The 57,671-nt window shown below is 60.4% G+C and carries 48 protein-coding genes and 1 pseudogene (1 of these 49 running past the window's edge); 26 read left to right on the plus strand and 23 right to left on the minus strand.

The annotated features are described in order from the left end of the window. The 8 genes from folK to dacB all read right to left on the minus strand — a co-directional run. On the minus strand, positions 1–334 hold a 334-nt coding region (folK, locus tag NQ018_RS07970), incomplete at its 3' end, for a 2-amino-4-hydroxy-6-hydroxymethyldihydropteridine diphosphokinase (protein ID WP_257060216.1). Next, positions 334–684, minus strand: a complete 351-nt coding sequence (gene folB / locus NQ018_RS07975) for a dihydroneopterin aldolase (RefSeq protein WP_257060220.1) — start codon at positions 682–684, stop codon at positions 334–336. The genes folB and folK, both read right to left, overlap by 1 nt. Continuing rightward, entirely contained in the window at positions 672–1,478 is an 807-nt protein-coding gene (gene folP, locus NQ018_RS07980) for a dihydropteroate synthase (RefSeq protein ID WP_257060221.1), read from the minus strand. Before folP ends, folB begins: the two co-directional genes overlap by 13 nt. Further along, on the minus strand, positions 1,475–2,035 hold the full coding sequence (gene folE / locus NQ018_RS07985; RefSeq protein WP_257060222.1) for a GTP cyclohydrolase I FolE: 561 nt from the start codon (positions 2,033–2,035) through the stop codon (positions 1,475–1,477). Before folE ends, folP begins: the two co-directional genes overlap by 4 nt. Continuing rightward, a complete protein-coding gene (ftsH, locus tag NQ018_RS07990) occupies positions 2,032–4,104 on the minus strand; it encodes an ATP-dependent zinc metalloprotease FtsH (RefSeq protein ID WP_257060223.1) in 2,073 nt (690 codons plus the stop codon). The genes folE and ftsH overlap by 4 nt, the downstream gene beginning before the upstream one ends. Continuing rightward, positions 4,101–4,655, minus strand: coding sequence for a hypoxanthine phosphoribosyltransferase (gene hpt, locus NQ018_RS07995; protein WP_257038179.1), 555 nt, complete (start codon positions 4,653–4,655; stop codon positions 4,101–4,103). The genes ftsH and hpt overlap by 4 nt, the downstream gene beginning before the upstream one ends. Next, entirely contained in the window at positions 4,648–5,505 is an 858-nt protein-coding gene (tilS, locus tag NQ018_RS08000; RefSeq protein WP_257060275.1) for a tRNA lysidine(34) synthetase TilS, read from the minus strand. The genes hpt and tilS overlap by 8 nt, the downstream gene beginning before the upstream one ends. Before the next feature lie 29 nt (positions 5,506–5,534). Next, complete coding sequence (gene dacB, locus NQ018_RS08005) at positions 5,535–6,758, minus strand: D-alanyl-D-alanine carboxypeptidase/D-alanyl-D-alanine endopeptidase (RefSeq protein WP_257060224.1); 1,224 nt, start codon at positions 6,756–6,758, stop codon at positions 5,535–5,537. Between the two features lie 41 nt (positions 6,759–6,799). On the opposite strand from dacB, the gene NQ018_RS08010 reads away from it, so the two are divergent. Next, positions 6,800–7,276, plus strand: a complete 477-nt coding sequence (locus NQ018_RS08010) for an inorganic diphosphatase (protein ID WP_257060226.1) — start codon at positions 6,800–6,802, stop codon at positions 7,274–7,276. 178 nt (positions 7,277–7,454) lie between these two features. On the opposite strand, the gene NQ018_RS08015 is transcribed toward NQ018_RS08010, so the two are convergent. Then, entirely contained in the window at positions 7,455–9,056 is a 1,602-nt protein-coding gene (locus NQ018_RS08015) for a hypothetical protein (RefSeq protein WP_257060227.1), read from the minus strand. A 319-nt stretch (positions 9,057–9,375) separates the two neighbouring features. Here NQ018_RS08015 and NQ018_RS08020 point away from each other — a divergent pair, with 319 nt between their 5' ends. From NQ018_RS08020 to NQ018_RS08040, 5 genes and pseudogenes are all read left to right on the plus strand, one after another. Next, complete coding sequence (locus NQ018_RS08020) at positions 9,376–9,663, plus strand: rhodanese-like domain-containing protein (RefSeq protein ID WP_257060228.1); 288 nt, start codon at positions 9,376–9,378, stop codon at positions 9,661–9,663. Between the two features lie 122 nt (positions 9,664–9,785). Further along, positions 9,786–11,450, plus strand: a complete 1,665-nt coding sequence (locus NQ018_RS08025; protein WP_257060230.1) for a hypothetical protein — start codon at positions 9,786–9,788, stop codon at positions 11,448–11,450. A 61-nt stretch (positions 11,451–11,511) separates the two neighbouring features. Beyond that, entirely contained in the window at positions 11,512–11,949 is a 438-nt protein-coding gene (locus NQ018_RS08030) for a MarR family winged helix-turn-helix transcriptional regulator (RefSeq protein WP_257060232.1), read from the plus strand. A gap of 43 nt (positions 11,950–11,992) precedes the next feature. After that, the gene (locus tag NQ018_RS08035) at positions 11,993–15,808 is read left to right on the plus strand and encodes a Pls/PosA family non-ribosomal peptide synthetase (protein ID WP_257060234.1); all 3,816 of its coding nucleotides are present in this window, start codon (positions 11,993–11,995) and stop codon (positions 15,806–15,808) included. Between the two features lie 161 nt (positions 15,809–15,969). Next, positions 15,970–24,788: pseudogene (locus NQ018_RS08040) on the plus strand (fatty acid synthase subunit beta domain-containing protein). A 70-nt stretch (positions 24,789–24,858) separates the two neighbouring features. Here NQ018_RS08040 and NQ018_RS08045 read toward each other — a convergent pair. From NQ018_RS08045 to groL, 7 genes are all read right to left on the minus strand, one after another. Then, positions 24,859–26,418, minus strand: coding sequence for a hypothetical protein (locus NQ018_RS08045; protein ID WP_257060235.1), 1,560 nt, complete (start codon positions 26,416–26,418; stop codon positions 24,859–24,861). A gap of 107 nt (positions 26,419–26,525) precedes the next feature. After that, positions 26,526–27,422 carry a polyphosphate kinase 2 gene (ppk2, locus tag NQ018_RS08050; protein WP_257038189.1) on the minus strand — a complete coding sequence of 299 codons (897 nt, stop codon included), beginning with the start codon at positions 27,420–27,422 and terminating at the stop codon, positions 26,526–26,528. A 185-nt stretch (positions 27,423–27,607) separates the two neighbouring features. After that, entirely contained in the window at positions 27,608–28,204 is a 597-nt protein-coding gene (locus NQ018_RS08055; protein WP_257060237.1) for an RloB family protein, read from the minus strand. 15 nt (positions 28,205–28,219) lie between these two features. Beyond that, on the minus strand, positions 28,220–29,515 hold the full coding sequence (locus NQ018_RS08060; RefSeq protein WP_257060239.1) for an AAA family ATPase: 1,296 nt from the start codon (positions 29,513–29,515) through the stop codon (positions 28,220–28,222). A gap of 231 nt (positions 29,516–29,746) precedes the next feature. After that, positions 29,747–29,908: a hypothetical protein gene (locus NQ018_RS08065; RefSeq protein WP_257060240.1), complete on the minus strand. Its 162-nt coding sequence runs from the start codon at positions 29,906–29,908 to the stop codon at positions 29,747–29,749. Positions 29,909–29,958: 50 nt separating this feature from the next. Continuing rightward, entirely contained in the window at positions 29,959–30,126 is a 168-nt protein-coding gene (locus NQ018_RS08070; RefSeq protein WP_257060241.1) for a hypothetical protein, read from the minus strand. Positions 30,127–30,632: 506 nt separating this feature from the next. Beyond that, positions 30,633–32,273 carry a chaperonin GroEL gene (groL, locus tag NQ018_RS08075; protein WP_257038192.1) on the minus strand — a complete coding sequence of 547 codons (1,641 nt, stop codon included), beginning with the start codon at positions 32,271–32,273 and terminating at the stop codon, positions 30,633–30,635. Between the two features lie 193 nt (positions 32,274–32,466). Here groL and NQ018_RS08080 point away from each other — a divergent pair, with 193 nt between their 5' ends. The 10 genes from NQ018_RS08080 (at position 32,467) to NQ018_RS08125 (ending at position 42,918) form a co-directional block, all read left to right on the plus strand. After that, positions 32,467–33,855 (plus strand): dipeptidase, encoded by a 1,389-nt coding sequence (locus NQ018_RS08080; protein WP_257060242.1) that lies wholly within the window; start codon positions 32,467–32,469, stop codon positions 33,853–33,855. A gap of 189 nt (positions 33,856–34,044) precedes the next feature. Continuing rightward, positions 34,045–34,482: an acetyl-CoA acetyltransferase gene (locus NQ018_RS08085; protein ID WP_257060243.1), complete on the plus strand. Its 438-nt coding sequence runs from the start codon at positions 34,045–34,047 to the stop codon at positions 34,480–34,482. Positions 34,483–34,515: 33 nt separating this feature from the next. Further along, entirely contained in the window at positions 34,516–37,344 is a 2,829-nt protein-coding gene (locus NQ018_RS08090; RefSeq protein ID WP_257060244.1) for a Na+/H+ antiporter subunit A, read from the plus strand. Continuing rightward, positions 37,338–37,820 (plus strand): Na(+)/H(+) antiporter subunit C, encoded by a 483-nt coding sequence (locus NQ018_RS08095; protein WP_257038196.1) that lies wholly within the window; start codon positions 37,338–37,340, stop codon positions 37,818–37,820. The genes NQ018_RS08090 and NQ018_RS08095 overlap by 7 nt, the downstream gene beginning before the upstream one ends. After that, positions 37,820–39,463, plus strand: a complete 1,644-nt coding sequence (locus NQ018_RS08100; RefSeq protein ID WP_257060245.1) for a Na+/H+ antiporter subunit D — start codon at positions 37,820–37,822, stop codon at positions 39,461–39,463. Before NQ018_RS08095 ends, NQ018_RS08100 begins: the two co-directional genes overlap by 1 nt. Further along, positions 39,460–39,924 (plus strand): Na+/H+ antiporter subunit E, encoded by a 465-nt coding sequence (locus NQ018_RS08105; RefSeq protein WP_257053520.1) that lies wholly within the window; start codon positions 39,460–39,462, stop codon positions 39,922–39,924. Before NQ018_RS08100 ends, NQ018_RS08105 begins: the two co-directional genes overlap by 4 nt. Further along, the gene (locus NQ018_RS08110; protein WP_257038199.1) at positions 39,924–40,190 is read left to right on the plus strand and encodes a monovalent cation/H+ antiporter complex subunit F; all 267 of its coding nucleotides are present in this window, start codon (positions 39,924–39,926) and stop codon (positions 40,188–40,190) included. The genes NQ018_RS08105 and NQ018_RS08110 overlap by 1 nt, the downstream gene beginning before the upstream one ends. Continuing rightward, positions 40,187–40,537: a monovalent cation/H(+) antiporter subunit G gene (locus tag NQ018_RS08115; protein WP_257038200.1), complete on the plus strand. Its 351-nt coding sequence runs from the start codon at positions 40,187–40,189 to the stop codon at positions 40,535–40,537. Before NQ018_RS08110 ends, NQ018_RS08115 begins: the two co-directional genes overlap by 4 nt. After that, complete coding sequence (locus tag NQ018_RS08120; protein ID WP_257060247.1) at positions 40,537–41,718, plus strand: glycosyltransferase 87 family protein; 1,182 nt, start codon at positions 40,537–40,539, stop codon at positions 41,716–41,718. The genes NQ018_RS08115 and NQ018_RS08120 overlap by 1 nt, the downstream gene beginning before the upstream one ends. Positions 41,719–41,814: 96 nt before the next feature. Further along, positions 41,815–42,918, plus strand: coding sequence for an HNH endonuclease signature motif containing protein (locus tag NQ018_RS08125; protein WP_257060248.1), 1,104 nt, complete (start codon positions 41,815–41,817; stop codon positions 42,916–42,918). Here the strand turns inward: NQ018_RS08125 and NQ018_RS08130 are convergent. Genes NQ018_RS08130 through NQ018_RS08140 form a run of 3 tightly spaced genes read right to left on the minus strand, consistent with a single transcriptional unit; the run spans position 42,911 to position 44,647 of the window. Continuing rightward, entirely contained in the window at positions 42,911–44,008 is a 1,098-nt protein-coding gene (locus tag NQ018_RS08130) for a glutamate--cysteine ligase (protein ID WP_257060249.1), read from the minus strand. The genes NQ018_RS08125 and NQ018_RS08130 overlap by 8 nt on opposite strands. Beyond that, positions 44,005–44,439: a LytR C-terminal domain-containing protein gene (locus NQ018_RS08135; RefSeq protein ID WP_257038204.1), complete on the minus strand. Its 435-nt coding sequence runs from the start codon at positions 44,437–44,439 to the stop codon at positions 44,005–44,007. The genes NQ018_RS08130 and NQ018_RS08135 overlap by 4 nt, the downstream gene beginning before the upstream one ends. After that, positions 44,432–44,647: a DUF3263 domain-containing protein gene (locus NQ018_RS08140; protein ID WP_257038205.1), complete on the minus strand. Its 216-nt coding sequence runs from the start codon at positions 44,645–44,647 to the stop codon at positions 44,432–44,434. Before NQ018_RS08140 ends, NQ018_RS08135 begins: the two co-directional genes overlap by 8 nt. A 16-nt stretch (positions 44,648–44,663) precedes the next feature. Here NQ018_RS08140 and NQ018_RS08145 point away from each other — a divergent pair, with 16 nt between their 5' ends. Genes NQ018_RS08145 through NQ018_RS08165 form a run of 5 tightly spaced genes read left to right on the plus strand, consistent with a single transcriptional unit; the run spans position 44,664 to position 49,061 of the window. After that, positions 44,664–45,203, plus strand: a complete 540-nt coding sequence (locus tag NQ018_RS08145; protein WP_257053547.1) for a peptide deformylase — start codon at positions 44,664–44,666, stop codon at positions 45,201–45,203. Then, positions 45,194–46,066: an N-acetylglutamate synthase, CG3035 family gene (locus NQ018_RS08150; protein ID WP_257060250.1), complete on the plus strand. Its 873-nt coding sequence runs from the start codon at positions 45,194–45,196 to the stop codon at positions 46,064–46,066. The genes NQ018_RS08145 and NQ018_RS08150 overlap by 10 nt, the downstream gene beginning before the upstream one ends. Positions 46,067–46,076: 10 nt before the next feature. After that, complete coding sequence (locus NQ018_RS08155) at positions 46,077–46,769, plus strand: exodeoxyribonuclease III (protein WP_257060251.1); 693 nt, start codon at positions 46,077–46,079, stop codon at positions 46,767–46,769. After that, a complete protein-coding gene (gene cls / locus NQ018_RS08160) occupies positions 46,753–48,168 on the plus strand; it encodes a cardiolipin synthase (protein WP_257060277.1) in 1,416 nt (471 codons plus the stop codon). Before NQ018_RS08155 ends, cls begins: the two co-directional genes overlap by 17 nt. Beyond that, the gene (locus NQ018_RS08165) at positions 48,165–49,061 is read left to right on the plus strand and encodes a Na/Pi cotransporter family protein (protein WP_257060252.1); all 897 of its coding nucleotides are present in this window, start codon (positions 48,165–48,167) and stop codon (positions 49,059–49,061) included. Before cls ends, NQ018_RS08165 begins: the two co-directional genes overlap by 4 nt. Here the strand turns inward: NQ018_RS08165 and NQ018_RS08170 are convergent. Further along, positions 48,994–49,449, minus strand: a complete 456-nt coding sequence (locus tag NQ018_RS08170; protein ID WP_257060253.1) for an NUDIX domain-containing protein — start codon at positions 49,447–49,449, stop codon at positions 48,994–48,996. The two genes, NQ018_RS08165 and NQ018_RS08170, sit on opposite strands and share 68 nt — an antisense overlap. A 21-nt stretch (positions 49,450–49,470) precedes the next feature. On the opposite strand from NQ018_RS08170, the gene NQ018_RS08175 reads away from it, so the two are divergent. The 3 genes from NQ018_RS08175 to NQ018_RS08185 are packed head-to-tail and all read left to right on the plus strand — an operon-like array spanning position 49,471 to position 53,872. Continuing rightward, positions 49,471–50,790 (plus strand): GlnX family signal transduction membrane protein, encoded by a 1,320-nt coding sequence (locus tag NQ018_RS08175; protein WP_257060254.1) that lies wholly within the window; start codon positions 49,471–49,473, stop codon positions 50,788–50,790. Continuing rightward, entirely contained in the window at positions 50,787–51,728 is a 942-nt protein-coding gene (locus tag NQ018_RS08180; RefSeq protein WP_257060255.1) for a glutamate ABC transporter substrate-binding protein, read from the plus strand. The genes NQ018_RS08175 and NQ018_RS08180 overlap by 4 nt, the downstream gene beginning before the upstream one ends. Further along, entirely contained in the window at positions 51,725–53,872 is a 2,148-nt protein-coding gene (locus tag NQ018_RS08185; RefSeq protein ID WP_257060257.1) for a serine/threonine protein kinase, read from the plus strand. The genes NQ018_RS08180 and NQ018_RS08185 overlap by 4 nt, the downstream gene beginning before the upstream one ends. On the opposite strand, the gene NQ018_RS08190 is transcribed toward NQ018_RS08185, so the two are convergent. Then, complete coding sequence (locus NQ018_RS08190) at positions 53,841–55,037, minus strand: acetate kinase (RefSeq protein ID WP_257060259.1); 1,197 nt, start codon at positions 55,035–55,037, stop codon at positions 53,841–53,843. The genes NQ018_RS08185 and NQ018_RS08190 overlap by 32 nt on opposite strands. Beyond that, entirely contained in the window at positions 55,037–56,395 is a 1,359-nt protein-coding gene (pta, locus tag NQ018_RS08195) for a phosphate acetyltransferase (protein WP_257060260.1), read from the minus strand. Before pta ends, NQ018_RS08190 begins: the two co-directional genes overlap by 1 nt. A gap of 85 nt (positions 56,396–56,480) precedes the next feature. Between pta and NQ018_RS08200 the strand changes: the two genes are divergently transcribed. Further along, positions 56,481–56,918, plus strand: coding sequence for a GNAT family N-acetyltransferase (locus tag NQ018_RS08200; RefSeq protein ID WP_257053558.1), 438 nt, complete (start codon positions 56,481–56,483; stop codon positions 56,916–56,918). Here the strand turns inward: NQ018_RS08200 and NQ018_RS08205 are convergent. Next, positions 56,905–57,405: a phosphoribosyltransferase gene (locus tag NQ018_RS08205; RefSeq protein WP_257038218.1), complete on the minus strand. Its 501-nt coding sequence runs from the start codon at positions 57,403–57,405 to the stop codon at positions 56,905–56,907. The genes NQ018_RS08200 and NQ018_RS08205 overlap by 14 nt on opposite strands. 30 nt (positions 57,406–57,435) lie before the next feature. On the opposite strand from NQ018_RS08205, the gene NQ018_RS08210 reads away from it, so the two are divergent. Then, positions 57,436–57,671, plus strand: partial view of an ATP-grasp domain-containing protein gene (locus NQ018_RS08210; RefSeq protein WP_257060261.1) — the start only. The gene runs 427 nt beyond the window's last position; only the first 236 of its 663 coding nucleotides appear in the window; the start codon lies at positions 57,436–57,438; the stop codon falls past the right edge of the window.

Below are 57,671 nucleotides of genomic sequence, written 5' to 3' on the forward strand. Positions count from 1 at the left end.
GGGTGGGGGTGGTGGAGGTGATTTCTTGGCCGGTGGTGAGGTCGGTGGCGGTGATGATGTCGATGTCGAGGGTGCGTGGCCCCCAGCGTCGTTCGCGTACGCGCTGCGCCGCCTGTTCCACCGCTTGGGCGCGCCGGAGGAGCTCGAGGGGGGTGGATTCCGTGTGGATGATGAGCACTGCGTTGAGAAAGGGGTCCTGGTCTTCCACGCCCCAGGGTGGGGTTTCGTAGACGCGGGAGGCGGCCACGAGTTCGGGGGCGAAGGCGTCGCGGGCCTGGCGCAAGAGGGCCAGGCGGTCGGCCATGTTGGAGCCGATGGAAAGGACAGCGCGGATCATCGGGTGCGCCTCGCTGTGACGGCCACGTCCGCGAAGTCACGAGGGATCGGGGCGTGCGGCTTATGCACTGTAACCTCGATGGCGTCCATGAGGGGGAAGGCCTCGAGGGCGGCGTCGGCAATGCTTGTGGCCACCGTCTCAATGAGATCGAAGCCCGGTCCCGTGAGCACCCCGTAGGCCAGCTCGGCGAGTTCGGCGTAGTTCACTGTCTGAGTGAGGTCGTCAGTGCGGGTCAGCGGCAGCCAGCAGGTGATGTCCACACTGAACTCCTGGCCGGCCGCCTTTTCCTCCGGCAGCACCCCGTGGTAGCCGTAGCCGCGCAGGCCACGCAACTCTATGCGGTCCATTCATGCTCCTTCCAAGCTCGCGCCACCGCCAACGCTGCGTGCGTTGCCGCCACGTCATGCACACGCACACACCACGCGCCGTGGGCTGCCGCGAGGGCGGAGACAGTGGCGGTGGCCACGTCCACCCGACTCCCACTCAGTGTATTAAGGAAACGTTTGCGGGAGGCGCCGACGAGCACAGGGTAGCCGGTGGCAACGAAGGCGGGCAGCGCGGCAAGCAGCGCCCAATTGTCCTCGGCGGTCTTGGCAAAGCCGAGGCCAGGATCAATGATGATTCGTTCACGCGCCACCCCAGCGGCCTCCGCCTCGCGCGCCAGGCCCAACAGGCGCCCTAGCACGTCGGGAACCGCGGCTTGGCTGGTGCCGGCGGCGTCACCGAAACGCTCCGTGTCCCAGTGCATCAGGCAGCAGCGCGCGTCCGACGCCGCCATCACACCCAACATCGCAGGGTCAGCCTGCGCGCCCGAGACGTCATTAATAATGGTGGCCCCCGCAGCCAGAGCCGCCTCCGCCACCGAAGCGCGCATCGTATCGACGCTGCAGGTCACACCCATCTCACTCAGTGCACGGATCACGGGCACCACCCGGGCGTGTTCGAGGTCCTCGGGGACGCGGGTGGCGCCGGGGCGGGTGGCGCCGGGGCGGGTGGATTCGCCGCCGACGTCGATGATGTCAGCCCCGGCGGCGATGAGTTCGCGGGCGTGGGCGAGGGCGGCGTCGAGGTGGAGGTAGCGGCCGCCGTCGGAAAACGAGTCCTCAGTGATGTTGAGGATGCCCATGATCTGAGTGCTCATCGCAGCAAAGAGAGCACTTCCGCGCGGGAGGCGGCGTTGCGCTGGAACCCACCACGCACTGCCGAGGTGGTGGTTTTTGCACCCGGTTTGCGGATGCCACGCATCGCCATGCACAGGTGCTCGCACTCGATGACCACGATCACTGAGTGGGCGTCCAGCTTCTCCACTAGAGCGTCCGCCACCTGGGAAGTGAGGCGCTCCTGGACCTGGGGGCGCTTGGCGTAGAGGTCCACCAGTCGGGCAAGCTTGGACAGGCCGGTGACCGTGCCATCCTCACCGGGAATGTAGCCGATGTGGGCCACGCCGTAGAAAGGCACCAAGTGGTGTTCGCAGGTGGAGTAGATGGGAATGTCGCGGACCAGGACCAGCTCGCGGTGATCCTCGTTGAACGTCTTTTCCAAGACGGTGCGCGGGTCCGTGTCCAGGCCGGCAAAGATCTCCTCGTAGGCGCGGGCCACCCTGGCTGGGGTTTCTCGCAGGCCCTCGCGGTCAGGGTCCTCCCCCACCGCTAGGAGCAGTTCGCGGACGGCGGCTTCGGCGCGTGCGTGGTCAATCATTTCTCATTCTCCGGAAGCTCAAATCCAATTTCTTCCCCCTTCTCCGTCCCTAATCCTGGGGCCGCGAGGCTCTCTTGGCGCTTGGCGCGTGCGGCCTTGGAAGCGTCGAGAAGCGTGAAGCGTTTTGGTGGCTCCTCACCGCGCTCGATGGCGAGCTCGACGGGGGTCTTCACGGGCTCGCGGCCGGGCTGGCGTGGGAAGCGTTGTTGCTCGTTGGGGAACACTTCACTCACTGGGCGTACCTCGATGCCGGCAAAGAGGGCTTCGAGCTCGGGGCGGCGCAGGGTTTCCTTTTCCAGGAGGCGCTCGGCGAGCTGGTCCAGGGTGTCGCGGTTGTCGCGCAGGATTGTGTAGGCCATTTCGTGTGCGCGGTCCATGAGGAATTTCATTTGCGCGTCGATCTCAGCGGCGGTGGCTGGGGAGTATTCCAGCGCCCCGCTGCCCCTGCGCCCGGAGAAGGGGTCGCCCTGTTCCTCGCCATATTTCACCATGCCAAGCGTTGGGCTCATGCCGTATTCCACCAACATGGCCTTGGCGATCTTGGTGGCCATCTCAATATCTGCGGAGGCGCCAGTGGTGGGCTCGCCGAACACGAGCTCCTCGGCGGCACGGCCGCCCATGGCGAATACCAGGCGGGCAAAGAGCTCGTTGCGGTTGTACATGCCCTTGTCATCTTCCGGCGCAGTCATTGCGTGCCCGCCGGTGCGGCCGCGCGCCAGAATGGTGACTTTATACACGCGCTCGATGTCTGCGAGCGCCCACGCAGCCAAGGTGTGCCCGCCCTCGTGGTAGGCGGTGACTTTCTTTTCCTTCTCACTGATCACCGTGGAGGAGCGGCGCGGTCCGCCGATCACGCGGTCCGTTGCCTCTTCCAGAGCATCAGCAGTGATCACGGTGCCACCAATGCGAGCAGTGAGCAGGGCGGCTTCATTAAGGACGTTCGCAAGGTCCGCACCCGACATACCGGCAGTGCGGCGCGCCAAAGCCTTGAGGTCGGCGTCTTTTGCCAAGGGCTTGCCCTTTGCGTGGACCTCGAGGATCTGCTCGCGGCCCTTGAGGTCCGGGTTGGTCACCGGGATCTGGCGGTCAAAGCGCCCAGGGCGCAGCAGCGCGGGGTCCAGGATGTCCGGGCGGTTGGTGGCGGCCATGAGGATCACGCCTTCGCGGTCGCCAAAACCGTCCATTTCCACCAGGAGTTGGTTCAGAGTCTGTTCGCGCTCGTCGTGGCCGCCGCCCATGCCGGAGCCACGCTGGCGCCCCACGGCGTCGATCTCATCCACAAAGATGATGCAGGGGCTGTTCTCCTTGGCCTGCTTGAACAGGTCACGCACACGGGAGGCACCCACACCCACGAACATCTCCACAAAATCCGAGCCGGAAATGGAGTAGAAGGGAACGCCGGCCTCACCGGCCACGGCACGCGCGAGGAGCGTCTTACCGGTGCCGGGAGGGCCGTACAGCAGCACGCCACGCGGGATGCGGGCGCCCAACTCCTGGTAGCGCGTGGGATCCTGCAGGAAGTCTTTGATTTCCTGGAGTTCATCCACGGCTTCGTCGGCACCCGCAACATCGCTGAAGGTGTTCGTGGGCATGTCCTTGGTGAGCTCACGGGCACGCGAACCACCAAAGCCAAACAGGCCACCCCCGCCGCCCTGCATGCGGTTGAACATCCAGAAGATCAGGCCGAACACGATGAGCATGGGCAAGATGTAGCCCAGCATGGACACCAGGAAGGAATCCTGCGTGACCTTCGTGTTGTAGGTTTCCGTGTCAGAGGCAGCAACCTTGTCAAAGATCACCGGGGCGGTCCGGGCGGGGTACCGCGCCATGATCTCAGTGAGCTCCTGGCCGTCTTCCTCGATGGGCTCCTTGAGCTTCAGCCGCAGGCGCTGCTCGCGGTCATCAATCTGGGCCTCAGCCACATTATTTTCCTCCAATTGCGTGATGGCAATGGAGGTGTCCACCTCTTTGTAACTACGGGTGGAGTCACCGAGCACGGTGAACAGGAACAGGGCCATCATGACCACTGATCCCGCGAGAGCTGTTTGCAGGATGCGCTTATTGTTCATTCGTACACGTTCGGGTTCAGGCTGGCGATAAAGGGCAGGTCACGGTAACGCTCGGCGTAATCCAAGCCATAACCGATCACAAATTCATTGGGCAGATCAAAGCCAATGTCCAAAAAGTCCACCTTGGCCTTCACTGCCTCGGGCTTGCGCAGCAAAGAAATCACCTCAATGCTGCGTGGGCCACGGTTGCGCAGGTTGCGCAGCAGCCAGCTCAGCGTGAGGCCGGAGTCAATAATGTCCTCGACAATCAACACATCGCGGTCACGGATATCGCGGTCGAGGTCCTTCAAAATGCGCACCACCCCAGAGGAGGAACTGGCGTTGCCATAAGAACTCACAGCCATGAACTCCAACTGGCACGGAATATCCAGCGCACGGGCAAAATCAGTAATAAAAAACACCGCGCCCTTGAGCACACACACCAAGATCAAATCTTGCTCAGTGTCCTTGTAGCGCTCGGAGATCTGGGCGGCCATTTCCTTAATTCGGGCCTGCAGATCCTCCTGGGTGACAAGGACCTGCAGCACGTCCTGCCCATACTTGTTATTCATTTCCGCCCTTTCTTTTGCACACCGAGAGTTTGCCACTTTTCCGCACGACTTCCAACATACCGCCCACAGCCACCCCGCCTTGGCCGTGCCAATCAACAACCAACGCATCCACGCCGCTCAGCGCCCTCCCACTTAGTGGCACTCCCTGGGTGTGGAGCCAGGCGGCGATCGCCCGGCGTCGATAGGCATCAGGCATGGCAGCCAGGGTTGCGCAATCGTTTTCTGCGGGGGTGTGAAGCGCCTGCTCATCCTGCGCAATCAGCTCCGCAGCCCTGGCGAGGGCCGGGATTGGATCGCCACCACTGAGCTGCGCGAGCAGGGGAATCACCTGGGTTCGCATACCGACGCGCGCAAAGCGGGGGTCAAGGTTGTGCGGATCATCCCAGACCGCAATCCCCAGCTCTTCACAAGCACCGCGGGTTTGGCTCCTGCGGATATTGAGCAACGGGCGCCACACCTCCCCAGCCACGGCCATCCCCACCGCCCGGCCCCGCAGCGCACTCAGCAGCAACGTCTCGGCCTGATCCTCCGCCGTATGCGCCACCGCCACGGGCAGCCCCAGTGAGTGAAGGGCTGCGTAGCGCGCCTCGCGCGCCTGAGCCTCCAGGTTGCCAGGGGCCACGTGTACAGCAATCACTTCCCCGGTTGCCCCGAAAGAACGCAGTTGTTCCACCGCGTGGGCGGCGGCCTCAGCGCTGCCCGGCTGGAGTTGGTGGTCCACGGCGACGGCGTGGACGTGGTACCCCTCGGCGATCAACGCAGCAGCGAGCGCCATAGAGTCTGCCCCACCAGAAACCCCAACCACCAGGTGTTTCGGCTCTACCGCACGGGCCGCCACGCGCACCGTCATGAAGTTGGGGCTTTTACGTGGCCAGAAAATCATGGGGCTTCCCGCAGCGCAGCGGCGATGGCGTCCACGGCGGCGCGGGCGGGCAGGATCTCTGAGTCGTTAGAGATGAGCGCGAAGCTGTAGAGATGGCCGTTTTGGCCGGGGACCACGCCTGTCAGCGCCGTGACCGCCGTAAGGGTTCCGGTTTTGGCGCGCACCCAACCGCGCCCGGCGTTGGGGTAGCGGTCCTCTAAGGTGCCGGTGCTGCCCGCCGTGGGCAGGGTGGCCAGAAGCGGGCGCAGCGTCTCATCGGTTGCCGCGCGGCGCATAAGCTGCTCCAACAAAGCAGCAGGCAGGCGGTTGTTCGTGGAAAGCCCCGAGTTATCCACCAACGTCACCCCCTGGGTGTCAAAACCAGCGGCGTTCAAGATGCGCAGCACCTCGCCGGTGGGGTCGGTGGCCGAAAGCTCGCGCCCAATTGCTTCCGCCATCACGTTGTCCGATTCTTCCATCATCTCCTCGAGACGCTGGGAAAGCACCGGCGAGCTCACGCTGGCAATCTCGGCCCCCCGCACCGCACCGAACCCCACGCTCGCGGCACCCACGCGCTGGGCTAGGGCCTTGGCGACGTCGGCAGCCGGCGTTGCAGAGCGAGGTACGTCGCCGGACTCAGCGCCGATCCGCGCACCGTAAAGCATGGCGGGTTCGATGGGGGCGATGAAGCCGGCGGCGATGTCTTCTTGTTCCCAGCCGGGGAGGAAGTTGGCGCCTTGCCAGATGGAGGTGTCGATGAGCACTTCCGTGACCTCACCCTGCGCGGCGGCGGCCATGGTATCCAGCGCGGTGTTGTCCAGCCAGACGTCGCCGCTCGCTTTGATGATGAGCGTGCTGCCGTCTTGATAGAGGGGGGTCTCAATACGGTCTTGCCGGCCGAGCTGCAACAACGCGGCGGCGGCGGTAAGCGTTTTCACCGAGCTCGCGGGCAGCATTGGCGTGGTGGCTGCCTGAGTGAAAATAGTTTCACCAGTAGTCACGTCCGTGATCTGCGCGCCGAGGGTACCCAGCGCGGGGTTTTGGGCGAGTTGCTCCACGCGGGCTTGCAAGGCGGTGGCGTCGGATTGCTTTGGCTCGAGCGGGATGAGGACATCGCTGCTGGTGGGGGCCTGCGGTGGGTCCACAATGATGCGATTACTATGCGCCACCACACCGGCCGCCACACCACCGGTGACAAGCAGCGCGCTCAGCACCACTGATGAAATCCAAACCTTGCTCACCTGGACTACTATAAGAGAAGTCCCAAAAAGAAGGAGAAACCATGAGCATTGAAGTCACCATCGAAATCCCGAAGGGTTCCCGCAACAAGTACGAGGTAGACCACGAAACTGGCAAGGTCTACCTGGATCGCTACCTGTTCACCCCGATGGCCTACCCCCTGGACTACGGCTTCATCGACCACACCCTCGGCGAAGATGGCGACCCACTGGACGCCCTGGTCATCCTGCCAGAGCCAGTGTTCCCAGGCGTGATCGTGAAGGCCCGCCCACTCGGCGTATTCAAGATGACCGACGAGGCCGGCGGCGACGACAAACTGCTCTGCGTCATCGACGACGTCCGCTTTGACCACCTCCAAGACATCTCCGACGCCTCCTCCTTCCTCAAGGACGAGATCGAGCACTTCTTTGTCCACTACAAGGACCTCGAGCCAAACAAGGAAGTCACCGGCTCCGGCTGGGGCGACAAAGCAGAGGCCGAGCGTATCCTCGCAGAGGCCGTGGAGCGTTACCAGGGTTAAGTTGGGGTTTGCCCAGGGGGCTGGGGGTTTGGGGGCGCTGGGCAGGCTGGCCGATTGGTTGGCCTGCTTTTTGGGGTTGGGGGTTGGGGTTGGAGCGCGTTGGTCGATGGTCGCGGACCTGGTCTGCATTATTTTTCTAGGCAGTTAGCTTACATACCCTTCATGACCGCACCTTACTTTAATCAACCTCAAGCAAGTCCAAGATAGAATAGCTCTTTGAGTTTCCAACCTGTTCTAGGTGGCGTGATTTGAACTCAACAGACGCAGCTAGGGTTTTGGGATCGAGGTTATGTTGAATATTTGCAATAAGTAGCTGGTCAATGCCATTTATCAGAAGTGGAATAACTTTATCTGCAACGGATTCAATGCCATTTTCTACCGCTCTGCCACTATGCACAATGAGGTTTCGTTTTCGGTACATACGTTGAAATTCTCTCTTGAGAATCTCGCAAGTTCTCTGGAACACTGAATTCGGCTTTTCAAGGGCCTCTCGCATCTTATTGATAGCTAACTGGTCAGGTTGATCGAGCCGCTCGAAGTGGTTCTTTTCAAGTATTATCTTTGCCATTAATCTGGAGCGATCTATGCTTTGCTCCGAGTCGCGGATTTGTCTTGCCAAGGGGCACTCCTCTTTGTAGGCCTCTGAGTAATTTCGAGCGAGCCAAGTCATCTCAGTGCGGAAGTAACTAGCGGCGACTATGCGAGCCATCCTTTCTGCGCCGAGTCGGTCTTGCTCTGTAGCGTCCACTAGTAGGGACTCAATCGCAACCCACCCGTTCACAATCGCCACATGGGAGTCCTGCGTTTGCAGAGGTTCTATAATGGCCAGAATGTTCCTGGCTTTAGAGGCAATTTCTAGGTGGTGAAGAGCATTTGCCCTTTGAAATGCATGAAGTTTTAAAGATCGAGCGCCTCGGTGAGTGGGGAAAGCTCTCCCCTTCTCTTTTGACCACATAATAGGCAGGATGGAAAATTGATTTTCCGAGCCAGACTGGAATTTGAAAGAGAGTTGCGGGAGTAGCTTCTGGGCCTCGCTCGCCGCTTCGTTCACATCGCGAGCTTGAACAGTAAGAATAAAGCCGCCGTGCTGGCGAACATTTTCTGCATGGGGAGCATTTTCATGCTTCCACTGCTTCATCTGCCGGGGCGTGAGCCATTGAGAAAGCGGTGCCGAGGAGTATAGGAAGCTTGGAGTGCGATCAACAAGCACAGCAAATTTGAAGTCTTTTATCTCAGATTTCGTCTTACTATCAAGCTCTCTTAAAAGGCTGGAAAAGTCACACTCCGCGGCGGCATTTTTTCGATCGTAAATGACCTTGTAAATACTGGACGCAGGCACTTTGCAGTAAAGCAGGTGCGATATGATTCGTTTTGCGGTTCCCTCCACATCCAGCTTGCCGGCTTTCTCTGGATCTTCAAAGAGGTCTGCCCAGTTTTGCAAATAGATTTGCCTTAAATCCTGAGCATAATGGGCAGCTAGACAAACATCGTGACTGGTATCTTCATTAGAAGAACTGATGTTTTTTACACATTGCATGAGGAACTTTAGATGGGCTCTAGGAACCCCTGGATCATTCTTGAGGGAATTGCTCAAGTGCTCGTGCATCTCGCTGAGAGCACCTTCACGAATCCCGGGAATTCGTGATTCACTTAGTGTCTCTTCCACCAGCTCGAGAGTGCTGGCGCGCCAGTTACGCCGATGCCAAGGGGTGTTCCGCGAGGTGAGCTCGAGCATGCGAGGCACTAGCCCCTCCAGCTTTTCTATTTCAACTTTGATCATTGGTGTGCTACTCTATGAACTGCAAATGGGAATCACGTAATTGCTTATGCTAGGTGTTTACACTGAAGCATTCTCTTGCCTGTACTCCCATTCTATCTTTAGAGGCGCTCCCCTTCCCACGGGTTGAGCGCCTCTTTCAGTAATGGGACGCCATGGGGTACCTATCGCCCGGATTTCTTGATTAACGGTTGGCTCGTGCTTGAAAATGATGGCCGGATCAAGCACGAGGCAAGCGAGGATCACGGTTCTATGAATAAAGCCCTGCGCGAAGTGCAACTCGCGTAACCCCAGGCAGGCTTGCAAGGTACACTGCAAAGCCATGAAAGAAGTACAGGTCACCGAAGTTCCATCAGGCGCCCAACTTATCGACGTCCGCGAGCCCGCCGAGTTCGCCGAGGTCCACGCCGCCGGCGCCGTAAGCATCCCAATGTCAGAATTCGTTGGCAGGATCGCAGAGCTCGACCAAGACCGCGAAATCTTCCTTATCTGCCGCTCCGGCGGTCGCAGCGCTCAGGTGCAGGATTACCTGGCGCATCGCGGTATCGACGCCACCAATGTGGCCGGCGGCACGCAGGCCTGGGTGGCTGCCGGGCTCCCCACTACGTAATCGGCTCGCCCCACATTGGGGCAATTGTTTCCAAAAACAATTGTGCAACAGGTTGAACTGCCTTAGGGTCTAACTGTCCTTCTTTTCAATAGCTGGAAATAGCTGGAAAGGCCCTAAAGTTCATGGCTCTTCGCAATCGCTTCGGCGCTCTGCTCATTGCAGGTGCGCTCAGCAGCACGCTAGCCGCACCGGCAACGTTTGCACAGGAAACACCCTCAGCTGCGCCGACCACCTCAGCTGCGCCAACCACTACCGCTGCGCCAACTTTGGCGGAAAAGTACCCCGGCGTGGATTTTGACGCAAACGGATACACCAATACGCAAAATGGTGCCGTCCAGAACACCTGCATGGTTGATTGGACCGCCACCAGTATCAATGATCCTGGGCTGGAGAATCATCCAAACAATGGGTATCTCTCCAAAGTGAAGAACTCCCTCAACCACCAAAACGGCGACGGCGACGAGCCGGGTAACTTTGAGCTGCAACACTGGGTTACCGGGAACCGGGACAATTGGCGTTTTGTGTTCTCCACGCAGCACCGCATCCTGAATCCGGGTGAAACTCTTACCCTTACCGCGGAATTGCCCAGCGAGGGCTACATCGCAGGTGATCACACCTCTAACACCACTTGGCTGGTTGACCGCTACTACCCTGCTGCAGGGAGCTCAGACCTCCCACCCCAAAAGGCTTTGGGTGCGAAGTCCGTCTCGGTCGATGGCACCACGCTGACTATTGTGTTCCAAAACAATGGCACCAATAACATTGGCATCGGTTCGATTGAGGCAAACTCTGCGTTTGCGGTGGAGGTTGCAAAGACCTACGCGTCCCGCGAAGAGTTGATGGCAACTCCTCGTATTGTGACCTCCCATATTACTGGCACCAACGCCCAGTGGGACCCGGTAGCTGCTGCGGCGGCGAGGACCCGCCAGCTCAACGGTACGGCCACCAAGGTGGATGATTCCGCTCCTGATTGCTTCCGCCAGCAAACCACTCCCCGGAGCGGCGATAAGACCGAGCGCTGCGAGGTTGATTGGAACGCATCTGCATACATTGACCGCCGCTTCGTAGACTGGACTAACAACGGCTACATCGAGAAGATCCGTCCTGCCAGCCCATACAACAACGACGGCACCATGGAGGTCCAGCACTTCCTCGCAGGTGATCGCCTCTACATCCGCATCCCTGTGGGCACCACGGTTAATATCAACAACCCTGAGCTCACGGTGACTTTGCCTGATGTGGGCAAGGAGTGGCGCGTGGAGCCAAACCAAGATCGCACCTTCCTCGACGCCACAGACCATGCCTTCCCCTACGAGGCTGAGAACTACATCGGCGCAAAGGTCACCGGCACGATCAATGGCAACAGCGCAACCTACACCTGGCCGGATCGCGCAGACTTCAAGGCAGGTCAGTGGTTCACCCTCACGGTTTCCGTTCCAATGACCGAGGCTGAGCTGGACAAGCTCACCCTGCCTGAAGAAAACACCCAGGAGGACCGCTCTGACCTCAGCGATCCTGAGAAGCTCTGGGATACGGACATCATCGCTTCAGCTCGTCTGACCGGCAAGAAGGACGGTTGTGACCCAACCATCCCAATCATCCCAATCCCAGTGCCGATTCCAGTCTCAAGTACGCCTGCACCAACCACTTCTGCAGCCCCAGTGCAGCAGAAGGGTGTGCCACGTCAGTTGGCGGCAACCGGTGCTTCCGTGGTGGGCTTGCTCGCTGTGGCGGCCGGTTTGGTTGCAGCGGGTGTGTTCTTCACGCGCCGTAACCGCAACGCCTAATCTTCGCTTACCAATGAAGGCCTCCAGTTTCCTGGGGGCCTTTTGGCTTAGCATGTGAAGTATGTTTTCCCCGGAGATGGAGGCCTCCCCCACGCATCAATTGGAGAGGCTGTATAAACACACGCAGCTGGCGGTGCAGGAGGCGCTAGCCCAGCATGGCCTTTCGTTGCGTGATTTCTGGGCGCTCTCAATCACCTGCGCGCAGCAGGGAGTCGCCCAGCGCACCGTGGCGCAGGCGCTGGCGGTGGATCCTTCGGAAGTGACGTACATTGTGGACCGCCTGGAGCAACGCGGGTGGGTGCGCAGGCGCCAGGACCCCGCTGACCGACGTCGGCACGCGCTTTCCTCAACGAAGGCAGGGCGTGCGGCGCATGAGGAGCTGCACTTGCTGGTCACGGAGGCGGAGCAAGCGGCATTGGCGGTGGGCCCGAAACGCCTGCGGCAGTTGGGGAAGTTGGTGGCGGAGACCTTTGGGGAGTCGCCAAGAAATCTGCATTGAGCCCCATTAGGATGGCACGCATGACTTGCTTGGAGGTGCGTTTGTGACTCGCCCAGCGGCCCAGTATCTTCGCGGCGGGTACGCTCCGCAGCCACGCACCCTCGTGGAATTGTTCGAGCAAACGGTTGCAAACTTTCCGGAGGCGGCAGCCTTAGATGATGGCGAGGTGCTTACCTACCGCGAACTCTCTGAGCTGGCCCACAGCACCGCCGCCACCATGCACCAGCAGGGCATCAAGCGCGGTGACAGGGTGGGGATCCGCGTGTCCTCCGGCACCAAGCAACTCTATGTGGCAATCCTGGCAACGCTGTACGCCGGGGCAGCCTACGTTCCGGTGGATGCGGATGACCCTGAGGAGCGCGCACGGCTGGTGTTCGGCGAGGCCAACATCAACGGCATGTTCACCGACTCCGGCTTCACCATGGTTCGCCCCACCCCCGGCGGCGACCAGCGCCTGCCGCGCCGCGACAACACCGCCTGGATCATTTTCACCTCCGGGTCTACCGGCAAACCCAAGGGCGTGGCGGTGAGTCACCGGAGCGCGGCGGCCTTCGTGGACGCAGAAGCCCGCATGTTTGTGCAGAGCAGTCCCCTCGGCCCGGAGGACCGCGTGCTCGCCGGCCTCTCCGTGGCATTCGATGCCTCTTGCGAGGAAATGTGGCTGGCCTGGGGCCACGGCGCCTGCCTGGTGCCGGCTCCGCGTTCCCTGGTGCGTTCCGGAATGGACTTGGGCCCATGGCTGATCCGCAGGGACATCACAGTGGTGTCCACGGTGCCCACACTCGCCGGCATGTGGCCCACTGAGGCGCTGGACAACATTCGCCTGCTCATCTTGGGCGGTGAGGCAATGAGCCAGGAACTGGTGGAAAAGCTGTGCAGCCCCAAACGTGAGGTGTGGAACACATACGGACCTACTGAGGCAACAGTGGTGGCCTGTGGCGCGCAAGTGCACCCCTCCAGGCCGGTATCCATTGGCCTCCCCTTGGATGGTTGGGATCTCTTTGTGGTGGATGCACAAGGCCATCAGGTGGAATTTGGGCAGGTAGGCGAGCTCGTGATCGGTGGCGTGGGACTGGCTCGCTACTTGGACGCTGCAAAAGACAAAGAAAAGTACGCCCCCATGCCCACCTTGGGCCTGGCCCGCGCCTACCGCTCGGGCGACCACGTGCGCTATGAGCCAGACGGCCTCTACTTTGTGGGCCGCGTGGATGACCAGGTGAAAATCGGTGGGCGCCGCATCGAACTCGGTGAGGTGGACGCCAACCTGGCTGCCCTGCCTAATGTGCGCTCCTCTACCGTGGTGGTGCAAACCACCGGTGGCGGCGACAAAGTCCTGGTGGGCTACCTCTCACTCACTGACCCCGAGGCGGGCTTTGACCACTCGGATGCCCATGATCGCCTAGCCGCCACCATGCCCGCGGCGCTGGTGCCACGGTTGTGTGTGTTGGATGAGCTCCCCACTACCACCTCCGGCAAAGTGGACAAGCGTGCGTTGCCGTGGCCCTTGCCCGGCGCGCAGGTGCATGCGGAGGGGTTCACGCAGACGCAGGAGTGGCTGGCCGGCATTTGGGTGGATGTGTTGGGATCGGCGGTGGGGAGCACCAGCGATGATTTCTTTGGCCTGGGTGGAACGTCGCTGGCGGCGGCCACTTTGGTGAGCAGGATTCGTGAGAGGGTTCCGGTGTTTGCGGTTCGTGACATCTACGATCATCCGCGGCTGGAGCAGATGGCGGCTAAGATCGACGAACTCCACACCCCCACCATCACCAGCCATACACCAACTCCCGCCACACCCGTCCCTACCGGTGCCCGCGCCATCCAGGCACTTACTCAGTGCGTGGCGGCCACCCTGCGCGGCGCCACGTGGGTGGTGTGGCTGATGGTCATCAACCTGCTCGCCCCCACTGAGTGGGCGCTGCCGCTGAACCCTTGGTGGGTGTTGGTAGCCTGGCTGATCCTGGCTACGCCGGCGGGCCGCCTGCTCATCGGCGCTGGCCTAGCCCGCGCGCTCACGCGCGGCATTTCACCGGGCACGTATCCCAGGGCAGGGAGCGTGCATTTGCGGGTGTGGGCTGCGGAAGCGCTTACCGACGCCACCGGCGCCCGCAGCATCGCGGGGTCTACTTGGGTGAATACGTTTGCCCGGCTCTTGGGTGCCAAGGTTGGCAAGGGCGTGGACCTGCACACGTTGCCGCCGGTCACGGGCATGCTCACCTTGGGCAAGCACAGTGCCGTGGAGCCCGAGGTGGATTTGAGTGGCTATTGGGTTGAGGGGGATCGCTTCCATGTTGGTGCAATCAGCGTGGGCAACAATGCTCGTGTGGGCGCGCGGTCCACGTTGCTGCCGGGCACTAAGGTGGGCTCGGATGCCCATGTGGAGGCTGGTTCTACGGTGCTGGGGCAATCCATCAAGCCCGGCGCGCGCTGGTCAGGCTCGCCTGCGCGGAAGGTGGGCCGCTCCAAGCACACGTTCCCGGCGGTGCATCCGCCGCGGCGTAGCCGCTGGGTGCCGGTCTATGCGCTTAGCTCCTTCCTGTTGGCGGCGCTGCCGTTGTTCGCCCTGGCTGCGGGGGTAGGTGCGGTGCTGGGGCGCGTCGGCACTGCTTGGCATGCGTTGGCGCTTGCTCCGTTGGCTGCGCTTGTGGCTTTTGGCACCTACATGTTGCTGATTTGGGTGCTCGTGCGGCTGCTGAGTGTTGGCTTGCGGGCCGGGGTGCATCCGGTACGTTCGGCGCAGGGGTGGCGCGTGTGGTTTGTGGAGCGGCTGATGGATGACGCCCGCACGCATCTTTTCCCCTTGTACGCTGCGCAGATCACGCCGTTGTGGCTGCGGAGTTTGGGTGCGCGCATTGGCAAGGATGTGGAGATTTCCACCGCCGTGATGGTGCCAAAGTTTGTGGAGGTCCGTGACGGCGCGTTTCTTGCCGACGACACCCTGATCGGCGGTTACGAGCTCGGCGGCGGCTGGCTGCTGGCGGGGCCAACGCGGATCGGGAAGCGCTCCTTCGTGGGCAACTCTGGCATCGCCGGTCCGGAGCGCAAACTTGGAAAAAATTCCCTAGTTGCGGTGCTCAGTTCCACGCCCAAAAAGGCGAAGGCCGGCTCCAACTGGTGGGGCTCGCCCCCGGAGCGGATGCGAAGGGTCACCGTGCAAACGGAGGGTGGCGACGCCCTCACGTACGCACCCTCCCGCAGGGTGAAGGTTGCGCGCGGCGTTGTGGAGACACTGCGGCTGCTCGCCCCGATGACCTCCGCCGTGATTGCCGCCGGCGTACTGGTGGCGCTCCAGTGGCTGCTCGGATACAGCGTGGTGTGGGCTTTTGTTGGCGCGGGCGTGGTGCTCATCATCGCTGGCGTGGCGGCGGTGCTGGTGACCGTGGCCATGAAGTGGCTGTGCGTCGGCCGCCATCGCGCTGGTGACCACCCCCTATGGAGCCGATTCGTGTGGCTCAACGAGTTGCAAGATACTTTCGTGGAATCTGTTGCCGCGCCTTGGGCGTTGGCACACATTGGTGGCAGCGGCAGCATGAACCTGGTACTGCGCATGCTCGGGGTGAAGGTGGGCCGCGGTGCGTGGATTGAGTCCTATTGGTTCCCTGAAACGGACCTCTGCACCGTGGGGGCTGCCGCTACCGTGGGGCCGGGCACCGTGGTACAAACGCACCTCTTCCAGGATCGCGTGATGAGCCTAGACACCGTGACAATCGCTGAGGGAGCCACGTTGGCCGCCCACTCAGTGGCGCTGCCCGCCAGCGTGATTGAGCCGGGAGCCACGATCGGCCCTGGCTCGCTGGTGATGCGCGGCGACCGCGTTCCCACCGGCATGCGCTGGCAGGGGAATCCGGTGGAACCCTGGTAGGCGCTGGTCTCACCCTCAAGGTTGGCACTTGAGGGTTTTTTCATGCCTTCAGCGCAGCACTAAATGTGAGATTTGCCTCATGTTCTTCCCCAGAGGGGAAACCTACGCCATAGTAGGTTACTACCGCGTAACTTTAGCGCGTCGCAGACCTAGGAGGCATAATGCCCACGCCCATCACCGCTCCCGCGATCCTCTTCCAGGGCCAAGCCAGCGCCTGGCAAGACACACTCGCCCAAGCAGCACAAAGCCCGCACACCGCCAATCGCCTGCGCGCACTGCTCCAAGAAGTCAAGCAGAGCACCGCCCCACTTGCCCGAGAACTCGCCAGCACCACCCCAGGACTGTTCACCACCCTGGACGCCCTCATCAGCACCACCGGCACGGCGCGCGTCACGCTACCCGCGGTGAGCATCCCTGGCATCGTGCTGGGCCAGATCGCCGCGCTCGATCATCTCCAAGAGGTGGGCATCAACCCCGCCACAGCCCAATTGGCCGGCCACTCCCAGGGCAGCCTCGGCGTCGCGGCGGTCCAGGACCCGGCGCAGGCACTCGGCATCGCCGTCCTCATGGGCACCGCCGCCGCCACCGTCCACGGCTCCCACGAGCAGCGCCCACAAATGCTCTCCGTCCGCGGCGCCAGCAAGGAGTTCGTCACGGCACACCTTTCCGACGCCACCGAGTTAGCCGTTATCAACGGCCCACACCACCTCGTGCTTTCCGGTACGCCCGCAGCACTTGCCGCCACCCAACACAACCTCGAACAGCAAGTGGCCAAGAACAACGCCGCCCTGGAGCAGCGCACCCGCGGCGGCACGGAACTCCAGCTCAGCTTCGACCTCCTGCCTGTAGCCCTGCCATTCCACCACTCCAGCCTGCAGCCCGCGGTGGAGCTCACCGTGCAGTACGCCGCCACATGTGGCTACTCAGAGGAAATAGCCCGCAAGCTCGCCCAGGAAATATTGGTGGATCCACATGACTGGCCATCTACCGTAGCCGGCCTCAAGGCCACACACCTGCTCAGCTTGGATGAGCGCCTCAGCACAATCACGAGCGCGCTGATCGCAGGCAGCGGCCAGGCAATCGTTTCCGCGCACACCCCGCAGGCCCGTGACCTCATCGGCACCGCCGGCTTCACCCTCCCCCGCGCCACCAACTACGCACAGTTCGCCCCTAAGGTGGTCCGCCTGCCCAACGGCAACACCTACACGCAGACCCGGTTTACTGAGTGGACGGGGCGCTCCCCCATCATGCTCGGCGGCATGACACCAACCACCGTGGATGCGGAAATCGTGGCGGCTGCTGCCAACGCGGGCTTCTGGACTGAGCTCGCCGGAGGTGGCATGTACTCTGAGGAGATTTTCCTGGAGCACAAGAACAACCTCACGCGCCTGCTGGCCCCAGGCCGCGCCGCGCAGTTCAACACGATGTTCTTTGACCGCTTCATGTGGAACCTGCAATTTGGGGTGTCGCGGATTGTGCCAAAGGCAAGGGCAAATGGTGCCCCAATTGATGGTGTGACAATCTCCGCCGGCATCCCGGAGCCGGATGAGGCCGCTGAGTTGCTTCGCACACTGCGCAAGGAGGGATTCGCGCACATCAGCTTCAAACCTGGAACGGTGGAGCAGATTCGGGCCTGTGTGGAAATTGCCAAGCAGAACCCGGATCAGCGCATCATCGTGCAAATTGAAGACGGCCATGCCGGCGGACACCACAGTTGGGTGGATCTTGATGAGATGCTGCTGGAAACCTACGCAGCAATGCGTGAGCAGGAAAACATCGCTATCGCCGTAGGTGGCGGTTTCCACTCCCCGCAGCGCGCGGCGGAGTACCTCACCGGACGGTGGTCTACCAAGCACGGTATGGTGCAAATGCCAGTAGACGCAGTGTTTGTGGGTACGGTAGCAATGGCCTGCAAGGAGGCCAAGACATCCCCACAGGTCAAGCAGCTTTTGGTGGATACTCCGGGCCTGAGCCCACAGGACAATGGCGGTTGGGTAGGCCGCGGGAAGGCGGCCGGCGGGGTGGCGTCGAGCCAGTCGCACCTCCTGGCGGACCTGCACGAGCTGGACAACGATTTTGCCGCCGCCTCCCGCCTGATCACCTCCCTGCCAATCGAGGAATACCCGGCACACCGCGAGGAGATCATCGCAGCTCTGGAACGCACTGCGAAGCCGTATTTCGGGGACGTCACCACTTTCACCTACGCCCAGTGGGCTACCCGATTCGCGGAGCTTGCCTTCCCGTGGCAGGACCCAACGTGGCTGGATCGCTGGCACGAACTGCTGCAACGCATCGAGGCGCGCCTGCATCCTCAAGATCACGGCCCAGTGCAAACGCTCTTCCCCACGGTAGAAAGCGCCGCGGATGCCCCTGCCGCTCTGGAGCGCCTGCGCGCCACCTACCCACAGGCAGAGACCACCACGGTGCTCGCGCGTGACGCCGCCTGGTTCACCTCCCTGCACCGCAAACACCCCAAGCCGATGCCGTGGACCGCAGCACTGGACGCGGACCTCAAAGAGTGGTTTGGGAAAGACACCCTCTGGCAGTGCCACGACCCGCGCTACCCTGCTTCCGCGGTCCGCGTGATCCCAGGCCCGGTGTCCGTGGCCGGTATCACCGAAGCCAACGAGCCGGTGGCGCAGCTCTTGCAGCGTTTTGAGGACGGCACCACCAACTTGCTGCTTTCCCACGGAGCGGTGCCCACTGAGCAGTTTGCCCGCCTGGGCGCCGCCCCAACGGTGGAAGCCTATCTGCGCACGAGCCCGACCCTGGTGTGGCACGGCCGCACCATCTCTAATCCGGCGGCTCGCCTGGGAGAACACGCCTGCACGATTGAGCACACTGAGGCCGGCATCGTGCTGCGCGTCCACGCCGATTCCGCATGGGATACCCTGCCCCCAGAATCCCGCCCATTCCATGTGGCGCATGTGGACATCCCAGTGCTCATCCCGGAGGGCGCAGGCACGGGTGCTGCCCCACTGGTGGATGATTCCCGCCTGTCGGAGGCAGTGTTTGCCCTGCTCGCAGGTGTTGCCGGCGTGGGTTCCACCTCTGAATCCGGCGATGCCATCACCGCCCTTCCCACCGCTGATGCCGAAGGGAACATCCACTACAGCTTCACCCTGACCGAGCACCTGCTGCGGGCCCATACTGCGGTGACTGGTGCGGGCCTTGGGCCCGTCGGCACCCCTGATGTGCTGGTGGGACCGTGCTGGCCTGCCATTTATGCAGCGCTGGGCACCGGAGTCCTTGAGGATGGTTTCCCAGTGATCGAGGGCCTGCTCAACGCGGTGCATCTGGATCATGTGGTCACGCTGCTTCGCCCACTGCGGCCGGGGCGCTTCACCGTGACCTCCCGCTGCGCAAGTATCCAGGAATCCTCCGCGGGCAGGGTGGTCACGGTTGAGCTGGAGCTTTCCGACGCCCAAGGCACGCTCGTGGCAACGCAGACTCAGCGCTTCGCGATCAGGGGGCGCGCCGAGGCACCGCAGGCCCCCGCCGCGCTGCCGCCGCTTGCTGAGGTAAGCGCCACGCCGCGCAGCTTTATGTCACGCACCGTGGTGAAAGCGCCGATGGACATGACCCCGTTTGCAATCGTTTCCGGTGACTACAACCCCATCCACACCTCCACCAACGCCGCCAAACTCGTGGATCTTGATGCACCACTGGTGCACGGCATGTGGCTTTCCGCCACCGCACAGCACCAAGCCGCAACCCACGGCACCGTGCAGGCCTGGGCCTACTCCATGTACGGGATGGTGCAGCTCGGCGACGAAGTGGAGATCACCGTGGAGCGCGTAGGCCGCGCGGGAACCCAAGCCGCGGTGGAGGTGACCTGCCGCATCGAAGGCGCAGTGGTCTCCCAAGCCCAAGGCCTGCTCGCACCAAAGCGCACCGCATACATCTACCCAGGTCAGGGCATCCAAACCCCAGGGATGGGGCAGGCAGACCGCCAGGTGTCACCAGCCGCCCGCGCCGTGTGGCAGCGCGCCGACCAACACACCACCTCCGCACTGGGCTTTTCCATCATCGAGGTGGTGGACCACAACCCCACCACCCTCGTTGTGGGCGAGCAAACCTTCCGCCACCCCCAAGGCGTGCTGCACCTCACCCAATTCACTCAGGTGGCACTCGCCGTGGTGGCCTACGCCCAAACCCAACGCCTGCGCGAGGCCGGCGTGGTGCAAAACGGCAGCATGTACGCCGGCCACTCACTGGGTGAATACACGGCACTGGCATGCATGGCGAACATCTTTGACCTAGAGGCAGTGATAGACATTGTGTACTCCCGTGGCTCCGCCATGGCTACGCTGGTTCCCCGCGACGCCAACGGTGAGTCCAATTACGCCATGGGCGCGCTGCGGCCCAACATGCTTGGCGTGGCTGCCGAGGACGTGGAGGAATACGTTGCCCAGGTGGCGCGCGAATCCGGGGAGTTCCTGGAGATTGTGAACTACAACATCGCTGGCCAGCAATACTCAGTGGCGGGCACCAAGGCGGGCCTCGCAGCTTTAGAAGCCCGCACGGCGCAGGTACACGAACGGGCGCTGGTGATCGTGCCTGGCATCGACGTCCCCTTCCACTCCCGCGTGCTGCGCGACGGCGTTGCTGCCTTTGCCGAAAAGCTCAACGAACTCCTGCCGGCCACCTTGGACCTGGACGCCCTGGTGGGCCGCTACATCCCCAACCTCGTGGCGCGCCCCTTCGAGCTCACCCAAGAATTTGTGGACGCCACCGCCCAGCTCGCTCCAGACAGCGGCTTGGAAGACTTGCGCGTTACAGAAACCGACCCCCAAACACTGGCCCGCACACTGCTCATCGCGCTGTTGAGCTGGCAGTTTGCTTCCCCAGTGCGGTGGATTGAAACCCAAGACGTGCTGTTTGACAACGTGGAAGAACTCCTTGAGGTGGGCTTGGCCTCCAGCCCCACACTCACCAACCTGGCCAAACGCTCCATGGAAGTGCGTGGAGTGAACCTGCCAGTACGCAATGCCGAACGCGACCTCGCGCAAATCCTCATGGAAGACGTCACCGCGGCGCCAGTGAGTGCGGAGGAAGAGCTCGTTGTGGAGGAGGCGCCGGCAGAAGTTGAAGCCCCCACCTCCGCCGCACCCTCCTCCGCCGCCGCACCCACCCCAACTCCTACCGCTGCCTCCGTGAGCGAGCTCCACTTCCGTGCTGAAGACGCCATCTTGGTGCTCTTCGCCTACCAAAACAAGATCCGCCCGGAGCAGATCACACCCGGTGACACCATCCAAGACCTCACCAACGGCGTGTCCTCCAGGCGCAACCAACTCCTCATGGACATGAGCGTGGAAATCGGTGTACCCGCAATCGATGGCGCCGCGGAGGCAGACGTAGCCACCCTCCGCGAGCGCGTGAACGCCGCCGCCCCCGGCTACCAGGCGTTCGGCCCTGTTCTCAGCGAGGCCATCACCACCCGCCTGCGCCAGCTCCTCGGCGCCTCCGGCCTCAAACCGGCGGCGGTGGAACAGCGCCTGGGCGCCTTCGGCCTGCCTCAAAGCTGGCTGCCCGCCGTCCAAGCCGAACTCCTGCTGGGCACCCGCGAGGAAGACTCCGTCCGCGGCGGCACCCTGGCCACGCTCCCAACTACAGCAGGCACAAAGGCCGAGGCAGAAGCGCTTTTCGACGCTGCCATCCGCGCCGTCGCAGACAGGCAGGGCGTGCGCCTCACCGAGGCAGCCACGGGCACCCACGAGGTGGTGGACTCCGCAGCTCTCCAGGCCTACTCAGAGGAAATGACTGCAGCACTCGCAGACACCGCCCGCACCCTGCTGGAAAAGCTCGGCGTTGCGCACGAGCACTCCGCAGAGGAACCCGAGGACCACAGCGCACTGTTCACTGCGATGGAACACGAGCTCGGCTCCAATTGGCTGCGCAGTGTGACCCCCACCTTTGACCCCTTGCGCGCCGTGCTCTTTGACGACGCCTGGGCACAAGCCCGCGAGGACCTCACCCGCCTGGCCCTCGGCCAGCGCGACTTCCCGGTAGAACACTTCCATGGCGCCGGCGAACAAGTAGCCGAGCAAGCCGAATGGTGGGCCACCCACACCCCACAGCACGCAGAGCTACTGGAACAGGTGGCGCAGACCGCGCGCAGCACCGACCCCGGCCAGTACGCCAAAGAAATAGCGCTCGTCACCGGCGCTGCACCCGGATCGATCGCACAGGCCATTGCCGCGCAACTCCTAGCCGGCGGTGCCACCGTGATCATGACCGCCTCCAAAGTGGACCAAGCCCGCAAGGAATTCGCGCGCACACTCTACGCCACCCATGCCCGCGCCGGCGCCGCCCTCTGGCTCGTCCCCGCCAACCTCAATTCTTTCCGAGACGTGGATGCCCTCACTGAGTGGATTGGCACCAAGCAGCGAGAATCGGTGGGCAATGAGGTCAAGGTGCTCAAGGAAGCGCTGGCTCCCACGCTGATGTTCCCCTTCGCCGCTCCCGCGGTGTCCGGCTCACTTGCTGACGCCGGTCCTGCCACCGAAACTCAGGCGAGGGTGCTCTTGTGGTCTGTGGAGCGCATGGTGGCAGGCGTGGCCAAGATTTCCAAGCGCTGCCATGTGGTTCTGCCAGGTTCCCCAAACCGCGGCATGTTCGGCGGCGACGGCGCCTACGGCGAAGTCAAGGCAGCCCTAGACGCCATGGTGACCAAGTGGCACTCGGAGAAGGTGTGGGCAGATAAAGTCACGCTGGCACACGCCCAGATCGGCTGGGTAGCAGGCACACACCTCATGAGCGGAAACGACGCCCTCATCCCCGCCGTGCGCGAACTCGGCGTCCATGTATGGGACACCCAAGAGATTGCCTCTGAACTGCTCAAACTCGCCACCCCTGAGGCCCGCGAGCAGGCCACGCAAGCCCCAATCGAGGCGGACCTCACCGGCGGCCTCGGCAAGCAGCGCATCGACATCCGCGCCCTTGCCCCTGCCAACACCCCAAGCGAAACACGCCAAACTCCGGTCTCCATCCCTGCCCTGCCAAACGCGAGCTCGCCCACCCAACCTGCGGAAATTGCGGGCCTTGGGCGCGTCGAAACTGCCCTGGAAGACATGGTGGTGATCGCCGGCGTTGGCGAGGTTAGCTCCTGGGGCTCCGGGCGCACTCGATACGAGGCCGAGTACGGGCTGGGGCGCGACGGCACCTGTGACCTCACCGCCGCGGGTGTGCTGGAGCTCGCATGGATGACGGGCCTGGTGAGCTGGGCTGATACCCCACGCCCAGGCTGGTACACCGAGGACGGCCAGGAAGTGCCGGAGGCGGAGATCTTTGAACGCTTCCGCGATGAGGTGGTGGCACGCAGCGGGATCCGCACGCTCACGGACAAATACCACCTACACAACCAGGGTTCCATTGACCTCACCACCGTCCACCTGGACCGAGACATCACCTTCCTGGTGCCCACCCGCGCTGAGGCAGAAGACATCCTCGCCGCAGACCCCAACTTCACCTCCATCAGGGAAGTTGACGGTGAGTGGGAAGTCACCCGCCGCAAAGGTGCTACCGCTAGGGTGCCGCGCCGGGCAACGCTGAGCCGCACCGTGGCCGCCCAGATGCCGGACGGGTTTGACCCCGCGAACTGGGGCATCCCGGCGAACATGGTGGACAGCCTCGACCGCATGGCCGTATGGAACCTGGTCACTGCCATCGACGCCTTCACTCAAGCCGGCTTCACTCCCGCCGAGCTGCTGCAAGCGGTGCATCCAACAAAGGTAGCCACCACCCAGGGCACCGGCATCGGCGGCATGGAATCGCTGCACAAGGTGTTTGTGAGCCGCTTCCTCGGGGAAGAGCGCCCCAGCGACATCCTCCAGGAGGCGCTGCCTAACGTGATCGCGGCGCACACTATGCAGTCGCTCGTTGGCGGCTATGGCTCCATGATCCACCCCATCGGCGCCTGCGCCACCGCGGCGGTGTCCATTGAGGAAGGCGTGGACAAAATCCGGCTGGGCAAGGCGGACGTGGTGATCGCCGGTGGCATTGACGACGTCCAGGTGGAATCACTCACTGGCTTTGGTGACATGAACGCCACCGCGGAAACGGCAAAGATGACCGCCCAAGGCATTGATAATCGCTTCATTTCCAGGGCCAACGACCGCCGCCGCGGCGGCTTCCTGGAGGGCGAGGGCGGCGGCACGGTCCTGCTGGTGCGTGGCTCGCTGGCCGCCGAGCTGGGTTTGCCGGTGTATGCGGTGGTGGCGCACGCTGCCTCCTACGGCGACGGCGCACACACCTCCATCCCCGCGCCGGGCCTTGGCGCCTTGGGCGCTGGCACTGGTGGAGTGGACTCCACGCTGGCCCGCAGCTTGCGCGGCCTGGGGCTTTCCCCAACGACGTCACCGTGCTCTCCAAACATGACACTTCCACCAACGCCAATGACCCCAACGAGTCCGAGCTGCATTCCATCCTCTGGCCAGCAATCGGGCGCGACCCACACCAGCCGATGTTCGTGATCTCCCAAAAAACGCTCACCGGCCACTCCAAGGCGGGCGCGGCGCTGTTCCAGACCGGCGGGATCATCGACGTCTTCCGCACCAGCCGCATCCCCGCAAACGTTTCCTTGGACTGTGTGGATCCCCTGATCGCCCCCAAGGCGCGCAATTTGGTGTGGCTGCGCGAGCCCCTCCAGCTCCCCGAGGTGAAAGCCGCTGCGCTGACGTCACTGGGCTTTGGCCATGTGGGTGCGCTGGTGGTGTATGCCCACCCCGGCGTGTTCGCGCAAGCGGTGGCGCAGCAGCTTGGCTCGGAGGCGCGTGATCGTTGGCTTGAGCGCGCTACCCGCAGGCTCCAGCAGGGCGCCGCTGACTTTGAGGCGGGCATGATCGGAGCAAAGCCCCTGTTCACGCCGATCGTCGAGCGCAGGCTCCCAGGCGGCAAGGAGGCAGAGGTTGCAATGCTTCTCGACGCCACCGCTCGCCTGAGTGCCGCTGGTAGCTACGCTCCTGCGCCCGCACAATAAACAGGTGGCACCAGACAATTCTGGGGGGGATTGTCTGGTGCCGCTTTTGGAGGATAGCTTCCTGGCCGCACTACTTGCGTCGGCGCAACATGAGTGCCGATCCGAGAATTACGGCGATGACTGCAATGGCAGTGATGGCGGCAATTCCTGCCACACCTGTGTTGGCAAGCACTCGCTGTTGAGGTTTCGCTTTGGGCACCACATTTGCAGTAGTGGTGGTTGGCTGCACGCTCTTGAGCTGTGAGGCCTGCGGCTGGGGAGTTGGCGTACCCGTGGGGTGTGCGCTCGAACCGCTACCATTCCATGGAATTGGCACTGGGATGATCAGCGGCCCGGATTCTTCTGCAACAGTAATTGTTGCGTCATCAATTGCAATGACGTTGCCGTCTGCATCTCTTACCACCACGAGTACGGAGACGGAATCGCCTGCTTCTGCGTCTGGCGCCGCAGTGACCGTGAGCTGGTGAGTAACACCATCAAATGCCAGTGTCCAGCCATTGGCAGCGGCTTCATCAGGGTCTGCAAACTGGGCACTCAGAACCTCCGCACCTGCAGGAAGCGCCATTCCCACGTTACCAACGGTGACAGACTCACCCGCGCGCACTGTTGCATCCGGCCAATTAGGCAGCAACTCGTTGGATTCCGCAAAAGCTGGTGCAGTTACTTGGATTTGGAAAGGGTCTCCGATGTTCACCGGCACACCAGGATCGCCCTCGCGTGGAGCCGCGACCAACTGCACGGTGACTCCAATTTCTTCGCTCAGTGCTTTTGGCAAATTGGCGTACACCTTGCCGTTTTCATCAATGAACACCTCCGCATCCTCCACTGGCACTCCATCGAGGAGCACGCTGCCGGTGATCCTGGCTGCGTCTTTAGGAGAAGCTACGTTTACCTGCACGCCAAGATCTCGATTATTTCCTGCAGGAACGGAGGTGGCGTTGCTGTAGTCATAGGAAAGGGGTTGGCAGCGGTCGTTTTCTGAGGTGATGGGCTTGTAGGTCACATCAACGGTGCTTTGAACACTGATGTCTCCGGCGGCGCTGCCGGAAGGGGTGTAAATGTGCCACATGGATGCGTTGGCATCTGCAGCGCCCCAACCCCTTCCCTTGGCGTTGAAGGCGCCGAGGTTGATGGTTACTGGCCCGCCATCTTGGAAGGATGCTGGGGGTTCAATCACTCGGGTCACAGGTACTGTACTGATGATTTCTGGGTCAGTTTTAGGAACAACCGCATCCATTGTGTAGGTGCCAGATGGGCCATCAACCTGGAAGGTGATGTTTGCGTCCAAGACTTCACGCCCAGAGACTTGGTAGGCGCGAACCCAAGGACGGAACGTAAAGGAATTGTTCGCGGCACTCTTGTAATTTTGGATGCCAATAGACATCTGGCCGGAAATACCCTTGTTCTGTTGAGCCCCATTTGAGTCCTGATCCACTGAAGTGGATACAGAGGCCTTGCATTGGCCTTGTGAGCCAGGCGGTGGAGAAACTACCTGGGCAGCGGCCTTTGTGTTGAGCGCCGGTGCGTCTTCCATTGGTTGAGCGTGCGCAACTGGATGGAAGAGACTCACTGCTAACGCAGAGGTTGCAAGCATCGCTGCGCCTGAGCGAAGGTTCGGTGTTGGGGACATGGTGATCCTTAAGAACTAGAGTGATGGTGCCGCTATTGTTCTACACTCATTGACCCCTGAGCAGGCACTAAAAAAGAATGCCCCCTAGACGGGGGCATTTTCTCAGGCTAATCACCGATTTGGTCGCGGCCGCGCATCACAATTTGCGGGTCGGGGACACCCACCACCTCGTGATCCTTGTTGGTGTACTCAAACTTGCTCAAGATGTAGCGCATCGCGTTGATGCGGGCGCGCTTTTTATCGTTTGAGCGGATGGTGATCCACGGGGATTCGTCGGTATCCGTGTAGCGGAACTGCTCTTCCTTGGCGCGGGTGTAATCGTCCCAGCGGTCCAGTGAGGCCAGGTCCATTGGGGAGAGCTTCCACTGGCGCACGGGGTCCACCTGGCGGATGGCAAAGCGGGTGCGCTGCTCCTTTTGGGACACGGAGAACCAAAACTTCGTGAGTGAGATGCCGGAACCCATAATCATGTTTTCCAACATGGGCACCTCACGCAGGAACTCGGCGTGCTGCGACTCCGTGCAGAAACCCATCACGCGCTCCACGCCGGAACGGTTGTACCAGGAGCGGTCAAAGAACACGATCTCACCCGCAGATGGGAAGTGCTGGATGTAACGCTGGAAGTACCAAGAAGTGGATTCCCGTGGCGAAGGCTTTTCCAAAGCAACGGTACGGGCACCACGAGGGTTGAGGTGCTCGTTGAAGCGCTTGATGGTGCCGCCCTTGCCTGCTGCGTCGCGCCCCTCAAACAGGATGATGTGGCGCTGGCCCGTATCCTTGGTCCAGTTTTGCCACTTCAACAGTTCAATTTGAAGCGCGCGCTTGGTGTGCTCGTACTCCTCGCGAGTCATCCGCTCCTGGTAAGGATAGTTTTCCCGCCAGGTTTCAATCGGCTCGCCGTTCGGCTTGAGCAGGACGGGATCGTCCTCATCGGAGTCATCGACAATGTACCCCTCGGTTGCCGCTAGGTCGATGATTGGGAGGTCATTTTCATTGTCAGCCATGAGTCAATTTTAGCCCTTTGCAGCAACCTTGGCGCAGCAGTGGGAAACATTTTCTCCCCCTGTGAGTGTGAAGGTGACTGCGGAGGCGTTGCAAAAGTTTTTGTGACTGGTGTGGCGGGTGGTGTTTTCCTATGTCCCCGAAGCAACGTGGTGGACATGCATAGGAGTTGTCACCTAAACCTCTACTATCGAGAAGTGAGCAATTCAACCAACAATGGAACTGCGGAGCTGTTGGGACTCCCGATCTCATCAAACCCGATTTCTTTACAGTTCTCAGTTGCCACAGCATGCTTTTCGATTGGAAAGGTATGTTCCAAGTGTTTCGGCTTTGCCTTATTGACTGCACCTAACTCCACCAGGCGATCCTGAAGCTGACCTCGAGACAGATGCTTATTTTTCACGTCCTCAAAGTGCGCCAACAACCACACTTCAAAGCACTCATTGGAAACCACAATCCGGTATTGGGTTTGCTTCGTCGAAAGCCTCGTGGCCATCGCAAATGCCTTTGCAAATTGCGCCTGAGTAGTTTCGTCGCAATCGACAACGATGAAGACGTATGAATAGGAATCACCGCCGCCACGCCTGCTACCCCGTTGAAGTTCATCCAGGATGGTCTCAGGCGACTCGGGTGAAGGCGTAATTTTGACGTGAGGTATTCGATGATGTTGCCTTAGCCTTGAAAAGTAATGCTTTTCCGTCTTCTCCCCCTGACAGATGATGAGAACAGGAAGCTTCTCTTTGCGGCTCCTTGCCGCCCCTCGCCTTTTGCTACTCTTGCCCATCGCCGTTCCCCCAGCCTAATCCAGTTTGTAGTCCGAACGAAGTTCATCAAGAATCTCAACAAAATCGCCCGAAGCCGGCAAAGGCACCGCACCATAACGGCCTTGAAGGTAGCGCTTCTCGATGTTGTGGGCTTCCCGAACGGGGAACTCATCAAGCGCAAACAATTCTGAGTAAGAATCAGCCTTCTCAACAAACCATACTTCCCCGCGATCCAATGGGGAGTCAGGATGATTCCCAAGCAACGTGAGGTCGTGACTACTGAAAAGCAACTGCGCACCTCTTGTATTCAGATGTGGATCAGCAAAAAATTCAACTAGCTCCCGAACTAGCAACGGGTGCAAAGATCCATCGATCTCATCCACAGACAGGACACCGCCAAAGGTAAGCGCAAAAAGCGCAGGAATGGCAAGATCTAACCACGCTTTGGTTCCGTAGGACTCCTCATGTTCAGGCAGCGAAAACCCACCTGCACCACTGCCATGGTGAAAAACAAGGTGCCGGGCTAGAGCCTCCAGTTCTTCACCATCTAGGTGCACCTGATCTTCTGCAGTATCCTCGTTGACTCTTGCGTAGATTTTCTTCACATCTTCAGGCGCGTGTTTCGCAATGCCCACATCTTGGATCCCGACGTCCGCTACCATCACTACTTTTCGCAAGATGCTAAGCCACTTACGATTCGACTGAGCCATTTCAACCAACCACTGGTGACGGGCAGTTTGATCTTTATCGCTTGAAAGGATCAGCGGAAAAAATGTCCTCCACCAATCAATCGCACCACTGTAAGTGCCAGGCGACTTCACGGTCCGCCAAGCGGATAGCGTCAACGCCCAAGGGCGGAGAAACTGCGAAATATTCTCTTTTCCCGCAATCGGCAGGCCTATCTCATTTCCAAAGCTAATTTCACTCCGACGCCGCACAAACACTTTCCTCCAGTGCGCAACCGGACTTGCAAACAATGATTCTTCAACAACCCCTTCGTCATCAAGAATAAGGTTCCAGCGATAACGAATATCGTCACTCACATACTCGAGTTCAAATTGCGTCGGTTCCTCGATATGCCCTAAATGCGGATCCCTCAGCCTCTTCGTGAGCTCTGGACGAAGGAGGGAATGCTTGACCGCCTGATTCAAGAGTCCCATTGAAAGAAGGAAGTTAGACTTTCCTGCAGCGTTTGGTCCAAATAGCGCCGCCCTGCGCCAAGTGCTCTCTTGCCATGTAGACCCAGCTTTAGGGTGCTTCGTTGTAAACCCCCGCCGCTGCAGGTCGAGCACAGCTTCATCCCTAAAAGAACGAAAATTACTGATAGCCATAGAGAGCAACATGACCCAACAGTAGCCCAAATCTACTAAATCTGCATAAATTATGCAGAAATTGCCCCAACTCACAAATACCAAAGGTATGGCCGAACGCTCAGACACAAGACCTAATCACGAGCCCCTTACCAGCAGGTCTACCTTCGGGGCACAAACAAAGCGAAAACCCGCCTAGACGATGCCTAGGCGGGCCACTGCAAGATCGTTCGACGATCCCCTACCGGCTAATTACTTACCGGCGGAGAAAACAGTCTCCACAACGGAAGAACCGAAGTAAGGGAGGGACTCAACGATTGCAACCACGTGGTGGATTGCGCTGTAACCGTTGATGAAGTCACCGAGGCGGGAGAGGCCGAGAACGATGTTGTTGAGGATCTGAGTGAAGTCCATGTTATCTCCTTGAAAGAGTGAAATTTATGGCGATCTAGAGGGAATCTAGATTACTTGCCGCCGAGTACGTTAGGAACAGCCTGCTGGCCGGTGAACTCGAGAACGGTGTTGAAGAGAGCAGCGAAGCCCTTGGAAGCGTCGGCGAAGACCTTGCCCAGGTCGTTCTCCCACCAGAAGGAGAAGAGTCCGTGGAAAGAGTTGTACAGATCAGAAGACATAAGTACTCCTAGAAGTAAGTTCTCGGCGCGAGGCCAAGAGTGGACCGGAATCCCACCGAGTTTCTATTGGCTCGCGCCTCATCTCAGTGGCTCGATTAGGAACACTAACACCGTCTGCAAGCGTTCGCTAGTCAATTCGCCAAAGATTGCCCCACACCTTGAGTGTGGCCTACGCCACTGTAACAAGCGAACTCACAGCCGTTTTCAGCAAAACCCAAGGATATCGTTACTGATTCGCAACCCGTTCAGTCCGCAAAAATGCAGCAATAACCCCGTATTAGGGTAAGAAAAATTTTTAGAAAAATATCTTTACCAGTGCCCCACAGGCCTCAATTTTCACAAAATCCACGTCCAATAGGCTCTTAGGTGCCGCTCAGGCAATGCCAGCGGCAATCGTTTGCACAATCGGCGCTAGACACGCCGTGCTCAATCCACTATTGGGAACAACACATATGGCATGAGAAAAGCCGCCCAGGGGCTCCCCTAGGCGGCTCGCAGCGTAGAGCTTAGAAGCCCATGCCACCCATCTCATCAGCGCCTGGCATTGCAGGAGCTGCTGGTTCTGGCTTGTCAGCCACCACTGCCTCGGTGGTGAGGAACAGCGCAGCAATGGAGGCCGCGTTCTGCAGCGCAGAGCGGGTTACCTTCACTGGGTCATTGATGCCCGCAGCCATGAGGTCCACGTACTCGCCGGTAGCGGCGTTGAGGCCCTGTCCGGTTGGCAGGTTGGAAACCTTGTCTGCAACCACGCCTGGCTCCAGGCCAGCGTTGTGGGCAATCTGCTTGAGTGGCGCAGAAAGTGCCTCGCGCACGATCTTCACGCCGGTTGCCTCGTCGCCGGTGAGGTCCAGGTCATTTTCCAGCACGGTTGCAGCCTGCAGCAGGGCTACACCACCGCCAGCCACAATGCCTTCCTCAACCGCAGCCTTGGCGTTGCGCACGGCGTCCTCAATGCGGTGCTTGCGCTCCTTCAGCTCCACCTCAGTTGCTGCACCAACCTTGATCACGGCAACGCCGCCGGCCAGCTTTGCAAGGCGCTCCTGCAGCTTCTCGCGGTCGTACTCAGAGTCAGAGTTCTCAATCTCCGCACGGATCTGGTTCACGCGGCCCTCAATCTGAGCCTGGTCGCCTGCACCCTCAACAATGGTGGTGTCGTCCTTAGTCACCACAACCTTGCGCGCGCGGCCCAGCAGCGGCAGATCAGCGGTCTCCAGGGAGAGGCCAACCTCTTCTGCGATAACCTGGCCGCCAGTGAGGATTGCGATGTCCTGGAGCTGTGCCTTGCGGCGGTCACCAAAGCCTGGTGCCTTCACTGCTACAGACTTGAAGGTGCCGCGGATCTTGTTCACCACGAGGGTAGAAAGGGCCTCGCCCTCCACGTCCTCAGCCACGATCAGAAGTGGCTTGCCGGACTGCATAACCTTCTCCAGCAGCGGCAGCAGTTCCTTGATGTTGGAGATCTTGCCGGACACCAGCAGGATGTATGGGTCTTCCAGCACCGCCTCAAGGCGCTCCATGTCCGTTGCAAAGTAGCCGGAGATGTAGCCCTTATCAAAGCGCATACCCTCGGTGACCTCAAGGTCCACACCAAAGGTGTTGGACTCCTCAACGGTGATCACGGATTCCTTGTTCAGCTTGCCGCCACCCACGGCGTACATTGCCTTTGCAATCTGTGCGCCGATCGCTGGGTCCGCAGCGGAGATGCCGGCGGTAGCGGCGATCTCTTCCTCAGTCTCCACTTCCTTTGCGGAAGCCAGCAGGTTTTCGGTGACCTTTGCAACCGCCTGCTCGATGCCGCGCTTAATGCCCATTGGGTTGGAACCCGCTGCAACGTTGCGCAGACCCTCGCGCACCAGCGCCTGAGCCAGCACTGTGGCGGTGGTGGTGCCGTCGCCGGCTACGTCGTCAGTCTTCTTTGCAACTTCCTTGACCAGCTCAGCGCCGATCTTCTCGTATGGATCTTCCAGCTCGATCTCTCGGGCGATGGACACACCATCGTTGGTGATGGTTGGCGCGCCCCAGCTCTTCTCCAGAACCACGTTGCGGCCCTTGGGGCCCAGGGTTACCTTCACGGCGTCTGCCAGGGTGTTCAGGCCCTTTTCGAGGCCGCGGCGTGCTTCCTCATCGAAGGCGATGATCTTAGCCATAAGTTTCGTACTCCTTATATATATTGAGACGACACTCACGTCCATGTGTTCCAAGTAGGCGCCCGCGACGGCACGGGAAGGCTGAGTGTGGTCCTACCCTCACCCACTTCTGGCACTCCATCTATGCAAGTGCTAATCCCGTTTTAGCAGTCAGGGGTGGCGAGTGCAAGGCACAGGAGTACGCTGGGAAGGCATGGATACTGTTATATCTGATTCCGTTTCACGCATCCGCCCCCTCGTTGAGGCGCAACGCAGCCAGATTTTCACCGACCTCGCGGAGATCACCTCCTTCCACTCAGTACATTCCACTGAGCAAGACGCCGCGGATCACGCACAGGCCGCCGCCTGGGTGAAGCAGGCGCTGGCCTCAGTTGGCCTAGAGGTCACTGAGCTGCCCTCGATCATCGGCACCAACACGCCAACGTTCATTGGCACCAAGGCTGCCGAGCCGGGCCAGCCAACGGTGCTGTTGTACTCCCACTACGACGTGGTTCCCGCTGGCGATCCTGCCGCCTGGATCACGCCCGCGAATGAGCTCACTGAGCGCGAGGGCCGCTGGTACGCCCGCGGCGCCGCAGACTGCAAGGGCAACCTCGTGATGCACCTCGCCGCCCTCCGCACCGTCGCTGAGCTCGGCGGCACGGGCGTCGGTATCAAATTCCTGGTCGAAGGTTCGGAGGAGCAGGGCGGCGCGGAGCTTTCCGCGCTCATCAAGGCCCAGCCCGAGCTCTTCCAGGCAGACATGATCCTGATCGCAGACTCTGGCAATCAGCAGGTGGGCGTGCCGACGCTGACAACGTCGCTACGGGGCGGCGCTCAGCTCAGCGTCACCGTGGACACGCTGCACGCGGCCGTACACTCGGGCTCCTTCGGCGGCGCCGCTCCCGACGCCGTAGCCGCACTGGTTCGTATCCTCGACTCCCTGCGCGACGAGCACGGCCGCACCCAAATTGACGGCGTGGACACCATGGCCAAATGGCCAGGCGTGAGCTACCCGCGGGAGATGTTCCGCAAAGACGCCGGCATCCGTGATGGAGTGGACATCATGGGCACCAATGAGGACGATCCGGCAGACATGGTGTGGGCGCGCCCTGCCATCAGCATCACCGGCTTCACCTCCACCCCCGTTGAGCAGGCCGTAAACGCCGTGCCACCAACCGCCACCGCGCGCCTCAACCTGCGCGTGCCTGCCGGAATGGACGCCAGCGAGGTGGCCGCCAAGTTGGCCGAGCACCTGCGCACTCACGCCCCATGGAATGTACAGCTCACCGTTGATATTGAAGACGTAAACGCCCCCTTTGCCTCCAAGCTAGACGGCCCAGGCGTTGCGCTGTTTGATTCCTGCCTGGCCGCAGCCTACGGCAAACAAGAAACCGTGAAGCAGGGTTCCGGCGGCTCCATTCCGCTGTGCGCCGAGCTGCTGGAGGTTGCGCCCCAAGCGGAACTTGTGCTCTTTGGCGTGGAGGACCCACTGGCCGTGATCCACTCCCCCAATGAGTCCGTGGATCCAAACGAGATCCGGGACATCGCCGTGGCCGAGGCCGCCTTCCTGCTGCAATACGGGACACCCCCAAAAGTGTGACACAGCTTGCACCCTGATGTGACGGGGATTACTGTTTGCATTTGTGATGAACCTTAGCGCCGTACCAGTAGCCCGAGTGCCTTGGGCTACGTACTCGGCGGTGGGAACCGGCTCCCCACGTACCGGGAAGTAGTCGGTAACACCCCAGCAACACGGAGTCGGCTCCACCACCAACTAAGGACCACTTCAATGCAAGCTCTGATCGCCATCACAGACCCCTTCTTTGCCCGCTTTGGCCGCAACCTCCCCAAAGGTTTGGCGGAAGAAGCCGCCGGCATGCAATGGCGCACCTTCATGGCAACCTATGCACCAGCCGCCAGCGTGCGCGTCCAAATCCACTCAGAACAAAAGCTCCCCGGCTTCCACAACGCCTACCACGCAACCGTTTCCGGCGTTGAGCACACCATCATCGCCTCCGGCCCAGTCTCCGCCTGCACTCACTTGCTTGCCGATGCCGGCCGGCGCGTAGAGATCCTCAAGTTCCACCAGTGCGAAATCTTTGAGGCAACCGTGACGTTCATCTACGCCTGCCACAACAACACCAAGAAATGGGCCGTTGGTTTTGGTGGCAGCAATGCGCAATCTGTGGCCGCAGCCCTCAGCGCCGCCGGTGAACGACTCAGGTAGGCTAGGTGTGTCCCGAAATGAGTAAGGAAGAACTTGGTGCTTTTGCTGCTGCTGCTCGCTGCTGCCTCAATCGCGGCACCCGTGCTCGTGAAAATTCTTGGCCGCCCCGCCTTTGGCCTGCTCTCCCTTGTCCCGCTCGGCGGATTACTTTGGATCCTGCGTGAGTTTGCGCGAGGGACGTTTGCAGACGGAGGCGCCCTCACCGCCCATTATGAATGGATGCCCCAGGCGCATCTCAACCTCACCCTACGCCTGGACTCCCTAGCAGCCCTGTTTAGTGTGATCATTTTGGGCGTCGGCACGCTTGTCCTTCTGTATTGCTGGGGCTATTTTGATTCAGCCCCGCGCCGCCTGCGCTTTTTCGCCGGGCAGATGGTGGGCTTTGCGTTTGCCATGTACGGCCTGGTGATCAGCGACAACCTCCTGCTCATGTACGTTTTCTGGGAAATCACCTCCGTGCTTTCCTTCATGCTGGTGGGCTACTACGGCGAGCGCGCCTCCTCCCGCCGCAGCGCCACACAAGCGCTCATGATTACTGCACTTGGCGGCCTAGTAATGCTGGTGGGCATCGTTCTCCTCGGCACCCAAACCGGCGTGTGGCAGCTTTCCGACATTCCAAATGCCCAGCTCGAAGGCGTACCGTACATCTCCGCCGCGATGGTGCTCATCCTCGCCGGTGCACTCTCCAAATCCGCCATCGCCCCCGCACACTTCTGGCTGCCTGGTGCGATGGCCGCCCCCACCCCAGTTTCCGCCTACCTGCACTCCGCGGCGATGGTGAAGGCCGGAATCTACCTGGTGGCCCGCCTCTCCCCCGACTTCAACTTTGCCCCCGCATGGCACCTGGTCATCTTGCCGCTGGGTGTGGTTACGATGCTGATGGCGGGGTGGATGTCACTGCGCCAAAACGACCTCAAGCTGGTCCTGGCATACGGCACCGTAAGCCAATTGGGCTTCATCATGACGCTCGTGGGGATCGGCTCACGGGACGCCATGCTGGCCGGCCTTGCGCTCACATTCGCCCACTCACTATTCAAGGCGTGCCTGTTCATGGTGGTGGGCCTCATCGACCACGCCTCCGGAACCCGCGACCTGCGCAAACTCTCCGGCCTCGGGCGCAAGGAGCCATTGCTGTTCGTGCTCGCCCTGATCGCAGGAGCTTCCATGGCCGGCATCCCGCCGCTGTTCGGCTTTGTGGCAAAGGAAACTGCACTGGACGCTGTACTGCACGAAGAACTTTTGGTGGGCCTGCCTGGACAGATACTGCTGGTGGGGCTTGTCCTGGGCTCCGTGCTCACCATGGCCTACACCCTGCGTTTTCTCTACGCCTTCGGCGGCAAGGAACCCAGTGAAGCCGTTGCAGGGATGCACAAAATTACCGCCCTACAATACTTCTCACCTGCAGTTCTTGCCTTGCTTACCGTGGTTTTTGGCATTGCACCTGTTGGCCTGGACTTCCTCATCACCACCCATGTGGAAGGTGCCCATCTGGAGCTCTGGCACGGCTTCACCATTCCGCTGCTCCTCTCCGCAATTATCATCGTCGCAGGTAGCATCATGCATTGGCAGCGCACCCAAATTGCCAAGCTCCACAACGGCACCCCGGCGCTCGGCGACGCAAACGTGGCCTACGACTCCGTCCTCGACTTCCTCCGCGCCCTCTCCCTCCGCCTCACCGCCTCCACCCAACGCGGCTCCCTGGTGATCAACCTCGGCATCATCTTCGCGGTGCTCACCGTTCTCCCGCTGGTCACGCTCCTGCTCGGGGAGCGTAACGACGTCCGCATGCAACTCTGGGACAATCCCACCCAAGCAGTTGTGGCATTCGTTGCAATCGCCGTGGCCATTGCAGCCACGGTGCAGTCAAACCGCCTGTCCGCCCTCATCCTCGTGGGCATCACCGGCTACGCCATGGCAATGATCTTTGCCCTTCAAGGCGCACCGGACCTGGCGCTCACCCAACTCCTCGTAGACACCGCCACCGTTGTGGTCTTCATGCTGGTTATGCGCCGTTTCCCAGCCGAAACCCAATGGAAGCAAGACCCCAAATCCAACCGCTTCCGCGCCTGGCTCTCCATCGCCGTTGGCCTCTCCGTGATGATCCTCACCGTGTTCGCCATCAACGCCCGAACCACGGAACCCATCGCAGTGAAGATCCCCGACCTCGCATACGAAATCGGCCACGGCGCCAACGCCGTCAACGTCCTGCTGGTGGACATCCGCGCCTGGGACACCTTCGGCGAGATCACCGTCCTCATCATCGCCGCCATCGGAATCGCCTCCTTGGTCTTCCGCACCCGCGACTTCCACCGCGCCTCCCGACGCCCCACCGTCACCTCCGGGCGCCGCTGGCTGGCCGCGCGCAACGACTCCGAGAAGATGCGCAACCGCTCCATCATGGTGGACGTTGTCACCCGCATGCTCTTCCCCACCATGATCGTGCTCTCCATCTACTTCTTCTTCGCAGGCCACAACGCCCCTGGTGGCGGCTTCGCCGGAGGTCTCGTCGCAGCACTGGCCCTCACCCTGCGCTACCTCGCCGGGGGTCCCGACGAACTTGAGGAGGCACTGCCCGTGGACCCGTCGAAACTGCTCGGCCTTGGCCTACTCGCTTCAGCAGCCGCCGCCGTATGGCCGATGCTGCTGGGCTACCCGCCTCTCACCTCCTTCGTGTGGGACATCGGCAGCGTCCACATTGCCAGCGCCCTGCTCTTTGACCTTGGCGTGTACCTCATCGTGGTGGGACTTGTACTGTCCATCCTCCACTCCCTCGGCGGCCAGTTGGACAAGGACGAGGAGATGCGTAAGCAACGCGCCCGCGACCGTGCCCGCAAGATGCGTCAGAAGGTGAAGCAATGGTAGTAAACTTCTCCCTCCTTCTCATGGCCGGCGTACTCATTTCCGCCGGCGTGTACCTTGTCCTTGACCGCGCAATGACCAAAATGATGATGGGCTTGCTCCTGCTCGGGAACGGCGTGAACCTCATCCTCCTCATGGCCGGTGGTTCCCCAGGCAGCCCACCAATCAAGTACCGCGACTCCGAAATCTACGGCGAACAAGTTGCGGACCCTCTTGCTCAAGGCATGATCCTCACCGCAATCGTTATCTCCATGGCCTTGACTGGCTTCATCCTGGCTCTCGCCTACCGCGCATACCGATACCGCACCGAGGACATCATCGAAGACGACACCGAGGATGCAGCAGTCGCAGCGCGCCCACCTGTCGCCTCCGCAGCCCCAGACCACGACGCCTCCGACGACCCCACCACCGGCCGGCTCACAGACCGCGGCGACTCCTTCGGCCCAAAGTCATTTGAAGCCCCAGTGAGCGAGGATTGATGTTTACCCTCCTACTTCCCCTTCCGATCATTGCGCCTGCGATCGCCGCAGCGTTGTCGCTGGCGTTCGCTCGCTACCCAAGAACTCAGCGTTGGGTTGCACTTGGCACGCTGTTTTTCATGATCGTCCTTTCTGCCTACATGGTGTACTACGTGGACCAGGAAGGCATCCAAACCATCCAGATCGGCGGTTGGGACGGCCCCATTGGAATCACACTGGTAGCGGACCGCCTCTCCACACTGATGCTTCTGGTTTCCGCGATGGTGCTGTTCTGCGTGTTCTGGTACGCCATCGGCCAAGGTGTGCGCGACGGCTCTAAAGACGAACCCGTGGCCGTCTTCCTGCCTTCCTACCTGCTGCTTTCCATGGGCGTAAACCTTTCCTTCCTGGCCGGGGACCTCTTCAACTTGTATGTGGGCTTCGAGGTTTTCCTCGTTGCGTCCTACGTTCTCCTCACACTCTCTGCCTCCGCTGCCCGTGTGCGCGCAGGTGTTGGCTATGTGATGGTTTCCATGGCCTCCTCTGTTGTGTTCCTGATCGGCATCGCACTGGTGTACGCCGCCGTGGGCACGCTGAACTTGGCGCAGATCTCCGAACGCATGGGGCAATCCGGCATCCACACCGCAATCTTCGCCGTCCTACTCATCGCATTCGGCATCAAAGCCGCCGTCTTCCCTCTGGACAGTTGGCTCCCAGACTCCTACCCCACCGCCCCCTCCCTGGTCACCGCCGTGTTCGCCGGTTTGCTCACCAAGGTGGGCGTGTACTCCATCATCCGCATGCGCTCCGTTGTGTTCACCGACGGCACCCTGGACACCCTCCTCATGTGGGTGGCCCTCAGCACGATGCTGGTGGGCATCCTCGGCGCAATGGCCCAAAACGACATCAAACGTCTCCTTTCCTTTACGCTCGTGAGCCATATCGGCTACATGATCCTCGGCGTCTCCCTTGGCACCGAACAAGGGCTTTCCGGCGCGATCTTCTACGCCGTTCACCACATCCTTGTGCAAACTGCCCTCTTCCTCGTGGTCGGACTCATTGAACGCCAAGCCGGAAGCTCCTCGTTGCGCCGCCTCGGCTCCCTGGCGCGCAGCTTCCCCATCCTCGGCCTGCTCTACATCATTCCCGCACTTAACCTGGGCGGAATCCCGCCTTTCTCCGGCTTCCTGGGCAAGGTCATCCTTGTGGAAGCCGCCGCCGCCAAGGGTGGGGCAATGCCGTGGATCATGGTCGCCGGCGCGATCATCACCTCCCTCCTGACGCTGTACACAATGGTCATGGTCTGGGCCAAAGCCTTCTGGCGCGACCGCAAAGACGCCCCCGAGTCCACCGCCATGGCACGGCCAAGTGTGCTCTATGAAGTCACCGATGAGGTCAAGCTTGAAGAGCGTGACGACGTCGGCAAGGCTCCAACAGGCATGGTCGCGGCCACTGCGGCCCTGGTGATCACCTCCCTTGGTGTCTCGGTGGTTGCCGGGCCGGTTTCTGGCATCACCAGCCGAGCCGCGGCCACAGCCCAAGACATCTCGATCTATCGAACCGCTGTTCTTGGCAACCAAGAACCCGGCCGTACCCTAGAACAAGAACGCCTTGACGACGGCTCGGACACCATCGACCAGCGCCAGACGGAGGGAATCCAATGAAAATCCTTTGGACCATCGTCTTATGGGTGATGCTCATGGGCGAGCTCACCATCGGCAACGTAGTAGCCGGCCTGCTGGTGGGCGTGTTTGTCCACTACGTTCTCCCCTTGCCAAAGCTTCCCATAGGGCAGCTCCGCATCCACGTGGGCTCCCTCATCATCTTGATTGCGCAATGGGCCTGGCAGCTCGTTGTGGCCTCCATTCAGGTTGGCTGGTTGGCGCTGTGGCGGACCCCGCATTCCGCCATCATTAAGGTTCCGATGCGCGTGGAAAGCGAATTCGTATTCACCATTGCCACCTCCCTCTACAACCTGCAGCCCGGTGGAACCGTGACTGACATTGACCTCGCAAACCGCACATGGACTGTTCATTTGTTGGATGCCTCCTCTCACAGCAAGATTGATAAAGCTTTCGCGGAAATTGCCGAATTTGAACGCCGCCTGATCAGGACTTTTGAATAATGTATGAGATTGCGCTAACGATCATCGCCTGCATTTTCAGCGTGGCGTTTATCCTCACCACCTATCGCATCATCGTGGGCCCCAACTCAATGGACCGCCTTCTTGGGCTCGACGCCACCACAGCAATGCTGCAATGTGCCTTTGCCACCTACATTTGTTGGTCGCTCGACACCACCGTGGCAAACGCCATGCTAGTGATCGCTCTGCTTGGTTTCATCTCCACCATCGCGATTTCCCGCTTCCGCAAGAAGGACGGTGCCCGATGACCGATATCATCTCCCTCATCATGCTTTCCATCGGCGCAGTCCTCGTGCTTGCTGCAGCCATTGGACTGAACCGTTTCCCCGATACCCTTTCCCGTATCCACGTAATCACCAAGCCTCAAACCTTGGGGCTTGTGCTCACCGTAGGTGGCGCTGGCATTCGCGTGATCGGCAGCGAAAGTTTCTCCGTTGCCGAGCGTGGTGACCTCGGCATTCTTGTCCTCCTCATTCTCTTTGCTCTAGTGACAAGCCCTGTGACGGCCCAGCGACTGGGGCGATTGGCGCGTCGCGAAGGCTTGTATGGGGAACTTTCCCGCAACGATGAACCTGCCGCCCGAAGGAGGAAATAGTGCTACTCATTTCTAGTCTCTTTGCGTTTTGGGTGCTGCTGCGCGAATCAACCCTCCCGATCAAAGACAGCATCACGCAATGGCTCCCGCCGGACCTTGCTGTGTACGTCCTGGCTGGACGGCAGCTCGCAGACGGTGGCAACCTCTACGACGGTGACTTTGTCCCAGGCCTTCCCTTTACCTATCCACCCTTTGCCGGCACCCTTTTTGCGCAGCTCGCGCCGATGTCAGATGGGATCGTCACTGTGTTCTGGCAAGGCCTGAACTTCATGAGTTTGGTCGCCGTAATTCTGCTGTGCTTCCAGCACCTCGGCAAACGCATCACGCCCACCGTCGCTGCGCTTGGCGTCACTCTTGCTGTTGGCGCGCTCGCGCTTGACCCCGTGCATGGCAGCTTCCACTACGGCCAGATCAACCTCATCCTCATGGCCTTAGTTGCCCTGGATTTCCTCCCCAAGAATCGCTTTGCCGGAATTGGCGTGGGCCTGGCAGCCGGGCTGAAACTCACCCCCGCGTTTTTTGGCATTGTATTCCTGATCAAGCGCCGTTGGACTGCCGCAGCGGTGAGCTTTGGTACGTTCCTGGCTACTGTAGCGATCGGCTATCTGACTGTCCCCGATGCACATAGATTTTGGACCTACGCCATTTTTAACTCCTCTCGTGTTGGCGAACATTCAAATCCTGGTGCCCAATCGATTCGGAGCCTACTCGAACGTACCTTCGACGTCAATAGCACGGCAATTTGGCTGGTCTGTGTACTTATCACACTTGCAGTTGCCGTATGGGCAATCCATCTCAGCGGCAACATGGTGCTCGCGATGGGGTTCGCCGGAATTACCGCCTGCCTCATCTCACCATTCTCCTGGTTCCACCACTGGGTGTGGGTGATTCCGATTGGTGTGTGGCTCATAGTTCGCCTGGACAACCTCCGCGCGAATCTCCCTTGGCCACTAAAACACCTTTCCAGTGTTGGCATTTTTGCAGCTCTCATCCTTTTCCTTTCCCCCTACTCCTCCGCCGTCGCGTGGCGAAGCATGGTGTATTGGAACCACGCCGACGATCCTAGCAACCTCCTCAACCTTCGATTCATCGGCGCCGGTTTCCTATGGATGCTCGGGTATGCCGTAGGAAAAGTTTGTGTGACGCAAGTGAAAAAACGTAAGTCTCATCAGCCACTCTAGTTACATAAACTTTTCCCACCTGCCATTTTCCAGACCCCTTGCCAAATAGCGTTGGCCAACCTACACTTAGGTCAAATGTTCGAATAAGGGGGAATAATGACGCTTGATCCTTTCTACGCGGTCAGCGCTTCTGATGACCAAATAGCAATCGCACAACGAACCGTAAACAAGGTCACCTACGAGCTCTACGCAGCACATTTGGAGGGGGCAGATGATGTAGATCTACCCGCGTTAGCTGTCACAATCGCAACGCGCACGGGGCAATCTCCATACAACGTGCGCAATGCACTGTTTGCCATCTACGAGCTCCGCAACCTGCCAAAACTGCGAGCTTTTGTGGAGGCAACTTGGATCATGGATATTGACCGGATCCGCGGGATAATCGATTGCATGCGGGGCTTATCCAAAGAGTTTTGGGCAGAATTCGACGAACGCATACTCAAAGCGCTACTTCCGCGCTCACCAATGCAAGATTTACCAACAGCCAGAACACTTAAAACCCGAGCTCAGGCCATACGCAAGCGGCTAATGCCAATGAAGGAAGAGAAGGAAGAATCCCTTAACATCAAGATTGATGATTCACGCCCGCTCAGCACCTGCAACATGCGGCTCAAACACGACACAATGCTGCTCTTCCAGCGCACAATCGAATTGATCCAAAAGCGCAAGCATTGCGATGCCCCTACCGCGTTCCGCCACCTCCTGGATGCAAAGGTGAAAATGAACGTCAACCTGCACCTTTACAAGGGCGATGGCACGGTATCCACGGAAGATTCACACTTCTGGGAAGAGGAAATCGCATCCTTGCTGAAGGACGCCACGGTACAGGGTCCTTGCGAAACAGCCCGCGGCACTTACCACTTCTCGCCTCAGCAAAAGGCAGAAATCCGGGGCCGCGACGGCACCTGCCGCTTCCCCGGCTGCGGCCGCTCCGCGCGCAACGCAGACATTGACCACGTGGTCCCCTTCAGCCAAGGCGGCGCGACCAGCATCCACAACGCCCAATCGCTGTGCCGCGAGCATCACATCATGAAAACTCGCCGCATCGTCTCCGCGAGCATTGATCCAGACTCCTTCGCGGTGAAGTGGGTCATGCCCGACGGCTCCACCATCCACACTCACCCCGAAGGTCCCCTAGCCCCAATCCTGCGGAAGAAGACCTACACCCTAAGAAACATGGAGGCGCAATTCTTTAAATAATCTCCATATCCACGGCCTGGACCCAATCCCCAGAGCTTGCAAAACTTGCACGTTGACGCTGGTAAGAAGCCCCTTCATCAATGATACGGAGGACTCCATGCAACTCCTGCACACAACCAAGTTCCCGCGCGATCGGCTCCAACCGGGCAACCCAATCGCGCAGGTCGTCAGTGACCAGGCGCTCGTCGGTTTCACGGCTGGTAATCACAATCGCATCCAAACCATAGCGAGCACCACGCCACTTGTTCTCACGCAGGTGCCAATCCTGCAGCGTGGGCAACGGCTTCCCGGCGGAATACAGCCGGTCAAAATACACAACAAGACAATGGGTGAAAGCTACCGACGCGGCCAGCGCCCCAAGATCAGAGGTGGAGTCCGCGATTCGGACTTCAATCGTGCCCCACTTTCCGGCTGGGCGGATATCGAAGTGCATCTGGCCCACATGGTTGATCACGCCACTGCGGTCCTGGTCCACCATGTACGCTTCAAATTCCTCCCACGTTTGGAATTGGTACGGCAGTCCTGCAGTAGGAAGTTGTTGGTAAAGCATGGTGCGGTTGCTGGCATACCCGGTGTCCATGCCCTCCCAGGCAGGCGAAGACGCCGTAAGCGCCAAGATGTGCGGGTACATGGTGTTCACGGCATTGATGATGGGCCAAACCCGCTGCTTGTCGGAGATACCCACATGAACATGGATACCCCAGATCAGCATTTGGTTTCCCCAGTATTGGGTGCGCGCGATGATCTCGTTGTAATGCCCCTTCTCGCTCAGGGGCTGTTCCCTGAAGTCAGCGAATGGGTGCGAGCCCGAGGCCCAAACCGCAATCCCCAGCTCACTGGCAGCTTCTTTGACGGCCTTGACTGCGGTAGAAAGTTCCGCAACGGCCTCGCCTGCAGTGTTGTGCACACCGGTGACCAGCTCTACGGTGTTCGCCAAGAACTCACGCTCGAGGTGAACTTCCGGGTAATGCTGCTCCACATACGCCACTACATCGGCTGCGCGGGGCACCAAGTCTCGAGTCACCGGATCAATGAGCGCGACCTCCCACTCCACTCCGAGGGTAGGCGCCGGGGAAGGGTGAAAAATCATGGCAAATCCTGAACAAGGACAAGCACCAGTGGATCGCCTTCACGTGGAACGGTTACCGAGCCAGTTTGTTCAGCAAGGCGCTGGGCTGCTTCCTCATTGCCGGGTGCGAAGAAAACGGTGTTTTGGGCAAGGATCTCATCCGAGTAATTGCCGGTCTCCGTAACTTCCCAACCCATTCCGGAAACACGCTCACCGGCAGATGCCGCAAGGCCCTGGATCGTGGAGTTGTTCAAAACCTTCACCCCTGGCGGTGGCGGTGGTGTTTCGGCTGGAGGAGCTACCGCTGTAGTTGTTGTGGTTGTGGTAGTTTCTTGCGCCACAACTTCCTCTTGGGGAGTCCGCATTTGGAACAAGCCCCAGAGCGCCAGAAGGACTGCAACGGCGATGAGGATCATGGCCATGCCGCGCAAGGGAAGGGTTTTTTCAGTCACGTTTGTTCATTCTAGCGTCTCGAAGCCGGCGCAAGCGTGCCGTGAGCAAGGGATAGGCAGCCATGACGTGGGGAACGTCGATAGCGATGTTGAGCGCTTGGTAGTAGCGGACGGGTGAAACGCCAAAGCGCTCGCGGATAGCCTCTTCCTTGTTCCGGTGGGTTTGCTCCTCGAAGGCCAGGAGGTCCAGCAGTTTGTCGCTATCCATGCCTACACTGTAAGCCATGACTATTCGCCCAATCGTCATCTATGGTGACCCAGTGCTGCATACCCCCACGGAGCCCGTGACGGAGGATATTTCTGAACTGATTGCAGACATGTATGAAACCATGGACGCCGCCAACGGCGTGGGCTTGGCCGCCAACCAGGTTGGGGTGAACAAGCGGGTGTTTGTGTATAACTGCCCGGATGATGACGGTGTGATGCATCGCGGCTGCGTAGTGAATCCAACGCTGGAAGTGTCTGAGGAGCAGGAAGAGGAAGAGGAGGGATGTCTGTCGGTGCCCGGCGAGGCATGGCCAACGTGGCGCGCCCACAGGGTGACGTTACGCGGTTACGACGAGCACGGCGCCCCCATTGAGCTGGAGGCATCTGGCTTCCTTGCGCGCTGCTTCCAACATGAGGTGGGGCACCTGGACGGGTATGTGTACACAGATGTGCTGGTTGGCAAGTTCAAGCGGCAGGCCAAGCGGGTGCTGAGGGACCACACTTGGGGCAAGACGTGGATGCCTGGGGTTGACCCGGATCCGTTTGGGTGGGACTGATGTTTAGAAAAGAGCCGGTCCGAGTGGGTGATCGCGTGGTGGTCCGTAGTGATACGGAGGTGATTGGTGTGGTCACTAGCTTGGATCCGCTCACGCTGAATGGTGACATCGTGATCCCTGAGTATCAGGTGATGAAAAAACTTTCGCCGAAAACCGTGATGAACAGGGATATCAGGGCGATTGAGCAGGCTACGGCGAAGGCGTTTCCGGGTGCGTATCAGGAATGGACTAGCGACGGCCAGTGGTTGATGAGGGCCGGGGATGGGATTGCGGAGCGGTCGAATTCGGCGGCGCCGCTGGGGCCGAGTGCGCGGTTTGTGCCGATTCCGTGGGATGAGATTGATGAATTTTATCGTCGGCACAATCTGCCCACCACGTTGTTGATTCCGGAGCGGATTGCGCCGAACCCAAATGTGCCGATGGGTCCTGAGATCATTGTGATGACCCGCAATCTGGAGGATTTGCCGGAACAGGCGGAGGGATTTGAACTGCTGGAGAAGCCTAATCAGCAGTGGTTGGATTTGTACCATTTCCGTGGGCAACCGCTTCCCGCTGACGCGTTGGAGTTGCGCCCGATTGATGGGGAGATGGGATTTGGGCGTCTGGTGAGAGACGGGCAGACGGTGGCGGTGACGAGGGGAACGATCACCGATGGGTATTTGGGTTATTCGGCAGTTGAGGTGGCGGAAAAGTATCGGCGGCAGGGACTGGGGACCGCACTGGGTGTGGAGATGTTGCGCTGGGCCAGGCAGAAAGGAGCGCACACTGCCTATTTGCAGGTGATCGCCGATAATGTGGCGGGAATAGGGCTGTACCACAAGCTAGGGTTTGTGGAACACCATCGGCATCGGTACACACGCTAGACTGCAACTCATGCGCATTGTGAACTGGAACGTCAATTCAATACGGGCGAGGAAGGATCGGGTTGTTGACCTTTTGGATCGCCTGGACGTTGACGTTCTACTGATGCAGGAGACAAAGACGAAGGAGTTCCCGCCGCTTGAGGGGTATGAGGTGGCGCATTGGGGGCTGAACCAGTGGAATGGGGTGGCTATTGCGTCGAGGGTCGGGTTGGAAGATGTGCGCCAGGGGTTTGCCAACCAGCCCTCCTTCAACGGCCTAGAGGCGCGTGCGATCTCAGCCACCTGCGGCGGTGTGCGCGTCGAAAGTGTGTATGTTCCCAACGGAAGGGAGATTGCGCACCCGCACTATGACTACAAGCTGCGCTTTTTATATGCGTTGAAGGGCAGCGATGCGGATGTGATTGGTGGGGATTTCAATGTGGCGCCGCTGGATCGGCATGTGTGGGACATCAATGCCTTTGCGGGTGAGACGCATGTGACGGAGCCGGAGAGGCAGGCGTTTGAGGCGTTGTTGGAGAAGTGGAAGGTGGCCAGCCCTTGGGAGGGATTTAGTTTTTGGGATTATCGGGCGGGACGGTATGAACGCAATGAAGGGATGTTGATCGATTTCCAGCTTTCCAATTTGGAGGTTGAGCGAGCATTCATTGATGGGGAGCGGTCTTCGGATCACGCGCCGGTAGTGGTGGATTACCGTGGACCTTAGCTCATGGCAGGCAATCGGCCTGATTATCGACTACACAATCAAAATCGCCGCGATCGGATTCGTACCGGAAGGCCGCAGGCCAAGCTCATCGACGGCGTGGCTGCTAGCCATTTTGCTGCTCCCGTTCGTGGGGTTGCCGCTGTTCTTGCTGATGGGTTCGCCGTGGATTAACAGGCGGCGGCACCGCATTCAGGATGAAGCCAACCAGCGGATCAAAGAGCTGGGTGTTGATGTGCCGGACTCCGTGGCAATGAATGAGGAGATTGACTCGATTATTCGGCTGAACAGGAACCTCACGGGGATGCCGGCGGTGTCTGGGGAAACGCATGGCTACTACCCGGATTACAAAGAGTCGATTGAGCGAATGGCGCAGGTAGTAGACGGTGCCAAAAAGTATGTCCACGTGGAGATCTATATTGTTTCTTGGGATGACACAACGGATGTGTTCTTCCAAGCGCTGGCTCGGGCGGTCAAGCGTGGCGTGAAGGTGCGTTTGCTGTTTGACCAGGTTGGCTCGTGGAAATACAAGGGCTATTTGAAGCTGGGGAGGAGGCTCACTGAGATTGGGGTGGATTGGCAGCTCATGTTGCCGCTGAAGCCGTGGCGCCGCCGTTTCCGTAGGCCGGATCTGCGTAATCACCGGAAGATGGTGATTGTGGACGGCAAGCGTGGGTTTATTGGGTCGCAGAACATGATTGAGCCGTCATATGGGAATAAGGGGCGGAATTGGGTTGATGTGATGTTTGAGTTCTCTGGGCCCATTGTGACCTCCATGAACCTGGTGTTCGCGGTGGATTGGTTGCTTGAGAGCGGGGAGACGGTCCCGTTTGAGCTTTCGGAAGTCCATGGCGAGGACCTGTTGCAGTTGGTGCCTTCGGGTCCGGGGTATCACGCGGAGCCGAATCTGCGGATGTTTAACTCAGTGATTCACCACGCCAAGGAGCGGCTGGTGATGTGCAGTCCGTATTTTATTCCGGATGAGTCGATGATGGAGGCGGTGACGTCGGCATGCTTTAGGGGCGTAAAGGTGGAGCTGCTGGTGAGTGAGCAGGCGGACCAGTTTATGGTGAACCATGCGCAGACGTCGTACTATCAGGCGCTGTTGGAGGCGGGGGTGAAAATTCACAGGTATAAGAAGCCGGCAGTGTTGCACAGCAAGTTTTTGCTGGCAGATGAGATTGGGATACTTGGGTCTTCCAATATGGATATGCGTTCATTTGGTTTGAACTATGAAGTAACGCTGATGGCCACGCATAAGAAGGTGATTGCGCAGTTGGAGGAATTGGCGCAGGGGTATAAGGAGAATTCGATTGAGCTCACGTTGGAGGAGTGGAATGAGCGTTCCTTTGGGCGCCGCTACTTGGATAACGTGATGCGATTGACTTCGGCGCTGCAATGACCGCGCTCACGAGGTTTGGCAAGCTCGCCGTGATGGGTGCGGGCTGCTTGGCAATCGCTATGGGCATTTTCCTCATTACGCACTCGTTTGCACTGCCGGAGGTAGAAGAGGGATTTGCGCTGGGGATGCTCGCAACGGCGGTGATGCAGTCGTCGATGGTGGTGTCCATGCTGTTGGTGACCAGCAATATTGACCCGGAGGTGGCTGTCGCAGGGATTCTGGGGGCCAACCTTGGCACCACAATGACCCCCTTGGTGGCTGCGCATTTCCTCCCTAAGGACAAGGGCGCCATGGAAGTGGCCAGCCTGCATTTCTGGTTCAACGCGCTCGGCGTGCTCACGCTGGGCCCCATTGAGCTGCTGTTTCACCCGCTGGAAAAGCTCACGATTTCCCTCAGGACCGACTTCGCACCGCCGCTCCTCGCGGGTGAGTTTGAGTGGTGGAAGCTCCTCTTGGGGATCACGCTTATTGCTGGTGGCATGAGGTGGGTCCGCAGGTTTGCTATTAGCACTCAGGGTGATACGTCTGGGCTGGTCGCGGGGGTGCTGGTCACGTTAGTAATGAGGCACAGCAGCGCTACCGTGATCACCACGGCGGCAATGAATGCAAGTAACAGGCTCACCATCATTCTGGGCGCGAACATCGCCACTACCTTAAGCGCTGTGCTGCTGGCGCTGAACATGGGCGTAGGCATGCAGGTGGCGTTCACTCACCTGCTGTTCAACCTGCTGGGCGTGATGTTGGTGCTGCTCTTCCCTCCGATCCGCTCGCTGCTTGAGGGGCTGGCAACAAGGACGGCCAAGCTCGCGGTGAAGAGCCCACCAGTCACGCTTCTGGTGATTGCCCTGGTGTGGTTGGCGCTACCAGCCGCTGTAATTCAGGCCAGGCCTTAGCGAACGCCTCCAAGAGGGGGTAGCTCGCAACGTCCTCCACCGCAACCCACTTGAGCTCCAAAGATTCCTCATTAGCAACGGTTTCCAACAAGTGGTCAGCCACAGCAATCACAGTGGTGTATGTCCACGATCCATGCACGGCCGTCACCCGTTCCCCCACCACGCGGAAGTCGCGGACCTGAGCCTCCTCATAGGCCTCACGGCGGGCAGCTTCAACGGCGGTCTCGCCAAACTCCAGTGCACCACCAGGAAGCGCCCACGTACCGCCATCCGCGGTCCAGGCTGCGCGGTGTTGCAGGAGCACGTGACCGTCGGCAACCAAGAGCAGACCTGCTGCACCATATTTTCCCCAGCGCTTTTTCCCGTCTGGACCAACTACCCAATTCATTGATTGCTAAAGTTAGCAGGGATGACTGCACACGACCACTGGCTTGACCGCGTGGACGATCGGCGTTCTGTGTACTATCCGATCATCTGGGCGCGCAAGCTCATCGCGTTCTTGGTGACCACCCCAGGAAAAATGACGTCCCTGGTGGTGATCCTCAGCGTGTTTCTGCTGGCTGCGGGCTTGGCGTTGGCGCAGTTTTCTACGGATCGGCGCGGTGATCTGGAAACGATGCTCAATAGTACCGAGCCGGTGAATTATTTGACTCACCGTATGTATTCCTCGCTGTCGGTGGCAAACACCTTGGCGTCGGTGGTGTTTGTGCGAGCAGGGAGTGACGCAACGGAGAACAAGGAGCGCTACCATGCAGCGATCTCCGACGCCTCAACGGCACTCACTCAGGCGGCTGCGGGCCTCGAGCAGGAGGAGCTGGAGACCCTGAACACCATCTCCTCGCGTCTGCCGGTGTATAACGCGTTGGTGGAAACGGCCTGGTTGAACGCGCGGCAGGGCAATCCGGTGGGTGCCAGCTACATGTCTGAGGCCAACGTGGTGATGCGGGATGAGATCCTCCCGGCAGCCGCCAAGCTGCACAACACCACGGACAGCACGTTTTTGGAACAGCAGCGCGCCTTTGGGCAGCCGTTGCAGTGGCCAATTTTGGGGATGGTGTTTGCGCTCGCAGCACTCATAGCGGGGCAAGTGTGGCTGGCAAAAGTGACCAGGAGGCGGCTGAATCCGGGCATGGTGGTGGCCACCGCGATGGTGGTTGCGGTGCTGGCGTGGGTAGGCACGGCGAGTGCGCTGACGTGGCGGGCTGCGAGCACGGCGCGGGAAGTTGCCGCCGCCCCAATGGCCGCGCTGGTGGACGCGCGTATTGTGGCCCAGCAAACCCGCTCTACGGAAACGTTGGCGTTGGTGCTCAGGCAGTCGTTGGACGCCTCCAATGCGAGCTTTGCCACCGCCATGAAGACCATCAACGAGGCCTTGGACACCTATGCAAGCTCTCCCCTGGCGGCCCAGCACCAAGCCACCTTGGACACGGCTCGTTCAAGCACCAGTGAGTGGGAAGCTACCCACCAGCAGCTTTCCACCGCGCTGAACTCCGGTGACTACGACGAAGCCCTCAACATCACGCTGAGCACCACCAAGAAGAGCGCTTTCATGCGCCTCAATGATGCATTGGGCGAGCTCATCAACTCCACCCGAGACTCCATGCGCTCATATAGTTTCCGCAGTTTAGAGGCGTTTAGCGTGGTAGGCCATGTGGTGCTGATCCTCACCATCAGCGCGGTGCTCTCCATTTGGATTGGCATCCGCCCGAGGCTGCAGGAGTTCCTATGAAACGCATCATCGCCCTCTGCCTGCTCCTCACCGCCTGCACTCAGGAAGCCCCGCCGCCCGCGCCGATTACCAACACGTTCCAATATCCCCTGCCTGATGGTGCGGTGTTAGCGCCGGTGCAGCAGCAAGAAGTGATCACGGAGAACTTGCTGGGTTCTTTGCAGCCCGACGCACGCACAGTGCAGGAGCGGGTGCCGGACATCCTGGCGCGCGGCAGGTTGATTGTGGGTGTGGAGCAGTCGCAAAACCTGGTGGGCTTCCGCAATCCAGTGACCGGGGAACTGGAGGGGTTCGAGGTTGATTTGGTGCGGGAGATCGCCAGGGACATTTTTGGCGACGCCTCCAAGGTGGACTTCCGCTACGTTGATTCCAATAGTTGGCTGCGGATGATTGAGGCGAAAGAAGTGGATTTTGTGATCCGCTCCCTTTCCATCACCCGCCAACGCCAAGACCAGGTGTTCTTCTCCACCCCGTACTACACGGCTCGCACACGCCTGCTCACCAACACGTATTCGGATATTGCATCACCGGAGGACTTGGCGGGCAAAACGGTGTGCGCGGCGGCGGGTTCCACGGGGCAACAGCGCGTGACCACCGCAAAGAACCTGCTGCTGGTGCGAGGTTCCTCGGACTGCCTGCTGGCGCTCCAGCAGGGGCAAGTGGACGCGGTGATTTCCGATGATTCAATCCTTTCCGGCATGAGAGCGCAGGACCCTTCCACCAAGATTGTCGGTGAGGTGCTGGCGGTGGAAGATTACGGCATCGCCTTTGGCAAGCCCGGCGCGCGGCATAACACGGATGGGTTGATTCGGCAGGTCAACGCCACGTTGGAGCGGGTGTTTCGGGATGGAACGTGGCGGGCAAGCTACGACCGTTGGTTCGGCGCCTACCTCCCTGCCCAGCAACCTCCGCTGCTGAACTACAGGAGTGAGCAATGAGTGAGACAGAGGCAGTAGTCTTTGATCCCTTCGCCGACGATGACCTCGGCGCAATCATGGATGACATCACGGCGTTGCACGACACCTCCTCGCGCGCCAAAGAACAAGCGCTGGACACCTTCCGCTCCCGCAGAGGCGCGGAACGCAGCGCGAGGCCCGTAGCCAACGGCATGACCGAGCTGCCGTTCATCACGCCGCCACCACAGATGCTCAAGGACCCCAGCGGATACGAGGATCAGCCGGTCCTGCACCCAGGCGATGTGGTGGCCGAGCAGTACGAGGTCAAAGGCGTAGTTGGCCACGGCGGCATGGGCTGGATCTACCTGGCGCAAGACCGCAACGTTTCCGAGCGCCTAGTGGTGCTCAAGGCCAGGGCGGATACGGGCGAACAGGAGTTTCTTGCAGACATTACGCACCCAGGTGTGGTGAAGGCCTACAACTTTGTGGACGACCCCCGCACGGGCGGGTTGATCGTGATGGAGTACGTGCATGGGCCGTCGTTACGCGAGCTGCGCGGGCAGGACGTGTTCAGCATCGACATCGCCATCGGCTACATCCTGGAAATCCTCCCGGCGCTGGAGTACCTGCACTCGCGCGGGGTGGTGTACAACGACCTCAAACCGGACAACATCATTGCCACAGAGGACCAGGTGAAGCTGATCGACCTCGGCGCGGTGAGTGGTATCGGGGCGTTCGGCTTCATCTATGGCACGAAGGGGTTTCAGGCTCCAGAGGTAGCTACCGACGGGCCCAGCGTGGCCAGCGACATCTACACCATCGGCCGCACGCTGGCATCACTCACTGTGAAACTGCCGGTGGAAGACGGCGCGTACTTGCCGGGGTTGCCCACTCCAGAGGAAGAGCCGCTGTTTGCCACCAATATGAGCTACTACCGGCTATTGCGGAGGGCCACGGACGAGGATCCGCAGAAGCGCTTTGCCAACGTTCGGGAGCTGGAGACGCAGCTCTATGGCGTACTGCGTGAATTCGTGGCCACCACCACCGGCAAGCATTTCCCCGCCCAGCACTCCCTGTATTCACCGCAGCGCTCCACCTTTGGGACGAAGCATCTGGTGTTCCGCACGGATCAACTGCTGGATGGGATCGAGCGCAGCGTACGCATTACCCCTCAAGAAGTAAATGCCGCTCTGCCCGTACCGCTGCTGGACCGCGATGACCCCGGCGCGCCTATGATCTCCGGCTCCTCCTACACCGAACCTTCGGAAGCGCTGGAAACGATGCGTCAGGCTATGAGCCAGTACGCGGACAGTAAAGAAATCCCGCTCGGCGTGGTGCGTGCACTGCTGGACATGGGCGCCACCAAGGAGGCACGAAATTGGCTGCGCACCCTGGAGCCCACGCTGGGCGATGACTGGCGCCACCACTGGTATTCGGGCATCACGGCACTGCTGCTGGAGGATTTCCCGGCGGCGCAGACGTTTTTCAATGAGGTGTACCGCATCCTGCCTGGTGAGGCTGCACCAAAGTTGGCAAGGGCCGCGGTGGGCGAGATGATGATCCAGCAGATGGGGATGAACGAGCAGTCACTCATTGGCCCCGAGCTGGCACTAGCGGCGAGCAATTTGGAAGGCGATGCCATTCCAGGCGCCTGGGCCCAGCTCAGCCAAGAGCCGCGCCTTCTGCGTTTCAAGTCCATGTACCTCTACGCGCTGGTGTGGGCCACCAATCCCACTACGGTGAGCTCGGCGTTCGGCTTGGCACGCGCCTTGGTAGCGGAGCATCAGGTGGAAACGGCGGTGAATGTGTTGGATCAGGTGCCGCAGCAGTCGAGGCACCACAGGATGGCGCAGCTCACGGCCATTTTGCACCTCATCAGTGCTGAGCCCAGCGAAACTCGCATCCGCAGGGCTGGGAGGCGCCTAGAGGAAATCCCCACCAATGACCCCCGCTTCCTGCAGATTCAGATTGCCGTGCTCAACCAGGGGTTGCAGTGGCTCATGGACAATGACCTCCAGGAGGCCGCAGCTTCCGGCCCCCTCATGGGCTTTGCCTTCAGCCGCACCGGTCTGAGGGAGGGGCTTTCCAAGAGTCTGCGCCAACTAGCACGCAGCGCCACTACCCCGGCGCACCGCTACGCCCTGGTGGATTTGGCTAACTCTGTGCGGCCTCGGACTTGGTTTTAGCGTAGCGGGCGATCGCCAATTCCTCGTTGGTGGGGACCACGAGGACTTTGATGGTGGAGTCGTCGGTGGAGATGATTTGCTCGCGGCCATTTTTGGCGGGGTCAATCTTGATGCCGTACATTTCCAGGCCGGCGAGGGCATCTTCACGCACAAAGTCCGCGTTCTCCCCCACTCCGGCGGTAAAGGTGATGGCGTCTACGCGGCCGAGGGCGATCATGTAGGAGCCGATGTAGCGGCGCAGTTGGTGGATGTATATGTTGTAGGCAAGCCAGGCGTCCTGGTTGCCCTCGTCGATGAGGGCGCGCAGCTCGCGGAAGTCATTCACACCGGAGATGCCCTTCACGCCGGAGCGCTTGTTCAGCAGGGCGTCAATTTCATCGATGCTCATGCCTGCTGTGCGGTGGAGGTGGAACACGATGCCGGGGTCGATGTCTCCAGAGCGTGTGCCCATCACCAGTCCGGCCAGTGGGGTCATGCCCATAGAGGTGTCTATGGGACGCCCGCCCTTGATGGCCGCGCAAGATGCTCCGTTGCCAAGGTGGAGGGTGATCTGGTTGATGTCCTCATACGGACGGCCCAGAATGTCCGCAACTTTGTGGGAAACGTACTCGTGGCTGGTGCCGTGGAAGCCGTACCTACGTACACCGTGCTCGGCGGCGGTCTCGGCGTCGATTGCGTAAAGAGCGGCAGCGGGTGGCAGTGAGTGGAAGAAGCCGGTATCAAACACCGCCACATGGGGAATGTCTGGCAGCAGTTCGCGGGCCACTTCAATGCCCACGATGTTCGCGGGATTGTGCAGTGGGGCGAGCGGGATGAGGTCGCGCATGAGTTCCACGATCTCGTCTGTGATCACCTCTGGGGAGTTGAACAGCAAACCGCCGTGGACGGTTCGGTGCCCCACCGCCACCAGTTCTACGTCCTTGGGCCCGCACTTGTGCTCACTCATGAGGGTGAAGGCAAGGTCTAGGCCGGCGGCGTGGTCTGGGATGGGGGCTTCGATGCGGTGCTTTTCCCCGGCGTGCTTCAGGGTGATGGTGCCACTGGGCTCACCGATTTGCTCCACCAGGCCGGAGGCGAAGGGTTCGTCGGTGGCGTGGGAGGTGGGGTCAACGAGTTGGAATTTGATGGATGAGCTGCCGGAGTTCAGCACCAATACGAGCGACATTAGTTTCCTCCAGCTTGGATGGCGGTGATGGCTACGGTGTTCACGATGTCATCTACCGTGGCGCCGCGGGAAAGGTCATTGACTGGTTTGTTCAGGCCCTGCAGGATTGGGCCAACGGCGAGGGCGTGGCCGGTGCGCTGGGCGGTTTTGTAGCCGATGTTGCCCGCTTCCAGGTCTGGGAAGATGAACACATTGGCTTGGCCAGCCACTGGGGAGTCTGGCATCTTTTTGGCGGCTACGGTGGGGTCCACGGCGGCGTCGAATTGCAGCGGGCCGTCCAGCTTGAGTTCGGGCGCTTTTTCTTTGGCTAGGCGGGTGGCTTCTACGGCGCGGTCTACGTCTGGGCCGGAGCCGGAGCTGCCGGTGGAGTAGCTGAGCAGCGCCACGCGGGGGTCGATGCCAAACTGTGCCGCGGTTTCCGCGGAGACAACGGCGATTTCCGCGAGCTGTTCTGCAGTGGGGTTGGGGTTTACGGCGCAGTCACCGAACGCCCACAGGCGGCCGCGCATCACCATGAGGAAGATGGAGGAAACCACCGATGCACCGGGCTTGGTTTTGATGATCTGGAAGGAGGGCTTGATGGTGTGCGCGGTGGTGTGCGCGGCGCCGGACACCATGCCGTCTGCCAGGCCCTTGTGGATCATCATGGTGGCGTAGTAGGAAATGTCCTTCATGGTTTCGCGCGCATCTTCCAAGGTGATGCCCTTGGATTTGCGCAGCTCGTAGAAGTCTTGGGCAAACTCGTCTGGGTCTGTGTCCTTGATGGTGGCCGCGGAAATGTCCAGACCGAGCTCCTGCGCGCGGACGGTGACGGTTTCGGGATCACCCAGGATGGTGAGTTTGCAGATGTTCCTGGCCAGCAGGATGGAGGCGGCGGTGAGAATGCGGTCATCATCGCCTTCCGGCAGCACAATGTGCGCCTGCTTTTCCTTGGCCAGTTCCAGCAGCCAGTGCTCGAACACCGGGGCGCTCATCACCTGCTCAGCCTGCGTTTGCTCAAGCGCCTGAGCCACCCGATCCAGCCCGGCTTGGGTAGCTACTTCCTCAGCGGTGAAAGTGGCCGCAACCGTTGCCCCGAGCTCCGCTGACTCCCCCAGGGCGAGGTCGATGTGCAGGCCCTTGGGGACGTCGGAAAGCAGGAGGAGGGGGACGCCGAGGGCGGAGGCTGCTTTGGCGTCAAAGTTCACGTTGCCGGAGCCGATCAGCAGGCCGGTTGGGTTGGATGCCAGCACTGCACTGATGGAGGCCTCCTGGTCAATGAGGTGGTGAACCGACAATCCAAGGTGGGAGGCAAAGCCGTCAACGTCGAATCCGTCAAAATTGCGGCCCGCGCGGGTGAGCAGGACTGTATCGGTCACGGAAATTCCCTTCTCATTTCTCACAGTGAAACAAGGCATAAGTCTAGCTGTATTACAGGCGTTTGGGGGGCTAAAGTGGGCTCCCATGGATCCATTTTTTGCTGTTTCCAGGCTCGCGGACCTCAGCCCGCTTGAACTCCACAAACTGTATAAACTGCGCGTCGATGTGTTCGTGGCGGAGCAACAGTGCCCCTATGCGGAGATCGATGATCACGACCTCACCGCCGCGCATTTCATGGCATGGGGTACCGACGCCACCCTGCTCGGCTGTGCCCGCATCTTTCCCGAAGGCGAGCACGTCAAGCTGGGCCGTTTCGTGGTTGCACCTGCAGCACGCGGCACTGGCCTTGCCCAAGAGCTCATGTTCCAAGCCCTGCGCTACGCGGAGGAACAATTCCCCGGCAAGCGCGTGCTTATCCACGCACAAGAACCCCTAGAGCGCTACTACGAGCAGTACGGATTCACCCGCGTGGGCGAGGCCTTTGACGAGGACGGCGTGCCCCACATCCCTATGCTGAAGTAACAGGCGGCAGTGCGGACCAAGGGAACACAATCCACTCGTCCGTGCGGCGCCACACATAATCCGGATCAACCTCGGAGGCACTCTTGGCGTACACAACCGCCGAGCGCACCTCAGAGCCGTAGCCTTCCAAAAGCTTCAGCACCAGCGCCAGAGTGCGCCCGGAATCTGCAACATCGTCTACCACCAGCAGGCGCTTGCCCTTGATGGAGTTGGTGTCCAGCAGGGGTTCCAGGAGCACGGGGTCTGGGAGTGTTTCGTGGACGTCGGTGTAAAACTCCACGTTGATGGCGTCTGAAAGCTTCACCCCCATTGAGTAGGAAAGCGCGCCGGCGGGCACCAGGCCACCGCGGGCAACGGCCACAATAATGTCCGGGGTAAAACCGCTGTCTACAATTTGCTGCGCGAGCTCACGGGAGGCGGTACCGAACCCCTCCCAGGTGAGGACCTCTTTCGTCTCAAGGTCTTGAGAATCTGCATGGTAAGCCATGTACCAACCCTACCGTTAGGATGAACCTCTATGGAACTGATTGCCCCCACTGCCGTGACTCGCCTGCTCATGAAACAGGCATTCGCACGCCTAGGCCAGGAGGTGGAGATCACTGAGGCGCAGTTCGACGCCACCGCCCAGCGCACACACGCCTCCGAAGAGCTGGGCCTCCCAGTTGCCTCAGAAACCACCAACGCCGTCACCGTACAGGCCATCCGCTCGATTGACCCCGCCACCGGCGAGCTTGCCACCTGGTTTGGGGAACC

Source organism: Corynebacterium kozikiae, from assembly GCF_024580965.1.
GTDB lineage: Bacteria > Actinomycetota > Actinomycetes > Mycobacteriales > Mycobacteriaceae > Corynebacterium > Corynebacterium kozikiae.

Bases quoted from the DNA above. Each gene is read 5' to 3' on its own strand.
- folB (WP_257060220.1), bottom strand. From the start codon at position 684: ATGGACCGCATAGAGTTGCGTGGCCTGCGCGGCTACGGCTACCACGGG.
- folP (WP_257060221.1), bottom strand. From the start codon at position 1,478: ATGAGCACTCAGATCATGGGCATCCTCAACATCACTGAGGACTCGTTT.
- folE (WP_257060222.1), bottom strand. From the start codon at position 2,035: ATGATTGACCACGCACGCGCCGAAGCCGCCGTCCGCGAACTGCTCCTA.
- ftsH (WP_257060223.1), bottom strand. From the start codon at position 4,104: ATGAACAATAAGCGCATCCTGCAAACAGCTCTCGCGGGATCAGTGGTC.
- hpt (WP_257038179.1), bottom strand. From the start codon at position 4,655: ATGAATAACAAGTATGGGCAGGACGTGCTGCAGGTCCTTGTCACCCAG.
- tilS (WP_257060275.1), bottom strand. From the start codon at position 5,505: ATGACGGTGCGCGTGGCGGCCCGTGCGGTAGAGCCGAAACACCTGGTG.
- NQ018_RS08010 (WP_257060226.1), top strand. From the start codon at position 6,800: ATGAGCATTGAAGTCACCATCGAAATCCCGAAGGGTTCCCGCAACAAG.
- NQ018_RS08015 (WP_257060227.1), bottom strand. From the start codon at position 9,056: ATGATCAAAGTTGAAATAGAAAAGCTGGAGGGGCTAGTGCCTCGCATG.
- NQ018_RS08020 (WP_257060228.1), top strand. From the start codon at position 9,376: ATGAAAGAAGTACAGGTCACCGAAGTTCCATCAGGCGCCCAACTTATC.
- NQ018_RS08025 (WP_257060230.1), top strand. From the start codon at position 9,786: ATGGCTCTTCGCAATCGCTTCGGCGCTCTGCTCATTGCAGGTGCGCTC.
- NQ018_RS08030 (WP_257060232.1), top strand. From the start codon at position 11,512: ATGTTTTCCCCGGAGATGGAGGCCTCCCCCACGCATCAATTGGAGAGG.
- NQ018_RS08045 (WP_257060235.1), bottom strand. From the start codon at position 26,418: ATGTCCCCAACACCGAACCTTCGCTCAGGCGCAGCGATGCTTGCAACC.
- ppk2 (WP_257038189.1), bottom strand. From the start codon at position 27,422: ATGGCTGACAATGAAAATGACCTCCCAATCATCGACCTAGCGGCAACC.
- NQ018_RS08055 (WP_257060237.1), bottom strand. From the start codon at position 28,204: ATGGGCAAGAGTAGCAAAAGGCGAGGGGCGGCAAGGAGCCGCAAAGAG.
- NQ018_RS08060 (WP_257060239.1), bottom strand. From the start codon at position 29,515: ATGGCTATCAGTAATTTTCGTTCTTTTAGGGATGAAGCTGTGCTCGAC.
- NQ018_RS08065 (WP_257060240.1), bottom strand. From the start codon at position 29,908: ATGGACTTCACTCAGATCCTCAACAACATCGTTCTCGGCCTCTCCCGC.
- NQ018_RS08070 (WP_257060241.1), bottom strand. From the start codon at position 30,126: ATGTCTTCTGATCTGTACAACTCTTTCCACGGACTCTTCTCCTTCTGG.
- groL (WP_257038192.1), bottom strand. From the start codon at position 32,273: ATGGCTAAGATCATCGCCTTCGATGAGGAAGCACGCCGCGGCCTCGAA.
- NQ018_RS08080 (WP_257060242.1), top strand. From the start codon at position 32,467: ATGGATACTGTTATATCTGATTCCGTTTCACGCATCCGCCCCCTCGTT.
- NQ018_RS08085 (WP_257060243.1), top strand. From the start codon at position 34,045: ATGCAAGCTCTGATCGCCATCACAGACCCCTTCTTTGCCCGCTTTGGC.
- NQ018_RS08095 (WP_257038196.1), top strand. From the start codon at position 37,338: ATGGTAGTAAACTTCTCCCTCCTTCTCATGGCCGGCGTACTCATTTCC.
- NQ018_RS08100 (WP_257060245.1), top strand. From the start codon at position 37,820: ATGTTTACCCTCCTACTTCCCCTTCCGATCATTGCGCCTGCGATCGCC.
- NQ018_RS08105 (WP_257053520.1), top strand. From the start codon at position 39,460: ATGAAAATCCTTTGGACCATCGTCTTATGGGTGATGCTCATGGGCGAG.
- NQ018_RS08110 (WP_257038199.1), top strand. From the start codon at position 39,924: ATGTATGAGATTGCGCTAACGATCATCGCCTGCATTTTCAGCGTGGCG.
- NQ018_RS08115 (WP_257038200.1), top strand. From the start codon at position 40,187: ATGACCGATATCATCTCCCTCATCATGCTTTCCATCGGCGCAGTCCTC.
- NQ018_RS08125 (WP_257060248.1), top strand. From the start codon at position 41,815: ATGACGCTTGATCCTTTCTACGCGGTCAGCGCTTCTGATGACCAAATA.
- NQ018_RS08130 (WP_257060249.1), bottom strand. From the start codon at position 44,008: ATGATTTTTCACCCTTCCCCGGCGCCTACCCTCGGAGTGGAGTGGGAG.
- NQ018_RS08140 (WP_257038205.1), bottom strand. From the start codon at position 44,647: ATGGATAGCGACAAACTGCTGGACCTCCTGGCCTTCGAGGAGCAAACC.
- NQ018_RS08145 (WP_257053547.1), top strand. From the start codon at position 44,664: ATGACTATTCGCCCAATCGTCATCTATGGTGACCCAGTGCTGCATACC.
- NQ018_RS08155 (WP_257060251.1), top strand. From the start codon at position 46,077: ATGCGCATTGTGAACTGGAACGTCAATTCAATACGGGCGAGGAAGGAT.
- NQ018_RS08165 (WP_257060252.1), top strand. From the start codon at position 48,165: ATGACCGCGCTCACGAGGTTTGGCAAGCTCGCCGTGATGGGTGCGGGC.
- NQ018_RS08170 (WP_257060253.1), bottom strand. From the start codon at position 49,449: ATGAATTGGGTAGTTGGTCCAGACGGGAAAAAGCGCTGGGGAAAATAT.
- NQ018_RS08175 (WP_257060254.1), top strand. From the start codon at position 49,471: ATGACTGCACACGACCACTGGCTTGACCGCGTGGACGATCGGCGTTCT.
- NQ018_RS08180 (WP_257060255.1), top strand. From the start codon at position 50,787: ATGAAACGCATCATCGCCCTCTGCCTGCTCCTCACCGCCTGCACTCAG.
- NQ018_RS08185 (WP_257060257.1), top strand. From the start codon at position 51,725: ATGAGTGAGACAGAGGCAGTAGTCTTTGATCCCTTCGCCGACGATGAC.
- NQ018_RS08190 (WP_257060259.1), bottom strand. From the start codon at position 55,037: ATGTCGCTCGTATTGGTGCTGAACTCCGGCAGCTCATCCATCAAATTC.
- NQ018_RS08200 (WP_257053558.1), top strand. From the start codon at position 56,481: ATGGATCCATTTTTTGCTGTTTCCAGGCTCGCGGACCTCAGCCCGCTT.
- NQ018_RS08205 (WP_257038218.1), bottom strand. From the start codon at position 57,405: ATGGCTTACCATGCAGATTCTCAAGACCTTGAGACGAAAGAGGTCCTC.